Origin of the sequence: Vescimonas sanitatis (genome assembly GCF_049060325.1) — a bacterium.
Taxonomy (GTDB): Bacteria; Bacillota; Clostridia; order Oscillospirales; family Oscillospiraceae; genus Vescimonas; species Vescimonas sanitatis.
This window is the reverse complement of the sequence record NZ_JBMGPW010000006.1, coordinates 113,083-164,944: the sequence shown is the minus strand read 5'-3', so window position 1 is coordinate 164,944 and position 51,862 is coordinate 113,083. Positions and strand designations below refer to the sequence as shown.

At 60.8% G+C, this 51,862-nt stretch carries 70 protein-coding genes (1 of these 70 cut by a window edge); 12 read left to right on the top strand and 58 right to left on the bottom strand.

All coding sequences use genetic code 11. The features are described 5' to 3' along the window. Positions 1 to 62: 62 nt before the first annotated feature. Together spoIVB and ACOMDU_RS08985 are read right to left on the bottom strand one after the other, a co-directional pair. A complete protein-coding gene (gene spoIVB, locus ACOMDU_RS08990) occupies positions 63 to 1,076 on the bottom strand; it encodes a SpoIVB peptidase (protein ID WP_421130002.1) in 1,014 nt (337 codons plus the stop codon). A 280-nt stretch (positions 1,077 to 1,356) separates the two neighbouring features. Next, positions 1,357 to 3,153, bottom strand: a complete 1,797-nt coding sequence (locus ACOMDU_RS08985; RefSeq protein WP_421130001.1) for a hypothetical protein — start codon at positions 3,151 to 3,153, stop codon at positions 1,357 to 1,359. Between the two features lie 180 nt (positions 3,154 to 3,333). Between ACOMDU_RS08985 and ACOMDU_RS08980 the strand changes: the two genes are divergently transcribed. Further along, positions 3,334 to 4,140, top strand: a complete 807-nt coding sequence (locus ACOMDU_RS08980) for a MerR family transcriptional regulator (protein ID WP_022136427.1) — start codon at positions 3,334 to 3,336, stop codon at positions 4,138 to 4,140. 73 nt (positions 4,141 to 4,213) lie between these two features. Here the strand turns inward: ACOMDU_RS08980 and ACOMDU_RS08975 are convergent, their stop codons facing one another. The 3 genes from ACOMDU_RS08975 to ACOMDU_RS08965 form a co-directional block, all read right to left on the bottom strand. After that, positions 4,214 to 5,398 (bottom strand): M20 metallopeptidase family protein, encoded by a 1,185-nt coding sequence (locus tag ACOMDU_RS08975; protein ID WP_421130000.1) that lies wholly within the window; start codon positions 5,396 to 5,398, stop codon positions 4,214 to 4,216. Between the two features lie 30 nt (positions 5,399 to 5,428). Then, positions 5,429 to 6,610 (bottom strand): hypothetical protein, encoded by a 1,182-nt coding sequence (locus tag ACOMDU_RS08970; protein ID WP_421129999.1) that lies wholly within the window; start codon positions 6,608 to 6,610, stop codon positions 5,429 to 5,431. Positions 6,611 to 6,730: 120 nt separating this feature from the next. Further along, positions 6,731 to 6,886 carry a hypothetical protein gene (locus tag ACOMDU_RS08965; RefSeq protein WP_421129998.1) on the bottom strand — a complete coding sequence of 52 codons (156 nt, stop codon included), beginning with the start codon at positions 6,884 to 6,886 and terminating at the stop codon, positions 6,731 to 6,733. A 479-nt stretch (positions 6,887 to 7,365) separates the two neighbouring features. Here ACOMDU_RS08965 and ACOMDU_RS08960 point away from each other — a divergent pair, with 479 nt between their 5' ends. The 3 genes from ACOMDU_RS08960 (at position 7,366) to ACOMDU_RS08950 (ending at position 10,227) form a co-directional block, all read left to right on the top strand. Next, positions 7,366 to 8,223, top strand: a complete 858-nt coding sequence (locus tag ACOMDU_RS08960) for a serine O-acetyltransferase (protein ID WP_421129997.1) — start codon at positions 7,366 to 7,368, stop codon at positions 8,221 to 8,223. Between the two features lie 194 nt (positions 8,224 to 8,417). Further along, positions 8,418 to 8,897 carry a deoxycytidylate deaminase gene (locus tag ACOMDU_RS08955; protein WP_421129996.1) on the top strand — a complete coding sequence of 160 codons (480 nt, stop codon included), beginning with the start codon at positions 8,418 to 8,420 and terminating at the stop codon, positions 8,895 to 8,897. A 61-nt stretch (positions 8,898 to 8,958) separates the two neighbouring features. After that, entirely contained in the window at positions 8,959 to 10,227 is a 1,269-nt protein-coding gene (locus ACOMDU_RS08950; RefSeq protein WP_476718547.1) for an L-cysteine desulfidase family protein, read from the top strand. A 93-nt stretch (positions 10,228 to 10,320) separates the two neighbouring features. On the opposite strand, the gene ACOMDU_RS08945 is transcribed toward ACOMDU_RS08950, so the two are convergent. The 5 genes from ACOMDU_RS08945 to rpsF form a co-directional block, all read right to left on the bottom strand. Further along, on the bottom strand, positions 10,321 to 11,832 hold the full coding sequence (locus ACOMDU_RS08945) for a hypothetical protein (RefSeq protein WP_421129994.1): 1,512 nt from the start codon (positions 11,830 to 11,832) through the stop codon (positions 10,321 to 10,323). Continuing rightward, complete coding sequence (locus ACOMDU_RS08940) at positions 11,822 to 12,361, bottom strand: RNA polymerase sigma factor (protein ID WP_421129993.1); 540 nt, start codon at positions 12,359 to 12,361, stop codon at positions 11,822 to 11,824. Before ACOMDU_RS08940 ends, ACOMDU_RS08945 begins: the two co-directional genes overlap by 11 nt. 116 nt (positions 12,362 to 12,477) lie before the next feature. After that, a complete protein-coding gene (gene rpsR / locus ACOMDU_RS08935; RefSeq protein ID WP_022135006.1) occupies positions 12,478 to 12,729 on the bottom strand; it encodes a 30S ribosomal protein S18 in 252 nt (83 codons plus the stop codon). 40 nt (positions 12,730 to 12,769) lie between these two features. Continuing rightward, positions 12,770 to 13,243, bottom strand: a complete 474-nt coding sequence (locus ACOMDU_RS08930; RefSeq protein ID WP_022135007.1) for a single-stranded DNA-binding protein — start codon at positions 13,241 to 13,243, stop codon at positions 12,770 to 12,772. A gap of 12 nt (positions 13,244 to 13,255) precedes the next feature. Further along, entirely contained in the window at positions 13,256 to 13,552 is a 297-nt protein-coding gene (gene rpsF / locus ACOMDU_RS08925; protein ID WP_022135008.1) for a 30S ribosomal protein S6, read from the bottom strand. A 267-nt stretch (positions 13,553 to 13,819) separates the two neighbouring features. Here rpsF and ilvA point away from each other — a divergent pair, with 267 nt between their 5' ends. Then, positions 13,820 to 15,019 carry a threonine ammonia-lyase gene (ilvA, locus tag ACOMDU_RS08920; protein ID WP_421129992.1) on the top strand — a complete coding sequence of 400 codons (1,200 nt, stop codon included), beginning with the start codon at positions 13,820 to 13,822 and terminating at the stop codon, positions 15,017 to 15,019. Between the two features lie 41 nt (positions 15,020 to 15,060). Here the strand turns inward: ilvA and ACOMDU_RS08915 are convergent, their stop codons facing one another. Continuing rightward, on the bottom strand, positions 15,061 to 16,242 hold the full coding sequence (locus ACOMDU_RS08915; protein ID WP_421129991.1) for a tRNA(Met) cytidine acetate ligase: 1,182 nt from the start codon (positions 16,240 to 16,242) through the stop codon (positions 15,061 to 15,063). A gap of 115 nt (positions 16,243 to 16,357) precedes the next feature. Between ACOMDU_RS08915 and ACOMDU_RS08910 the strand changes: the two genes are divergently transcribed. The 6 genes from ACOMDU_RS08910 (at position 16,358) to obgE (ending at position 20,044) form a co-directional block, all read left to right on the top strand. After that, positions 16,358 to 17,026, top strand: a complete 669-nt coding sequence (locus tag ACOMDU_RS08910) for a 5'-methylthioadenosine/S-adenosylhomocysteine nucleosidase (protein WP_421129990.1) — start codon at positions 16,358 to 16,360, stop codon at positions 17,024 to 17,026. Positions 17,027 to 17,028: 2 nt separating this feature from the next. Then, a complete protein-coding gene (locus ACOMDU_RS08905) occupies positions 17,029 to 17,496 on the top strand; it encodes an S-ribosylhomocysteine lyase (RefSeq protein WP_421129989.1) in 468 nt (155 codons plus the stop codon). 170 nt (positions 17,497 to 17,666) lie between these two features. Beyond that, positions 17,667 to 17,978: a 50S ribosomal protein L21 gene (gene rplU / locus ACOMDU_RS08900; RefSeq protein ID WP_022135013.1), complete on the top strand. Its 312-nt coding sequence runs from the start codon at positions 17,667 to 17,669 to the stop codon at positions 17,976 to 17,978. A 7-nt stretch (positions 17,979 to 17,985) separates the two neighbouring features. Further along, the gene (locus tag ACOMDU_RS08895; protein ID WP_421129988.1) at positions 17,986 to 18,315 is read left to right on the top strand and encodes a ribosomal-processing cysteine protease Prp; all 330 of its coding nucleotides are present in this window, start codon (positions 17,986 to 17,988) and stop codon (positions 18,313 to 18,315) included. 43 nt (positions 18,316 to 18,358) lie between these two features. Further along, positions 18,359 to 18,640 carry a 50S ribosomal protein L27 gene (gene rpmA / locus ACOMDU_RS08890; protein WP_321044255.1) on the top strand — a complete coding sequence of 94 codons (282 nt, stop codon included), beginning with the start codon at positions 18,359 to 18,361 and terminating at the stop codon, positions 18,638 to 18,640. Positions 18,641 to 18,763: 123 nt separating this feature from the next. After that, positions 18,764 to 20,044, top strand: a complete 1,281-nt coding sequence (gene obgE, locus ACOMDU_RS08885; RefSeq protein ID WP_421129987.1) for a GTPase ObgE — start codon at positions 18,764 to 18,766, stop codon at positions 20,042 to 20,044. A gap of 53 nt (positions 20,045 to 20,097) precedes the next feature. Here obgE and ACOMDU_RS08880 read toward each other — a convergent pair whose 3' ends face one another. Genes ACOMDU_RS08880 through ACOMDU_RS08870 form a run of 3 tightly spaced genes read right to left on the bottom strand, consistent with a single transcriptional unit; the run spans position 20,098 to position 22,638 of the window. Next, positions 20,098 to 20,277, bottom strand: a complete 180-nt coding sequence (locus ACOMDU_RS08880) for a hypothetical protein (RefSeq protein WP_421129986.1) — start codon at positions 20,275 to 20,277, stop codon at positions 20,098 to 20,100. Between the two features lie 49 nt (positions 20,278 to 20,326). Then, on the bottom strand, positions 20,327 to 21,727 hold the full coding sequence (locus ACOMDU_RS08875) for a GNAT family N-acetyltransferase (protein WP_421129985.1): 1,401 nt from the start codon (positions 21,725 to 21,727) through the stop codon (positions 20,327 to 20,329). 44 nt (positions 21,728 to 21,771) lie between these two features. Beyond that, positions 21,772 to 22,638 carry a LysR family transcriptional regulator gene (locus ACOMDU_RS08870; protein ID WP_022136303.1) on the bottom strand — a complete coding sequence of 289 codons (867 nt, stop codon included), beginning with the start codon at positions 22,636 to 22,638 and terminating at the stop codon, positions 21,772 to 21,774. Positions 22,639 to 23,133: 495 nt separating this feature from the next. Here ACOMDU_RS08870 and secG point away from each other — a divergent pair, with 495 nt between their 5' ends. After that, positions 23,134 to 23,376 carry a preprotein translocase subunit SecG gene (gene secG, locus ACOMDU_RS08865; RefSeq protein WP_022136302.1) on the top strand — a complete coding sequence of 81 codons (243 nt, stop codon included), beginning with the start codon at positions 23,134 to 23,136 and terminating at the stop codon, positions 23,374 to 23,376. A gap of 44 nt (positions 23,377 to 23,420) precedes the next feature. Here secG and ACOMDU_RS08860 read toward each other — a convergent pair whose 3' ends face one another. The 44 genes from ACOMDU_RS08860 to ACOMDU_RS08645 all read right to left on the bottom strand — a co-directional run. Then, positions 23,421 to 24,122: a polysaccharide deacetylase family protein gene (locus tag ACOMDU_RS08860; RefSeq protein ID WP_421129984.1), complete on the bottom strand. Its 702-nt coding sequence runs from the start codon at positions 24,120 to 24,122 to the stop codon at positions 23,421 to 23,423. 174 nt (positions 24,123 to 24,296) lie between these two features. Then, positions 24,297 to 24,641 carry a 50S ribosomal protein L17 gene (gene rplQ, locus ACOMDU_RS08855; protein WP_022136300.1) on the bottom strand — a complete coding sequence of 115 codons (345 nt, stop codon included), beginning with the start codon at positions 24,639 to 24,641 and terminating at the stop codon, positions 24,297 to 24,299. A 46-nt stretch (positions 24,642 to 24,687) separates the two neighbouring features. Continuing rightward, positions 24,688 to 25,641, bottom strand: a complete 954-nt coding sequence (locus ACOMDU_RS08850; protein ID WP_022136299.1) for a DNA-directed RNA polymerase subunit alpha — start codon at positions 25,639 to 25,641, stop codon at positions 24,688 to 24,690. A gap of 83 nt (positions 25,642 to 25,724) precedes the next feature. Then, positions 25,725 to 26,327 (bottom strand): 30S ribosomal protein S4, encoded by a 603-nt coding sequence (gene rpsD / locus ACOMDU_RS08845; protein WP_022136298.1) that lies wholly within the window; start codon positions 26,325 to 26,327, stop codon positions 25,725 to 25,727. A 24-nt stretch (positions 26,328 to 26,351) separates the two neighbouring features. Next, the gene (gene rpsK, locus ACOMDU_RS08840) at positions 26,352 to 26,750 is read right to left on the bottom strand and encodes a 30S ribosomal protein S11 (protein WP_022136297.1); all 399 of its coding nucleotides are present in this window, start codon (positions 26,748 to 26,750) and stop codon (positions 26,352 to 26,354) included. 18 nt (positions 26,751 to 26,768) lie between these two features. Next, positions 26,769 to 27,137 carry a 30S ribosomal protein S13 gene (gene rpsM / locus ACOMDU_RS08835; RefSeq protein ID WP_022136296.1) on the bottom strand — a complete coding sequence of 123 codons (369 nt, stop codon included), beginning with the start codon at positions 27,135 to 27,137 and terminating at the stop codon, positions 26,769 to 26,771. Between the two features lie 25 nt (positions 27,138 to 27,162). Further along, the gene (gene rpmJ / locus ACOMDU_RS08830) at positions 27,163 to 27,276 is read right to left on the bottom strand and encodes a 50S ribosomal protein L36 (protein WP_014116882.1); all 114 of its coding nucleotides are present in this window, start codon (positions 27,274 to 27,276) and stop codon (positions 27,163 to 27,165) included. A 13-nt stretch (positions 27,277 to 27,289) separates the two neighbouring features. Further along, positions 27,290 to 27,508, bottom strand: a complete 219-nt coding sequence (gene infA / locus ACOMDU_RS08825) for a translation initiation factor IF-1 (protein WP_021858709.1) — start codon at positions 27,506 to 27,508, stop codon at positions 27,290 to 27,292. A 3-nt stretch (positions 27,509 to 27,511) separates the two neighbouring features. After that, positions 27,512 to 27,793, bottom strand: a complete 282-nt coding sequence (locus tag ACOMDU_RS08820) for a KOW domain-containing RNA-binding protein (protein ID WP_022136295.1) — start codon at positions 27,791 to 27,793, stop codon at positions 27,512 to 27,514. A 1-nt stretch (position 27,794) separates the two neighbouring features. Further along, positions 27,795 to 28,556 carry a type I methionyl aminopeptidase gene (gene map, locus ACOMDU_RS08815; RefSeq protein ID WP_022136294.1) on the bottom strand — a complete coding sequence of 254 codons (762 nt, stop codon included), beginning with the start codon at positions 28,554 to 28,556 and terminating at the stop codon, positions 27,795 to 27,797. Beyond that, complete coding sequence (locus tag ACOMDU_RS08810) at positions 28,553 to 29,191, bottom strand: adenylate kinase (RefSeq protein WP_421129983.1); 639 nt, start codon at positions 29,189 to 29,191, stop codon at positions 28,553 to 28,555. Before ACOMDU_RS08810 ends, map begins: the two co-directional genes overlap by 4 nt. Positions 29,192 to 29,206: 15 nt before the next feature. Further along, positions 29,207 to 30,490, bottom strand: coding sequence for a preprotein translocase subunit SecY (secY, locus tag ACOMDU_RS08805; RefSeq protein WP_022136292.1), 1,284 nt, complete (start codon positions 30,488 to 30,490; stop codon positions 29,207 to 29,209). After that, a complete protein-coding gene (gene rplO / locus ACOMDU_RS08800; protein ID WP_022136291.1) occupies positions 30,491 to 30,931 on the bottom strand; it encodes a 50S ribosomal protein L15 in 441 nt (146 codons plus the stop codon). Positions 30,932 to 30,945: 14 nt separating this feature from the next. Further along, positions 30,946 to 31,125, bottom strand: a complete 180-nt coding sequence (gene rpmD, locus ACOMDU_RS08795) for a 50S ribosomal protein L30 (RefSeq protein WP_022136290.1) — start codon at positions 31,123 to 31,125, stop codon at positions 30,946 to 30,948. 14 nt (positions 31,126 to 31,139) lie between these two features. Next, positions 31,140 to 31,640, bottom strand: coding sequence for a 30S ribosomal protein S5 (gene rpsE, locus ACOMDU_RS08790; RefSeq protein WP_022136289.1), 501 nt, complete (start codon positions 31,638 to 31,640; stop codon positions 31,140 to 31,142). Positions 31,641 to 31,657: 17 nt separating this feature from the next. Beyond that, entirely contained in the window at positions 31,658 to 32,017 is a 360-nt protein-coding gene (gene rplR / locus ACOMDU_RS08785; RefSeq protein ID WP_022136288.1) for a 50S ribosomal protein L18, read from the bottom strand. A 14-nt stretch (positions 32,018 to 32,031) separates the two neighbouring features. Further along, positions 32,032 to 32,577 carry a 50S ribosomal protein L6 gene (gene rplF / locus ACOMDU_RS08780; RefSeq protein ID WP_321044704.1) on the bottom strand — a complete coding sequence of 182 codons (546 nt, stop codon included), beginning with the start codon at positions 32,575 to 32,577 and terminating at the stop codon, positions 32,032 to 32,034. A 15-nt stretch (positions 32,578 to 32,592) separates the two neighbouring features. Continuing rightward, the gene (gene rpsH / locus ACOMDU_RS08775) at positions 32,593 to 32,991 is read right to left on the bottom strand and encodes a 30S ribosomal protein S8 (RefSeq protein WP_022136286.1); all 399 of its coding nucleotides are present in this window, start codon (positions 32,989 to 32,991) and stop codon (positions 32,593 to 32,595) included. Between the two features lie 288 nt (positions 32,992 to 33,279). Continuing rightward, complete coding sequence (locus tag ACOMDU_RS08770) at positions 33,280 to 33,465, bottom strand: type Z 30S ribosomal protein S14 (RefSeq protein ID WP_021858720.1); 186 nt, start codon at positions 33,463 to 33,465, stop codon at positions 33,280 to 33,282. Between the two features lie 16 nt (positions 33,466 to 33,481). Next, complete coding sequence (gene rplE / locus ACOMDU_RS08765) at positions 33,482 to 34,021, bottom strand: 50S ribosomal protein L5 (protein WP_321044706.1); 540 nt, start codon at positions 34,019 to 34,021, stop codon at positions 33,482 to 33,484. Positions 34,022 to 34,040: 19 nt separating this feature from the next. Further along, positions 34,041 to 34,355 carry a 50S ribosomal protein L24 gene (rplX, locus tag ACOMDU_RS08760; protein ID WP_337591779.1) on the bottom strand — a complete coding sequence of 105 codons (315 nt, stop codon included), beginning with the start codon at positions 34,353 to 34,355 and terminating at the stop codon, positions 34,041 to 34,043. Positions 34,356 to 34,370: 15 nt separating this feature from the next. Beyond that, the gene (gene rplN / locus ACOMDU_RS08755; RefSeq protein ID WP_321044708.1) at positions 34,371 to 34,739 is read right to left on the bottom strand and encodes a 50S ribosomal protein L14; all 369 of its coding nucleotides are present in this window, start codon (positions 34,737 to 34,739) and stop codon (positions 34,371 to 34,373) included. 15 nt (positions 34,740 to 34,754) lie between these two features. After that, on the bottom strand, positions 34,755 to 35,018 hold the full coding sequence (gene rpsQ, locus ACOMDU_RS08750; protein ID WP_421129982.1) for a 30S ribosomal protein S17: 264 nt from the start codon (positions 35,016 to 35,018) through the stop codon (positions 34,755 to 34,757). A 1-nt stretch (position 35,019) separates the two neighbouring features. Then, a complete protein-coding gene (rpmC, locus tag ACOMDU_RS08745) occupies positions 35,020 to 35,211 on the bottom strand; it encodes a 50S ribosomal protein L29 (RefSeq protein ID WP_337591776.1) in 192 nt (63 codons plus the stop codon). Position 35,212: 1 nt separating this feature from the next. After that, positions 35,213 to 35,647 (bottom strand): 50S ribosomal protein L16, encoded by a 435-nt coding sequence (gene rplP / locus ACOMDU_RS08740; protein WP_337591775.1) that lies wholly within the window; start codon positions 35,645 to 35,647, stop codon positions 35,213 to 35,215. Continuing rightward, positions 35,647 to 36,501, bottom strand: a complete 855-nt coding sequence (gene rpsC / locus ACOMDU_RS08735) for a 30S ribosomal protein S3 (protein WP_337591774.1) — start codon at positions 36,499 to 36,501, stop codon at positions 35,647 to 35,649. The genes rplP and rpsC overlap by 1 nt, the downstream gene beginning before the upstream one ends. Before the next feature lie 19 nt (positions 36,502 to 36,520). Beyond that, positions 36,521 to 36,856 carry a 50S ribosomal protein L22 gene (gene rplV / locus ACOMDU_RS08730; protein ID WP_321044713.1) on the bottom strand — a complete coding sequence of 112 codons (336 nt, stop codon included), beginning with the start codon at positions 36,854 to 36,856 and terminating at the stop codon, positions 36,521 to 36,523. 20 nt (positions 36,857 to 36,876) lie between these two features. After that, positions 36,877 to 37,140 carry a 30S ribosomal protein S19 gene (rpsS, locus tag ACOMDU_RS08725; protein WP_321044714.1) on the bottom strand — a complete coding sequence of 88 codons (264 nt, stop codon included), beginning with the start codon at positions 37,138 to 37,140 and terminating at the stop codon, positions 36,877 to 36,879. 15 nt (positions 37,141 to 37,155) lie between these two features. Next, on the bottom strand, positions 37,156 to 37,992 hold the full coding sequence (gene rplB, locus ACOMDU_RS08720) for a 50S ribosomal protein L2 (RefSeq protein WP_421129981.1): 837 nt from the start codon (positions 37,990 to 37,992) through the stop codon (positions 37,156 to 37,158). An 18-nt stretch (positions 37,993 to 38,010) separates the two neighbouring features. Then, positions 38,011 to 38,307 carry a 50S ribosomal protein L23 gene (gene rplW / locus ACOMDU_RS08715; protein ID WP_421129980.1) on the bottom strand — a complete coding sequence of 99 codons (297 nt, stop codon included), beginning with the start codon at positions 38,305 to 38,307 and terminating at the stop codon, positions 38,011 to 38,013. Then, on the bottom strand, positions 38,307 to 38,930 hold the full coding sequence (gene rplD / locus ACOMDU_RS08710) for a 50S ribosomal protein L4 (RefSeq protein ID WP_421129979.1): 624 nt from the start codon (positions 38,928 to 38,930) through the stop codon (positions 38,307 to 38,309). Before rplD ends, rplW begins: the two co-directional genes overlap by 1 nt. A gap of 20 nt (positions 38,931 to 38,950) precedes the next feature. Next, the gene (gene rplC / locus ACOMDU_RS08705) at positions 38,951 to 39,670 is read right to left on the bottom strand and encodes a 50S ribosomal protein L3 (protein WP_421129978.1); all 720 of its coding nucleotides are present in this window, start codon (positions 39,668 to 39,670) and stop codon (positions 38,951 to 38,953) included. A gap of 158 nt (positions 39,671 to 39,828) precedes the next feature. After that, positions 39,829 to 40,137, bottom strand: coding sequence for a 30S ribosomal protein S10 (rpsJ, locus tag ACOMDU_RS08700; RefSeq protein WP_022136174.1), 309 nt, complete (start codon positions 40,135 to 40,137; stop codon positions 39,829 to 39,831). Positions 40,138 to 40,530: 393 nt separating this feature from the next. Then, on the bottom strand, positions 40,531 to 41,901 hold the full coding sequence (locus ACOMDU_RS08695; RefSeq protein ID WP_421129977.1) for a serpin family protein: 1,371 nt from the start codon (positions 41,899 to 41,901) through the stop codon (positions 40,531 to 40,533). Positions 41,902 to 42,001: 100 nt separating this feature from the next. Further along, positions 42,002 to 43,447, bottom strand: coding sequence for a cysteine--tRNA ligase (gene cysS, locus ACOMDU_RS08690; protein WP_421129976.1), 1,446 nt, complete (start codon positions 43,445 to 43,447; stop codon positions 42,002 to 42,004). A 308-nt stretch (positions 43,448 to 43,755) separates the two neighbouring features. Beyond that, a complete protein-coding gene (gene pgsA / locus ACOMDU_RS08685; RefSeq protein ID WP_421129975.1) occupies positions 43,756 to 44,280 on the bottom strand; it encodes a CDP-diacylglycerol--glycerol-3-phosphate 3-phosphatidyltransferase in 525 nt (174 codons plus the stop codon). A 72-nt stretch (positions 44,281 to 44,352) separates the two neighbouring features. After that, a complete protein-coding gene (rimO, locus tag ACOMDU_RS08680) occupies positions 44,353 to 45,672 on the bottom strand; it encodes a 30S ribosomal protein S12 methylthiotransferase RimO (RefSeq protein ID WP_421129974.1) in 1,320 nt (439 codons plus the stop codon). A gap of 10 nt (positions 45,673 to 45,682) precedes the next feature. Next, a complete protein-coding gene (locus tag ACOMDU_RS08675) occupies positions 45,683 to 46,303 on the bottom strand; it encodes a regulatory protein RecX (protein ID WP_022135411.1) in 621 nt (206 codons plus the stop codon). Continuing rightward, the gene (gene recA / locus ACOMDU_RS08670; protein WP_022135410.1) at positions 46,303 to 47,409 is read right to left on the bottom strand and encodes a recombinase RecA; all 1,107 of its coding nucleotides are present in this window, start codon (positions 47,407 to 47,409) and stop codon (positions 46,303 to 46,305) included. The genes ACOMDU_RS08675 and recA overlap by 1 nt, the downstream gene beginning before the upstream one ends. 79 nt (positions 47,410 to 47,488) lie before the next feature. Next, positions 47,489 to 48,355 carry a peptide chain release factor N(5)-glutamine methyltransferase gene (gene prmC, locus ACOMDU_RS08665; RefSeq protein ID WP_421129973.1) on the bottom strand — a complete coding sequence of 289 codons (867 nt, stop codon included), beginning with the start codon at positions 48,353 to 48,355 and terminating at the stop codon, positions 47,489 to 47,491. A gap of 76 nt (positions 48,356 to 48,431) precedes the next feature. Beyond that, complete coding sequence (locus ACOMDU_RS08660) at positions 48,432 to 49,379, bottom strand: DUF1385 domain-containing protein (protein WP_421129972.1); 948 nt, start codon at positions 49,377 to 49,379, stop codon at positions 48,432 to 48,434. Between the two features lie 84 nt (positions 49,380 to 49,463). Beyond that, positions 49,464 to 50,906: a sensor histidine kinase gene (locus ACOMDU_RS08655; protein WP_421129971.1), complete on the bottom strand. Its 1,443-nt coding sequence runs from the start codon at positions 50,904 to 50,906 to the stop codon at positions 49,464 to 49,466. Between the two features lie 163 nt (positions 50,907 to 51,069). Continuing rightward, positions 51,070 to 51,753 (bottom strand): response regulator transcription factor, encoded by a 684-nt coding sequence (locus ACOMDU_RS08650; protein ID WP_421129970.1) that lies wholly within the window; start codon positions 51,751 to 51,753, stop codon positions 51,070 to 51,072. A 15-nt stretch (positions 51,754 to 51,768) separates the two neighbouring features. Next, a protein-coding gene (locus ACOMDU_RS08645; RefSeq protein WP_421129969.1) for a VCBS repeat-containing protein crosses the window boundary here: on the bottom strand, positions 51,769 to 51,862 show its end. 1,223 nt of this gene lie beyond the right edge of the window; only the last 94 of its 1,317 coding nucleotides appear in the window; the start codon falls outside the window, past its right edge; its stop codon occupies positions 51,769 to 51,771.

Here is a 51,862-nt window from a genome sequence, read left to right as displayed (position 1 = left end):
CCTCTCGTTTTTATAGGAAAGGCCGGACGGGGAGGGCTTCCCGGCCCTCCCCACCGGGTCTGTCAGCCGGCCATGTCGAGCATATTCTCAATGAATATGCCGTAGCCGCGGGTGGGGTCGTTGAGCAGGACGTGGGTGACCGCGCCGACGATGCGGCCGTTCTGGAGGATGGGGCTGCCGCTCATGCCCTGGACGATGCCGCCGGTGGCGGAGAGCAGGGCGGGGTCGGTGATGCGGAGGAGCAGGTTGCGGGTGGGCTCGTCCGCGCCGTAGAGGCGGACGAGCTCCACACGGTACTCCCGCACATCGCTGCCGGAGACGGTGGCGAGGATGGTGGCGGGGCCGGTGGTGATCTGGCCGGCAGCGGCCACGGGGACAGGCGTGCCGCCGGAGAGGAAGTCCGGGTCGGCCACGGTGCCGAAAATGCCGCCGCTGCTGTTGACGGTGACGGTGCCCACATCGCGCTGGACGGAGAAGTCGCCCTTGAGCTCGCCGGGATCGCCCTTGGCACCCTTTTTCACCGCTTTGACGGTGGTCTCCATGATGGCGCCGGAGGCCAGAGGCATGAGCTGTGCGGTATCCACATCGGTGATGCCGTGGCCGAGGGCACCGTACTGACCGGTGGCGGGGTCGTAGTAGGTCAGGGTGCCGATGCCGGCCATGCTGTCGCGTATCCAGGCACCCAGCTGCCAGACACCGTTATTTTCGCGGGCACAGGCGGTGAGGGCCAGAGCGTCTGCGCCGCGGCGGACGGAGAGGACAATGGGCGCGCCGGCCGTATCGGCCAGAAGGTCCTGGACCTGCTCGGTGGAGCCGACAGCGGCGCCGTCCATGGCGGTGATGATATCGCCCTGACGAAGGCCGCAGGTGCGGGCGGGCGTGGGGCCATCGGCCAGAGCCACCACCAGGACGCCGTCCGCAAAGAGTTTGATGCCCACCGCCTGACCCAGGGGGATCACGGTGCGCTCCGCCGGGGCGGCCCAAGCCTGCTGCACGCAGAGGGAGAGGGCAAACAGCGCCGAGAGCAGCCAGGCGGAGAGACGATGGGAGGCGGGGATATGCCGTGGTTCATACAAGCGTCTCACCCCTTATTTTATTGTGATGTTTCCCGTTTTTGCCGTTGAACGGGTGAAAACGGGGTTTGTTTTGTCGCCGGCGACAGGGTTACTTTGTGTCAAAAGGGCGCAGAACATGAGGTGCAAATTCAGGGGGAACTGTGTAATTTTTTCTTTTGTTTTTTTGCGGGGGCTTTTTATGCGCCTGCGGGCGCGGAGAAATGGCAAAGGCACCCACGAGGGGTGCCTTTGCTGTATATTCGCCCGGCGCCGGGGTCAGAAACACCGGGGGAATACCTTTTTAATGCCGCTTTTTGGCGGTGCAGGCCAGACCGGTGAGGGACGCGAGGGCCAGACCGGCGTAGAGGAGGACACCGGGGTCGGCGGTCTTGGGAGAGTCCTTCTTATCCTTGGCTGTGGAGGGGGCGTAGTAGTAGGAACCGCTGCCCGTGGACTGCTGCGAGCTGCCGCTGAACTGGACAACACCGCTGTTCACCGTACTCTTGCCCTCCCATGTGACCTGGCAAATATATTTGCCAGCGGACAAACCGGCGGTGGCAAGCGCCGCCGTTGTTCCACCCATGGGCTTGGTCGTATCCGGGACAAGCGTTCGCAAGGCCGCCTCGAAACTCAAGTCAGAACGATCAGGCACATTGCTATCGCCGTCCATATTAAACTCCATGGCGCTGATTTTCAGCGTATACTCGCCGGCCGCGGGTGCAGTGAATATATAGGTCCAAGAGTCTTGCTTTTCAGCCTTGCTGCCGGAAATTAAAACTTCCGTAACCCTTCCACCCTTAATACCGCTCAGCGTCAGCACGTCTCCCTTGTTCATGTAGAGTGTGAAGCAGTCGACTCCGTTTGAATCACATGGTACTTCCCAACCCCAACTATTATAATAATCAGCATTCTCGCCTTTTCGGGCAACCGCGTCTGTTACGGTGATCTCGCCCTCTTTGGCCGCATACCACCGGTAGCTCAGCTTGCTATCGGGCGCGTTGCCCTTGACCGTGTAGCTGTTGTCTTTTGTGGGCTGCTGGGTGATGGCGCAGGCGGTAAATTTCAGGGTACCATTGTCGTACGCCACAAACTTTCCGCTTTCAAAGGATGTGAAGTACTGCGCCTTGTCTGCTGAGGAAGCTGTTCCGAACATCTCACTTGTGTTCTCTACAGATACAGGGGACGTGGGGGCGAAACTATCTTCTACTTTGATATTATTCGAACCCACTTTGATCGCCGCAGAATCATCCTCCGTTGTTTTGATTATTGGCTTTCCTTGTAGTGTCAGAGATGCATCTCCCACCGCTATCGCCGTATTATCGCTTTCAATTTTCCCGCCCGCAACAAGAATACTGGGACTCGCAATAAAAACTCTAATACCATAGCCCCTACTACCGACCTCTCCTTCGTACAGCTTCACATCAGAGCGTTTGACTTGGTCACCTGGTTTTCCGCCCACATACACCGCATAGGTATTATAGGAATTCCGGGTGCTCCTGTTTTCAACCTTACCGCCATACATATGAAAATTCGCACCAGCGTAATAGTTTAGGTCAACAGCCGTAGTCTCTGTACCGTTTTCTTTTATCACACTGCCGCCGTACAAATTCAGTGTGCTCTCTCCCTTAACGAGAATAGTAGATTTTCGCCAAGTACTGCTATCATAATTGTACACGATACTGCCACCGCCTTTACAATCGCAGATGTTCAGCACAGCTCCGTCATCCAACAATATCATGCCACCAATACTGTCACTATCACTGGACACAATCCCCGAATAGCTTAGGGTACAACCGTTTAGGCAGAGACATACCTGCCCAACAATGTGTATTGTTGATGTGGGAGTTACATTATCGGAGAGGTAATAGTGACCAGTGGTAAGCTGTATATCTCTAGTTCCGGCATCCATATCATTGCCGGTCCAAGCTGTCCAGGTAACATCCCCACAGGTGCCGGTATGGTCGCCGATGTCGGTATGTGTCTTGCCGCAGACGGGGTGGCTGTGCACCGACACTTCCGACGCGGAGGCGGTGACCACCGTGCAGAGCAGGGCACACAGGCACAGGGTCAGGGTCAAAAGTAATTTTTTGTGGTTCATGATGTACGCTCCTCTCAAATATCGGGGTCTTTCCAGTGGGGCACGGGTATCTGTCTTCGCCCGGGCGAAGACAGAGGCGCACATGTGCGCCTCCGGTGTTGACTTTAGTGGGTTTTTCCCTATAATGGAAGTATAACCCGTTCACCTGTGAACGAAGCAAGGGGTCAGGAGGGATTTTTTATGGCGGAGAACACAAAACAGTTTTTTCAGATCACGGAGGCGGCACGGGCCTGCGGGCTGTCGCGGAGCACGCTGATGCGGATGGAGGAGCGCGGGCTGCTGACGCCGGTGTTCACCGCGCCGGACAGCGGGCGGCGGTACTACGACAACCACAACGTGGCGCGGATCATGCAGATCGAGAAATTCAAGGCCATGGGGCTGGGGTCGAAGGAGATCGCGGACTATTTCGCGCAGGGCGGCGAGGCCGAGGTGCTGCTGGAGGCGCTGGAAACGCGGCTGCGGGACCTGCAGCGGAGCGTGGAGGAGATGCGGCTGCGGGCGGCGGAGGGCGAGAGCCTGTCGGTGCAGATGATGGAGCTGCCGGCGGTTACGTGCCGGATACGGTGGTGCGAGGGGCTGACCACGGCGGAGCGATACCGGGATATGTACGACTTCTATGGGGCGTGCGTGCGGAAGGGGTGCGTGCTGTCGGACGAGCCGCTGTTCACCATATCGGAGCGCACGGACTATCTGGAGGGATACATCGGGCAGGAGCCGTGCCGCTACGGGGTGTGCGTGCCGGTGCGGAAGAACCGGGCGGCGGCGGACGCGGTGACGCTGGAGGCGTGCCGGGTGCTGTCGGTGCTGTACTACGGCGATTACAGCGGCGTGGGCGAGGCGTGGCTGACGCTGGGGCGGGAGGTAAAGGCGCGGGGGCTGAAGCCCGCCGGCGCGCCGCGGGTGCTGGGCATCGTGGCGCCGTACACGGGGCGGGAGATCGAGACGCGGCGGTACTGCTCGCGGCTGGCGCTGCCGGTGGAGGAATAATGGGAAGCGGGAGGCCTGCTGTGCAGGTCTCCCGCTTCTGTTATACCAATTTGTGAGGAAACAAATAGGAGAATTACCGGTTCAGGTACTCCATGGCGATGGCGGCCAGGCCGGTAACGCCGTGCTTCATGACCTCCTCGTTGAACACGATCTTGCCGTTGTGGAGCGAGACAGCGTTCTCGCCGCGGCCGGCGTCGACCATCATAAAGGCGGAGGGGGTGCCGGTGAGCTTGCCGAAGAAGCTGAAGTCCTCGCTGCCGGAGAAGGGCTTGTCGATGAACTCCGCCTTGCCGCCGGCAGCGGTGACGGCCTTGTTGACCAGGTCGATCATGGCGGGGTCGTTGTACTGGAGCGCGTAGCCCTCCTCCAAATTGACCTCGATGTCGCAGTCGAAAGCGATGCCGATGCCCTTGCAGATGCGCCGGATCTCCTGAATGGCGGTGTCGCGGCCGGCGTCGCTGAAGCTGCGGAGGACGGCCACCATCCGCGCTTCGCCGGCGGTGATGTTGACGGCGTCGCCGCCGGACATGGTGCCCACGGTGAGGACCGCGGTGTCCATGGGGTCGATGCGGCGGGAGACCACGGTCTGGAGGACGGTGATCAGGTAGCCGGCGCAGGCGATGGCGTCACGGGCGGTGTGGGGCGCAGAGCCGTGGCCGCTTTTGCCGTGGACGGTGATATGGAACAGGTCCACCGCGCTGGTGAAGTAGCCCTTATAGAGCTGCATACGGCCCACGGAGTCATTCTCAGAGGGGCAGACGTGCTGACCGAAGATGGCGTCAACATGGGGGTTCTCCATGACCCCGGCTGCCACCAGTGCCCGTGCGCCGCCGGGCATCAGATCCTCGCTAGGCTCGAAGATCAGCTTGACGGTGCCGGCGAACTGGTCGCGCATATGGCACAGCGCCTTTGCGGCGCCCAGAAGCATGGTGGTGTGCAGGTCGTGGCCGCAGGCGTGCATAATGCCCTCGGTCTCGCTGGCAAAGGGCAGACCGGTTTCCTCGTGAACGGGCAGGGCGTCGATATCGGCGCGGAGCGCCACGCACTTGCCGGGACCCTTCTTGCCGTGGATCAGGGCCACCACGGCGGTGGGCAGGGGCTGCCGGATCTCGTCCACGCCCATTTTCTCCAGCTCACTGCGGATGAGGGCGGAGGTGCGGACCTCGTGCATACCCAGCTCCGGATGGGCATGGATATCACGGCGGATAGAGACCAACTCGTCGAAGATGGTATCGACGAAGGAACGAATATCAGACATGGAAAAGCACTCCTTTCAAATGAGCCGGGCTCACAGCCAGCTGCTCATAACGCCGGCCACCAGTACGGAGGTGATGGACACGGTGACCATGCCGGCCACCAGCATCTTGGGCATGATCTGGGCGTTGATGGCGGCTTTTTCCTCGGCGGTGGTGCCGGTGGACTCAGAGACCTCGTTGGAGATGATGACCGTTCCGGGGAAGCCGAACAGGCAGGAGCTGCCGATGGCCATGGACATCTGCCAGCTGTAACCGAAGATCTTGCCCACGAGGATGGAGACGACGGAGAAGGCCGCCGTGCCGATGACCACGCAGACCAGCAGGGGCACCACCATGCCGCCCACCATCTCCGGGGTAGCAGCGGCCAGATTGGTGAAGATGGACAGGGTAATGATGGGCATCACGATGCCGGTGGCGTGGGCCTTGCCCAGGGCGTCCTCATCCAGGAAGCCCAGCTCCTTGCAGAGCACACCGAAGATCAGGCACCAGACCAGCTTGTTGACGGCATCGTGGAACAGGCTGGACACCCACACGGACAGCAGCGCCACCAGAATGACCTTGGCGATAATGGCGTTGGGGGTGTTGTACTTATCGGGCAGGGCGGGGATCAGCTTCTTGCGGGCAGCGGCGGCGTTCTGGGCCGCGGCGGCACCGGCGTCCACCTGGAGCGTGCCGGCGTCGATCTGGGCCTTGATGCGCTTGGCCTCGCTCTTGAGGCACAGGGAGGCCACGGGGTAGCCCACGAAGCCCTGGGCGCACATGACCAGGGTGGCGAACACCGCCAGGTCAGGCAGGTTGGCTTTGTTGGCCATATCCTGCATGGTCAGGGTGGCGACAACGCCGCCGGAGAGAATGGGCGCGCCCACCAGAGCGAAGCCGCGGTCGATGATCAGCTGGCCGATGAAGAACACGGCAGCAGAGATGGCGATGCAGGCCACGGCGGAGATGATGACGGTGCGCCACTGGGCGCCGAAGTCGCGGAGCCGGATGGTGGTGCCCAGGTGCACCAGCAGCATGGTGACCAGCAGGCCGGCCATGCTCAGGAGGGTGGAGTCAGCAAACAGGGTGGTGGGGAAAACGCCGGTCCAAAAGCCTGCCAGGAATACGACGGAGGCCACCAGCAGCATGGATACGATAGCCTTTGTTTTCGCGGAGATCATGTCTCCTACGGCGAACACCACGAAGATGACAGCCGCTGAAATGATTGCAGTCATGATTTTCTTCTCCTTTTGTTTTGAAATAGGGGCAACAGGGATGATGGGGTAAATTGAAAAGCGGCTCCGTCTGAAAGACGAAGCCGCTTCACACACACATGGAAAATGGGAAAGACGGGTTCAATTCTTTACAGCCGGCATTTGGTATCGGGAGGTAAAATAGGCGTACCAATAAAAGCCCCAGACGGAGCTGGTGCCGGCATAATAGGAGACAGCGGCATGGTTCGCGGCCATGTCGTTATGAAGCATATCGCGCTGCATCATGTGACGTACCATGTGGGGTCTCCTTTCCGCCGGTGGTCGGCTGTTTTTTATGTTGGCGTTATCTTAACGCCGCGGGGTACAGAAGTCAACCGTTAGATAGACCATACTTTCGCAATTAAAAGCGCTAAATTTTTGTGAAAACTGACAGCCGCCGACATGGCGGAACCGGATGGCGGCGGGAATATGCAAAATTCCCACCGGTATGGTATGGTTTTTGTGAAAGGTGACAATGGACTTTGCGCGGGACGGGACAGTATAATGTTATGTAAGATTTCCGGAGAAGGAGAAAACGCATGAACAGCACGCTGCACACCATAAACTGCGCCTGTTGTACGTCCGCCTGCTGCGCGGGCGTGTGTTGTCGTGCCCATGGGCGCTGTGCGTTTTCTGCTGAAAAGGCCCTGTAAAGGGGTTCGTGATACCTGTACACACAGGCGGCGGAGGATGCGGGCGCATCCTTCGCCGTTTTATTTTGAGAGGAGACAAGGACTATGACTTCCAACGCGGAGATCGCCAAGGCGATGGCGGAAAATATGACACACGCGGCGGTGCCGTTGTACGGCAAAAAGCTGCGGCTGCCGGACAGGGGTGCCATCATCGGCATCATCAAGGAGTTTCGGCGGCTGCTGTTCCCGGCATATTTCGGTGACGCGCAGCTGATGGCGCTGCCGCCGGAGAACTACGCCGCGCTGCTGCTGGAGCGTATCGAGACGGCGCTGACGGCACAGGTGGCGCTGGCGCTGCCGGAGGGCCAGGCCTTTGCCGCGGCGGCGCTGACCCATGAGATACTGGAGCAGCTGCCCCGCATACAGCAGACACTGATGACGGACATTGAGGCCACGTTTGACGGCGATCCGGCAGCGGCGGACAAGGAGGAGATCATTTTCGCCTATCCGGGGCTGTTCGCCATCTTCGTATACCGCATTGCCCACGAGCTGTACCTGCGGCAGGTTCCCATGATCCCCCGGATGATGACGGAGTACGCCCACAGCCGGACGGGTATCGACATCCACCCCGGCGCGCAGATCGGGCCGTGGTTCTTCATCGACCACGGCACAGGCATCGTTATCGGCGAGACGACGGTGATCGGCAGCCATGTGAAGCTGTATCAGGGTGTGACGCTGGGCGCACTGTCCCCCCGGGCAGGCCATGCCAGCCTGCCGGGAAAGCGGCACCCCACAGTGTGCGACTATGTGACTATCTACTCCGGCGCCTCCATTCTGGGCGGCGAGACGGTGATCGGCGAGCACTCGGTGGTGGGCGGCAACGCATTCCTCACCGGGTCGGTGGCGGACAACACGCGGGTGGTCATCACGGCGCCGGAGACGGTATTCAAAAACGCGGAGTGACCGCGCAGGAGGGAAAAGGACGGCTGCAAGGCCGTCCTTTTATGCTGCCGCAGCGCAGGCACCCGGCTATTTGCATAGTTTTTGGCGCGGAATTTCAGCGTATCGACGAGTATCGCGGGGAAAAACGCCGCTTGTCAGGGATGGGTGCCATGTATTATAATATTTGATAGAATACAGTGCAAGGAGACACAGCTATGGGGCGCATCAGCAAGGAAAACTACTATCTGGATATTGCGGAGACGGTGCTGGAACGGGCGACCTGTCTGCGCCGGGTATACGGGGCCATCATCGTGAAGAACGACGAGATCATCTCCACGGGCTACAACGGCGCGCCGCGGGGACGGAAGAACTGCGTGGACATGGGGTTCTGCACCAGGGAGGCCATGCAGGTGCCCCGGGGAGAGCGATACGAGCTGTGCCGCAGCGTTCACGCCGAGGCCAACGCCATTATCTCCGCCAGCCGCCGGGATATGGTGGGCAGCACGCTGTATCTGGTGGGCAGGGACGGCCGGACCGGGGCGCTGCTGGGCGACGCCACCAGCTGCGCCATGTGCCGCAGGCAGGTGATCAACGCGGGTATCAGCAAGGTGGTCATACGGAAGACGGAGACGGAATTTGAGGTCGTGGACGTGCAGGACTGGGTGCAGCAGGAGGATGACGTGCCCGCACTGTAAAGAAGGGCTATCCGGCCGAAGGGCCGACAGAATACAACAACTGAACAAAGGAGAATGTGTGATGCTGAACGACTCTAAGATCGCCGCCTACACGGCGATACTGCAGGAGGAGCTCCTGCTGGCCACAGGGTGTACAGAGCCCATCGCCGTCGCGTACTGTGCCGCAAAACTGCGCGAGGTGTTGGGCGGAAAACCGGAAAAGATCCTGGCTGAGATCAGCGGGAACATCCTGAAGAATGTGAAGTCCGTGGTCGTCCCCAACACAGGAGGACGCCGGGGCATCGACGCCGCCATCGCCGTGGGCATAGTGGCCGGCGACGCCGACGCAGAGCTTCAGGTCATCGCCAACGTGACGGAGGCGGATGTGGCTGCCATCCAGACGTATCTGGACAGCACCGACATCCGCGTGACCTGTCCCGAAACGCCGTGTCTGCTGGATATCAAGCTCACCGGCTGGCGGGAGGGGCATCGCGCCTGTGTGCGGGTGGCCAACAATCATACGAACATCATCTACATGGAGCGGGACGGAGATATCCTGCGGGAGCTGCCGGTCACGGGCAACGCCGAGGACCATTTGCAGGACAAGTCCGTGCTGAACGTCAGAGACATCATCACATTCGCCGAAACTGTACCTATAGACGCCATCCTGCCCACGGTGGGACGGCAGATCGAGAAAAACACCGCCATCGCCGCCGAGGGGCTGCGAAACAGCTGGGGCGCCAACATCGGCTCCACTCTGCTGGAGAGCAGTCAGGACTGGGCGACACAGGCGCGGGCATGGGCGGCCGCCGGCTCGGACGCACGGATGAACGGCTGTGAAATGCCGGTGGTCATCGTATCCGGCTCCGGCAATCAGGGCATCACCGCCTCGGTGCCCGTATGGAAATACGGCAAGCTCATGGGCGCGGATGACGACACCATCCTGCGGGCGGTGTGTCTCAGCGACCTGATCACCATACACCAGAAGACCGGCATCGGGCGGCTGAGCGCCTACTGCGGCGCGGTCAGCGCCGGTGTGGGCGCGGGCTGCGGCATCGCGTGGTTGCGGGGCGCGGACTGCGAGGGCATCAGCCACACGCTGGAAAACGCCGTGGCCATGATCTCCGGCTGCATTTGCGACGGTGCCAAGGCCAGCTGCGCCAGCAAGATCGCCATGGGCGTGGACTGCGGCATCTTGGGCTACGACATGTACGCCGGCGGCAACAACTTCCGCCCCGGCGACGGTATTCTGGGCGCTGATGTGGAGGACACCGTCCGGAACGTAGGCGTGCTGGCCGCGCAGGGCATGCGGGAGACCGACCGGGTGATCCTGAAAATCATGACGGAGTAAAGTCACAGGCACTCCCCCCGGCTTCCGCCAGGGGGAGTGCCTGAAAATACGAACAGCCCCTCCGGCCAAGGCCGGAGGGGCTGCTTTTTGTGCTTATCCGTCGAATACCTGAAGGGCGGTCTGGCGGAGGGAGTAGGCGTCGCTGCCGTAGCTGTGCCAGAGGGCGGCGGCGTCACGGAAGGGGTAGACCGGGGCGGTCTGGCAGACGTAGTTGGCCCAGCTCTCGATGACCCAGCCGTCCTGGCCGCGGAGGGCGTCGTAGAAAACGTAGGCGCGGGGGCTTTCGACGCCGCGGGGGAAGGACCAGCCGGCGGTGATCCGCTGGGTCTGGCGGGTGCCGAAGAGGTCGCTGACCTGTTGGCTGCCGCTCTTCAGCGTGTGGAAGGCGGCGGCCTGCACCGTGCCGTTTCTCTCGCAGAGGACGCGGCCGCTGACATGGCCGCCGGGGAACCAGTCGCCCTGCGTCTGCCACGCCGGCCACAGTTCCAGCATCTCGGTGTAGGGGCTGGGCGGGGCGGCGTAGGTCAGGTGGTGGATATAGATATAGCGGCGGACACCGTCCTCCTCCGGCAATTCCACGGCCACATGGGTCATGGTCTGCTCCAGCGTATCATAGACACGGTAGACGTAGGTATAGTGGCGCTCCCCCTCTCCATCCACGTCGGTGATGGTGTGGTCGTAGACCAGCGGACGGTCCGGGTCACTCATATAGTGGGTGGTGGTGATGGTGCGGTGGTCCGTATCGCTGTACAGGCGTTCCACCTGACGGTACACCCTTACGGCACCGGCCATACGGGAGACCTCTTCGGCGGTCAGGTCATCGAGGACGTAGGACGGGAAGCCCTTTTCCAGCAGCTCCTGCCGGATGGGCACGCTTTGGGGTGCGTCGCTGCGGGTATGCCAGTCCATGGGATACCGCTGCCCCAGGAATGCCGTCAGCAGCACCGCCGCCAGCAGCGCGCCCAGCGCGCTCCACAGCACCGCGCTGTCCGACAGGCGCACCGGCGCGGCGGTGATGGCGTAGCCGGTGTCCGTCAGGGAGCGGGACAGCCTGACCATGCTGCGCAGCAGGAAGAGATAGAGCGCCAGCAGCGGCAGCACCAGCAGCCAGCCCTCCAGCCCGATCAGCGCCAGCGCCGTCAGCGCCGCGTAGAACACGGCCATAGCACCGGCGGCGGGGGCGGCGGGCTTTTCGGCTCCGGCGGCGCGGGACACGCCCACCATGCCCCGCCAGAGACAGACGTACAGCGCCAGCGTCACCGGGATGTGGACGTAGGCGGGGGCGTTCCCCACATCCACCGGCAGGGCGGCAAGCACGTCCCCGGCGAAGCGGATGGCCAGCGCCAGCAGCGCCAGCCGATAGCCCCAGCGGAGAGGGGCGTTCTCCCGCCGCAGGGTACGGAAGCCCAGCACCAGCAGCACCGCGCCGATGGCGGGCAGAAGCACGTCCAGCCAGAGGAAATTCAGTGTGATGGTGGTCAGCCCCATGCCCCAGAGGATGCGGTCCATGGCCGTGCGCCACGGGGTGATCTCTCCGTCGGCGGGCGGCGGCAGGGCGGCGGCGTCCTCGCGGAGCAGCTCGTCAAAACGCAGGTCATCCGTCACAGAAATCACCTCCCAACTGTTGGCGCAGGCTCTGCCGCAGGCGATACAGCCGCCCCTCCACGGCCCGCTCCGTCAGGCTCAGCTCGGCGGCCATCTGGGCGGTGGACTGGCAGTAGTAGTATTTCCGGTAGAACAGGTCGCGCTCCTGCACCGGCAGGGCGGCGATAACGGCGCGGAGTCTGGCGCGCTGCTCCCGGCGGAGCAGGGCGTCCTCGGCGCTGCCGCCGCTGTGGGGAACGGTGTCCTCCAGCGGCACGTCGTCTCCGCGGCGGGCGCGGGCGCGGTTCAGTGCCGTGTTGCGGGCCAGCGCCGTCAGCCAGCCGTTGAGGCTGCCTTTGTCACCGTCAAAGCCGGCAGCGCCGCGCCAGATCCGCAGGGAGATGTCCGCCAGGCACTCCTCCCTGTCCCGCTCGTCCGGCAGGAGGGGGCGCAGGATATAGCGCAGCATCGGCGTGAACCGGCGCAGCAGCGATTGAAGCGCGGCCTCATCACCGCCGGCGATGCTCGCCATCAGTTGTCTGTCGTCCACGCGCTCCCTCCTCCCTGTGGTTTCTTCTGTATGATACACTATTTTACCAGAAATCCCACGGAGGGAACAGCAAAAAAACAAGACCGGCTCCGCCGGTCTTGTTTTTTTCGGTTCAATTACTCGGTCACGAAGGGCAGCAGGGCGATCTGACGAGCGCGCTTGATGGCCTCGGTGAGCTGGCGCTGATGCATAGCGCAGGTGCCGGTGGTACGGCGGGGCAGGATCTTGGAGCGCTCGGAGATGAAGCGGCGCAGCTTAGCGGCGTCCTTGTAATCGATGCACTCGCACTTGTCCACGCAGAACTGGCAAACCTTCTTGCGGCGCTTGCCGGCACCGCGAACGGGTCTATTTTCGCGTTCCATAGCCATGGAAGTTTCCTCCTTTATAAAATGTCATGTGCCTTGCACATCAGAACGGCAGGTCGCCGTCCTCTTCATCGATCTCGGAAAATCCGGAGCCGCCTACGGGCGCAGCGTAGCCGCCGGCAGGGGCGGAGTAGCCGCCGTTATTGCCGCCGTAGCTGTTGTTGGCGTAATTGCCGCCGCTGCTGCCGTCGCTGTCGCGGCGGGAGTCGCCGAAGTAGACATTGTCGGCCACGACCTCGGCGCTGCGGCGGTTGTTGCCCTCCTTGTCCTGCCAGGCGCGGATCTGGAGCCGGCCCTCTACCACGGCCATACGGCCCTTGGTAAAGTACTTGGCCACGAACTCCGCGGTGGCGCGCCAGGCGACCACATCGATGAAGTCCGTCTCCTTCTCGCCGGACTGTGTCTTGTAATCACGATCCACAGCCAGAGAGAAGCTGGTGACGGGGGTACCGGACTGCGTACGGCGCAGCTCCGGGTCACGGGTCAAGCGACCCATGATAAAGATCTTGTTCAGCATTGCTGTACTCCCTTACTCGCCCTTGCAGACGATCATGGAACGCATGATACCCTCGGTAATGCCCAGGATACGATCCAGCTCCTTGGGGAATTCCGGGCCGCTGGTGAAGCTCATCAGCACATAATAGCCCTCGGTCTTGTAGTCGATCGCGTAAGCCAGGCGACGCTTGCCCCACTCATCGACTACCACGTCGGTCGCGTTCTGCTCTGCCAGGGACTGGAACTTTGCCACGGTGGCGGCAACAGCCTCCTCACCCTGTGCAGGGTCGATGATGTAAACGACCTCGTAGTTGGCGGAAATCTTAGCCATACTTTTGCACCTCCTTTTGGACAAATGGCCCTCATTCTCGGATGAGAGCAAGGATATGCTTGCAGACGCAAGCCATATTATTATACCGGAAGCACGGCAAAAGTCAAGATATTTTTGCGATTTTGGTACTTTTGGGGCGGTGTGCGCCGGAAACGCCTGTGTGTCCGCCTGCGGCGCACAAATTTGAAAATTTTGTTTGCCATACGCCTTGCACGGAGCAAAACGGTGTGATAAAATTTACCTATATTGAATGAGGAGGCGCATTTTATGATCTCCATGGCCATGCTGCACGACGCACAGCGGGTGCTGAAGCCCGTCATCAACCGGACACCGGTGATCCCCACCAAGGGGCTGGTGCCGGGGTGCGAGTTCTATTTGAAAGCGGACTGCCTGCAAAAAACCGGCGCGTTCAAGCTGCGGGGCGCGTACTACAAGATCGCCACCCTCTCCGACGAGGAGAAGGAACGGGGCGTCATCGCCTGCTCCGCCGGCAATCACGCCCAGGGCGTGGCCTTTGCCGCCCGGGATATGGGCATCAAGGCCACCATCTGCATCCCGGAGGGCGCGCCCATCTCCAAGATCGAGGCCACCCGCAGCTACGGCGCCAACGTGGTACTGGTACCCGGCGTGTACGACGACGCCTATGCCGAGGCGGTGCGCCTGCGGGACGAGCAGGGGCTGACGTTTATACACCCCTTCAACGATTACAGCATTATGGCCGGACAGGGCACCATCGGCCTGGAGATCCTGGAGCAGCTGCCGGACGTGGATATGATCTTCGTGCCCATCGGCGGCGGCGGACTGATCGCGGGGCTGGCCTACGCGGTGAAGAACCTGAGGCCCCAGTGCCGCATTATCGGCGTACAGGCCGCCGGCGCACCCAGCATGGCTGAGTCCCTGAAGGAGGGAAAGATCATCACCCTCAGCAGCGTGGATACGGTGGCCGACGGTATCAAGGTCAAGACTCCCGGTGATCTGACGTTCGATATGTGCCGGGAGTACGTGGACGAGGTGGTGACGGTCAGCGAGGGTGAGATCGCCAGCGCCATCCTGACGGTGCTGGAAAAGCAGAAGCTGGTGGCCGAGGGCGCAGGCGCCGTGGGTATCGCCGCCGCCATGTACCACAAGGTGAACACCGAGGGCAAAACGGTGTGCGCTCTGCTGTCCGGCGGCAATGTGGACGTGACCATGCTGGAGCGCATCCTGACCCGGGGCCTCGCCAAGGAGGGGCGGACAGTGAGCTTCTCCACGGTGCTGCCGGACCAGCCCCACGCGCTGGCGTCGTTCCTGGAGGTGGTGTCGTCCCTGGGCGCAAACGTGCTGGACGTGAACCACGAGCGCCGCAACACCAAGGCCGCCATCGGCTCCTGCGTGGTAAATCTGTCGCTGGAGACCCGAGACAAGGCCCATATTCAGGAGATCTTCGGCTCTCTGCGGCGAAAGGGCTATGTGGTAGAGGAGCAGTGAATACAGACGCAGCCCCCGCCTTTGGCGGGGGCTGCGTCTGTTTACACTATGACCGGTGTGGTACGGTAGTCCTGGCCGGGGGCGGCCTGGGACAGGTCCGGGCGGGCCAGCACATACAGGTCGGTACAGCGGGACTCCAGAGTGAACAGCTCCTCCGCCGCCGGCCCCAGCGCCGGAACGTCGGCAGGCTTCGTCAGCACCGGGGCACCGGCATCCCGCAAACAGCGCAAATGTGCGCGGCCCGCGGCATTGGCAGCCAACACGCGGAGGTAGGGCACACGCTCCGGCGCAGGCGGTAATTGCAGGTAGGCGCTGAGGACCATACGGCGCAGGCGGGCAAGGGGATAGCGCTTGGTTTTTGCAGCGGAGAGCATCTCTGCCACGGTGCAGGCGTCGCGGGATGCCTGATACAGCCTGTGGTACAGGCCCTCGTTTCCTGGGTCGTAGGGACGCCAATCCGCCTCGGTCATGGCACGGAAGCGGACCAGTATCGCGCGCTCACAGAGGGTGCCGTCGGCAATGCGGCCTGCGGCCAGCTCACGGCGGAGGACGTCCGCCGCCGGGGTGGGCATATAGGCACAGGCGGTCTCCCCCCTGCCCTGCCGCAGCAATTCACGCAGAAAGGAGGCCGAGGCGGTATCCCCCTCCGGAGCGCCGTCATGGCCGGCACCCTCACGGCGGAGTGTGCATGGCGTCATGGCGCTGCGGGTATGGCGCAGGGCGCGGAGATACTCCACGGCCAGGGTGTTGTTGGGACTTTGCAGAAGGGCGGCGGTAGCATTGTCCAGCAGGGATGCGGCGGCAGCCTGACGACGGGCGGCGAAGGTCAGGCCCGACTCCGGCACGGCGGTAAGGTGATCGGCAAAGGTGGGGCTGTCCAGGCAGTCGGCCAGACACCGCAGGGCGGGCAGATCCCCACACTCGCTGCCAAACAGGAGGGTATCGGCCCCGGCAAGGGCCAGCAGCCGCACGCCGCCGCGGGCGAAGGTCTCCGCCGGGGACATGGCCCAGGGCGTGGGGAGCTCCAGCACCAGGTCAGCGCCGCAGCGGACCGCCATCTCGGCGCGCGCCGTTTTGGACAGGGCGGCGAAGCTGCCCCGCTGGGTGAAGGAGCCGCTCATGGCGCAGACCACCGTGTCCGCGCCCAAGGCGCGGGCGTGGGAGAGAAGGCGGGCGTGTCCCCTGTGGAGGGGGTCAAATTCGCAGACGATACCGATGACCATGATGTGCTCCTTTCGTTTTTTATTATTTTACAGGGAAAGTGGGGAAAATGCAACTTGACATTCTGCCGCCGGGGTATTTACAATGGAGAAAACGGGAAAAGTGAGGGTTTGCTGTATGCTGACTGGATTGCTGTACGCCATGAAGGGCGAGATCGAGAGCCTGCTGCCGGAGGGCGCGGAGCCGGAAAAAACGGTGGCGGGCGTGCCCTTCTACCGGATACGGGAGAACGTGGTCGCCTGCTGCGGCGGCGTGGGGAAGGTGAACGCTGCCATGGCCACCCAGCTGTTTATCGACCTGTACGCGCCGGGACGGATCGTCAACGTGGGCGTTGCCGGGTGCTTTGAGAACGTGCCGATCGGGACGCTGGTGCTGGCGGATCGGTTCATGCAGCACGACGTGGATACGTCGGGCATCGGCGACCCGGTGGGGCTGGTGTCCACGGTGAACCGGATAGACTTCCCCACCGCCGAGCTGGAGAAGGCAAAGGACGCCATGGACAAAGCCGGGTACGCCTACCGTGTGGGCAGCGTCGCCACCGGCGAGTGGTTCGCCACGGAGTGTGACCGGGCGCGGTGGATCGCGGAGACCTTCCACCCCCTGCTCATTGAAATGGAGGGCGGCGCGGCGGCACAGGTGTGTTACCGCAACGAGGTGCCGTTCATGGCGCTGAAGTCCGTGTCCGACTGCGTGCTGGAGCACCATGATTTCTATTTTAACTTCCCGGAGGCCATGAAGGACCTGAACAGGGTCGCTATGGCGTTCCTGGACGGACTGGAGGGCTGAACATGGAACGTATCGCCAGCTTTACGGTGGATCACGACGTGCTGGTGCCGGGGCTGTATCTCAGCCGGCAGGACGGAGACGTGGTGACGCTGGACCTGCGGTTCAAAAAGCCCAACACCGGCGACCTGCTGACCAACGCGGAGATGCACTCGGTGGAGCACGTGATCGCCACACTGCTGCGGAACAGCCCGGAAAAGGACGCGGTGGTGTACTTCGGCCCGATGGGGTGCCAGACGGGATTCTATTTCCTGTTTGACGGGAAGCAGTTGACACTGGCCCAGGCCGTGGCACTTGTGCAGCGGGTGTTCGCCCAGGGGGCGGTATTTGAGGGCGAAATGCCAGGAAAAAGCGCAAAGGAGTGCGGCAACTACCGCAATCTGGACGTGGAGCTGGCGAAGACGTGCTGCGCGTTCTATACGGAGATCATTTCCGGGTGGAACCAGGAGAAACTGGCCTATCCCACGGCGTAAAGCGGGAAATTTTTGCGAAAACAGGCAAAAACAGCGTCTTTCCCTGTTGACAAGGGGGAAAGACGCTGTTATACTTGATAAGCCGCTTTGAATGGGTAAGCAAGCGCCGGCTTGTCCGGCCGCCCCCGACAGCGAGTCCGTAATTAAGGAAAGGCAGGTGCAACAAGGTTATGCAGGCTATTATCGTTACCGGCGGTAAGCAGTACAACGTCAGCGAGGGTGACACTCTGTTCATCGAGAAGCTGGACGTGAATGCTGGCGACGCCGTGGTGTTCGATCAGGTTCTGGCCATCGTCGATGGTGAGAACACGAAGTTCGGCACTCCCGTGGTGGAGGGCGCGAAGGTGGACGCCACTGTGGTCAAGAACGGCAAGGGCAAGAAGATCCGTATCTTCAAGTATACCCCCAAGAAGGGTTACCGCAAACGGCAGGGTCATCGTCAGCCGTACACCAAGGTCGAGATCGGCAAGATCACGTTCTGAGACGGCAATGACCACTGTGACATTCCTCACGGAGGAATCGCGTATCGTCGGGTTTGAGGTCAGCGGACACAGCGGCTATGCCGACGCGGGCGAGGACATCGTCTGTGCCGCCATCACCAGCGCTGTACGACTGGTGGAGGCCACCGTGAACGACGTGATGGGGCTGTGCGCCGCCGTCAAGGTCAATGAACGGGAGACCAGCATCACGCTGCGGCTGCCCGGCGGGCTGGCGTCCGACGCCGAGAGCACCTGTCAGAATTTGCTGACGGGGCTGATGGTGTATCTGGCACAGCTCCACGACGAGTATCCCGACAACATCGAAGTTATGGAGGCGTGAGCCTTCTTCCTCGATCATCTTACAGAAAGGATGGTACTTGAAAATGCTGAACATTTCTCTGCAGTTCTTTGCCCATAAAAAAGGTATGGGCTCCACCAAGAACGGCCGTGATTCCGAGTCCAAGCGCCTTGGCCCCAAGCGCGCTGACGGGCAGTTCGTGCTGGCTGGCAACATTCTGGTGCGTCAGCGCGGCACCCACATCCACCCCGGCACCAACGTGGGCAAGGGTACCGACGACACCCTGTTCGCCAAGGCGGACGGCGTTGTCCGCTTCGAGCGTCTGGGCAAGGACCGCAAGCAGGTCTCTGTTTACCCCGCGGAGTAATTGGTATTTGAAAAGCCTCCCGCCGATGGCGGGAGGTTTTTTGTTGACCTTTTTACTCCTTTCGGGTAAAATAGAAGCAAAATGGAGAGATAGGCAAGTTTTCAGATAAAGCGAGGTAGCACCATGGCAAATGGATTTATCGATAAGGCGCGGATCACCGTGCGGGCCGGCAACGGCGGCAACGGCGCGGTGGCCTTCCACCGGGAAAAATATATTGCGGCGGGCGGTCCGGACGGCGGCGACGGCGGCAGCGGCGGCTCCATCATCCTGAAGGTGGACGACAATATGTCCACACTGATGGACTTCCGCTACAAGCGCAAGTATGTGGCCGGCAACGGCGTGGACGGCCAGGGCGGCCGCAAGACCGGCAAGGACGGCGAAAGCCTGACCATCAAGGTCCCCCGGGGCACGCTGGTGCGCGATGCCGAGAGTGGCGAGATCATCAAGGATATGTCCGACGACAAGCCCTATGTGCTGTGCAGGGGCGGCCGGGGCGGCTGGGGCAACCAGCATTTCGCCACCCCCACCCGGCAGGTGCCGCGGTTTGCCAAGGCGGGTCTGCCCGGCGAGAGCCACGACGTGGTGCTGGAGCTGAAGCTGCTGGCGGACGTGGGGCTGGTGGGCTTCCCCAATGTGGGCAAAAGCACGCTCTTGAGTGTGGTCAGCAAGGCCCACCCGAAAATCGCCAACTACCACTTCACCACCCTGTACCCCAATCTGGGTGTGGTGTACGTGGACGAGGGCGTCAGCTTCGTCATGGCGGACATCCCCGGCATCATCGAGGGCGCCAGCGAGGGCGCGGGTCTGGGCCACGATTTTCTGCGGCACATCGACCGGTGCCGCCTGCTGGTGCATCTGGTGGACGTGTCCGGCAGCGAGGGGCGGGACCCCATCGCGGACTTTGACGCCATCAACGCGGAGCTGAAGGAGTACAGCCCGGAGCTGGCTACACGGCCGCAGATCGCCGTGGCCAACAAGACGGATCTTCTGATGGACACGGCGCAGCTGGATGCCTTCCGCGCCCATGTGGAGGCGCTGGGCTATGAGTTCTTCGCCATGTCCGCCGCCACCCATCAGGGGACCCGGGAGTTGGTGCAGCACATCGCCCGGCGGCTCAGTGAGCTGCCGCCAGTGACGGTGTACGAGCCGGAGTACGTGCCCAAGCCGCCGGTGATCGACACCACCGAGCCGCTGCACATCGAGCGGGAGGACAACACCTGGCTGGTGGAGGGGCCGTGGCTCCAGCGGCTCATGGGCAACATCAACTTCTCCGACTACGAGAGCCGCATGTACTTCGACAAGATGCTGCGGCAGAGCGGCCTGTTCGACACGCTGGAGCAGATGGGCATTCAGGACGGCGACATCGTCAGCATGTACGATCTGGAATTCGAGTATCAGAGATGAACATACAGCGCCCCCGGCTGATGCCGAGGGCGCTGTTTTTCTGAGCTGTTCATTCAGAAAGCGGCGGGACGGGAGTTTGTCTGGATGTCCGCGGCGGCCTGCTTCAGCTGGCGCAGATCGCGGATATCGCGGCGCTGCTGGAGCCGGGTCTGCATCTCCGGGGACAGGGCGTAGAAGTAGTCGTAGGCCGCGGCCTCGTTGTTCAACAGGTCGGTCAGCGTCTCATACTGCATGAAAAAGCACCTCCGTGCCTAGTGTGCGCGGAGGTGCTTGTCTTATGCGTCAGACGGTCTTTTCAAAGTAGAAATACGTATCGTCCTCGCCGCTGGGACGCATACAAGCGGATAACATTTTACGGGACGGCTCATTTTCCTTGAAGCATTTGGCCACCACCCGGGCAAGCCCCAGGTGGTACAGCGCCCAGTCGGCGGCAGCGGCGAAGGCTTCAGCGCCATAGCCGTGGCCGGCGTATTCCGGGGCGATGCGGCAGCCCTGCTCGAACCCGCCCCGGAAGTCGGGGTTATAGAGCACCACCTCGCCGATGAGCCTGCCCTTCAGGCGGACGGCAAAGTTGACGGTGCGGCGGGCGGCGAAATCGGCCCGGGCCACATCGTAGAAATAGGTGTCGGTCAGGGGCTGATCGCCCAGGTCGGTGCGGTAGTCGTAGCCCCACCAGCGGTTGCGCTCGTCGTCCAGACACAGGGCACTGTACGCAGGGATATCGCCTTTGCGGAGAGGCGTCAGGGACAGGCGATCGGTTTTGATGGCAGGGACGGCCTTGAGGGCGTCCAGCTCGGTGCCCGCCTCGATACGGACCTTGCCGCCCAAGTGATCCGGCAGGTATTGCAGCTTGGAGGTGCGGAGGCCCTTGTCCCGGGCGTCATCCTCCCGGTTGCACCATGTGCAGTCCCCACCGTAGTAGGCGGCGAAAGCCTGGACCAGGGCGGGATAGGCCCCGGCATGGGAGTACAGGGCCTTTTCGATGTGGTCGATAAGGGTGCCGCCGCATTTCTCCGCCAGGCAGACAGCCACCAGACGCCCCTCTGCCAGCATACCGCCGGCACAGAACCAGTCGGTGCCGATGCGGGAGAACATCTCCTGTGCCAGAGACAGCTCCTGCACAGCCAGGGGGCCGGACTTGTGAAACTCGGCCTCATAGTCCTGCCAAAAGGCGGCCAGGCGGGGATCGCCGGGGTCGGTCAGCGGGGTAAATTCCGCGTCGGGATAATCCCGGCGGAACTTGTTGATGTGGTTGCGCTGGCCGCTGTACCGACGGCCGGCGAAGGCGGCCAGCTCCTCTGTTCGGTAAAGATAGTCCTTCCAGGGACGCTCGCTGATAACGCGGCAGCGGGGATAGCGCAGGCAGAGGGTCTGGGCCTTGTCCTCCGGCACCACAGAGAGCACCAGAGGCGTGCCGGTGGCGGCGCACCAGGACTCGATGGCCCGCAGGGCGCCTTCAACATCTGCCTCGGGGCCGGCAATGGGGTAGTCATAGACGTACTCGCCCTCGATACAGTTGCGGATCACAAGGCAGCCGGCGACCTCGGCAAAGGACGGATTCAGGTGGTCCCGCCACATGAGCTTGACGCCCAGGGAATATTCACACAGGCGGTAGTCGCAGTTCCGGTAATAGCCGCGCAGGCGGTCGCCGTGGGCGGCGGTGAGTTCTTGAAATTGCAGCATAATCATTTCCTTTGTGTTGTGGTAATTTCGCGCGCAGCGCTGTGTCACATCTTCTCGATCATCTCGCAGGCTTGGCGGATGAACTGGCGGGCGATGGGGCGCAGCTCCTTCTGCGGACGGGCGGCGATACCCAGCTCACGGACAGCCCGAGGCTCCAGCGGCAGGGCGCGGACGCTGTTCTGCCGGCCGCGGAGGACCAGGCGGGACAGGACGCTGACACCCAGGCCGTGCTCCACCATAGAGATAACGGCGCTGTCGGACACCTGAGTGGTACGGATCAGGGGCGTGACGCCGTGCTCATTCAGCACGCGGAGGATATCTTTGTCAAAGCCCATGGAGGGCATGAGGAACTCCTGACCGTTAAAGGCCTCCACAGGAAAGGCCGTTTCCCCGCTGTCGTACTCCGGCGGCAGGATGGCCAGCAGCTCGTCATCCCGCAGAAATGTCCACTCCAGCGGGGCGTCCTGGCGGCTGGCAAAGCACATATCCACCCGATCCTCCAGCACCCAGCGATAGACCTCGTCTACGCTGCCCATCTGGATGTCCACAGTGACATCCGGGTGCTCTCGGCGAAACTGCTGGATGATCTCCGGCAACCAATGACGGGCGATGGACTCATAGGCCGCCACGCGGACGGAGTCCTCCTTATGGGTGTTGATAAGGGATATCTCGCGCTCCAGGGCGGCGGTGGAGGTCAGGCAGTCCCGCACCAGGGGCAGTATCCGCTGGCCTGCCGGGGTCAGCCGGACGCCGCTGCGGCCCCGCAGCAGAACGGTGAAGCCAATATCCTTTTCCAGGCTGTTCATCATGTGGGTCAGGCCGGACTGCGTATAGCCCAGCACCTCGGCGGCGCGTGTGAAGCTGCCCAACTCCACCGCCGTCAGCAGGGCTTCCAGTTTTTTGGTATCCATGACGCCTCCTGTTTATATGACACTATTTCATAGCAAGATTATACTCCCTTCGCACCGCTGGTGGCAAGGACGGGTTTTCGGCACTTTTTACGATTTTTTGTGGTGTTCCAGTGGAATATATATGTATGACATTTTCTCATATTTGCATGAAACATTGTCGCTTTACAAACCACGGTCTTCTGTTGTATTGTACCCATAGTAATTCTTTTACATGAATTGCTTTTCCTTTCTATCCTCAAATCGTCGGGCAGCCGCACAGCCGTGCGGCTGTCGGCACCTCTGGCGGGAGGTTTTGAGGGTGCTGTGTGAAACTTCACCTCTGAAGCGGGCGCCGTAAGCCGAACGGCGCCCGTTTACTTTTCACCCGGCGAAGGAAGCATAAAAAACAACCATAAAACAGCACATTCCCTCTTGCAAAGTCCGTTGTATTATGGTAAAATGCAATGTACTGTGATACAAATGCCGTATGGCATGGAATAGGTGGAGGAGTCCGAAATGTTGACTGTTATCATTATTTTGCAGCTGATCGCCGCCCTGTTTTTGATTTTGGTGGTGTTGTTCCAGTCCGGCAAGAGCCAGGGTCTGTCCGGCACCATCGGCGGTATTGCCGACAGCTATATGGCCAAGTCCAAGGCCAAGAGCCTGGATGCCAAGCTGGCCAAGGGTACCAAGTGGGTGGGCGCCGTGTTCATCGTGCTGACCCTGGTCATCAACTGTATGCTGGCCGCCGCTGCGTAACGCAACTGCACAGAGCGCCCCGGAGCATCGCTCCGGGGCGCTTTCTATTCTGCCCGGCGGTACGTCTCCCCCGCCTGCGGCGCTATGCCCTTGATCTCCAGCAGCTCCGCCACCGTTACGAATACGTAGCCCTGCTGCTGTAAATGCTCGATCGCCATCAGCACCGCATCCACTGTGTTCTGGTAGCGGTCGTGCAGCAGCACGATGTCCCCGTCCCCGGTGCAGCGGTAGATCACGTCCAGTATTTTTCCGCTGTCCTTCGTCCGCCAGTCCTCCGTGTCCACCGACCAGTTCACCAGCGGCACGGACAGTGCCGCGGCCTCTGCCTCCGTCATCAGCCCGTAGGGCGGCCGTACCCAGTACTCCCCCTCCCCCAGCAGCTCCCGCAGCAGCGCGTCATTTTTCTCCAGATCCGCCATCGCCTGCGCCGACGTCAGGCTGTGCAGATCTGCGTGGTCGTAGGAGTGGTTCCCCACCTGATGGCCCTCCGTTGCGATGCGCTGCACGATGTCCGGGTCCTTCACCGCCTGACAGCCCACCACAAAGAATGTAGCTTTCGCTCCCAGCTCCCGCAGACCATCCAGCAGCCGCGGCGTACACCGGGGCGATGGCCCGTCGTCAAAGGTCAGTGCCACGTATTTTGGATCGCCGGTATCCCTCGTCTCCCCCACCGTCGAGATCACCCCTGCCCCGCAGCCGGACAGCAGCACCACCCCCGCCAGCAAAGCGCAAACCCATCTTCTCATCACATCACCGGAAGCAGTATATGCACTCCGCCGCCGCTTCTTTCCCCTCTCCGCAGACTTGCCGCATTGGGCATTCTCCGCCGCCCTCCCGTCGACGCCCTCCGCCGCCCGTCCTCCCCGACGGCGCAAAAAAAGAACACGCCTGTCGGCGTGTTCTTTTTTATGAAAGTAAAATTACTTCACCAGCTCGATGATGGCGGTCTCGGCAGCATCGCCGCGGCGGACGCCGGTGCGGATGATGCGGGTATAGCCACCGTTGCGCTCGGCGTAGCTGGGAGCCAGTTCCTTGAACAGCTTGTTGGCCACATCCTCGCGGGTGATGAAGCTCAGCGCCTGACGGTAAGCGGCCAGGTCACCCTTCTTGCCGAGAGTGATCATCTTCTCGGTGAGGGGCTTGATCTCCTTGGCGCGGGTGATGGTGGTCTCCATCCGGCCGTTGTCCAGAAGATCGGTGACCTGCTGACGGAGCATCGCCATACGCTGATCGGTAGTCTTACCGAGCTTACGAGTTCCGGGCATTTCAGTTTCCTCCTTGTTATGATCGGGCGCGGTATGCGCTGGATCGTTAGTTGTTGTCTTCGCTGGCCAGGGACAGGCCCATCATCGCCAGCTTGTTGATGACTTCCTCCAGGGACTTGCGTCCCAGATTGCGTACCTTCATCATCTCGTCCTCGGTCTTGGAAATCAAGTCCTCGACGGTGTTGATGTTGGCGCGCTTGAGGCAGTTGAAGCTGCGTACAGACAGATCCAGTTCCTCGATGGTCAGCTCCAGCATCTTGTCCTTGGAGTCCTGCGCCTTCTCCACCACGGTGGACTTATCGCCCAGCGTGTCGGACAGGTCGGTGAACAGGGCAAAATGGTCGCAGAGAATCTTGGCGCCCAGGGACACCGCATCGCGGGCAGCGATGGTGGTGTCGGTCCAGACCTCCAGCGTCAGCTTATCGTAGTCGCTGGAAGCGCCCACACGGGTGCTCTCCACAGTGTAGTTGACCTTGTACACGGGGGTATAGATACTGTCGATGGGGATCACGCCGATGACGCCGGGTCGCGCCGCCTTGTTCTTGTCGGCGGAGACATAGCCGCGGCCGTGGCTCAAGGTGATCTCCATGCTCAGAGTGGCGCCCACATCCAGCGTTGCAATGTGCAGCTCGGGATTCAGGACCTCCACCTCGCCGTCAGTCTTGATATCACCAGCCGTGACCTCGCAGGGTCCGGCCGCCTCGATAAACACGGTCTTGACGGCGTCGCTGTGCAGCTTCGTCAGCAGATTTTTCACGTTCAGAACGATCTCCGTCACGTCCTCCTTCACACCGGGGATGGTGGAGAACTCATGCTGCACACCGGCAATTTTGATGCTGGTGGCTGCGGTTCCGGGGAGGCTGGAGAGCAGGATGCGCCGCAGCGCATTGCCCAGGGTCGTTCCGTATCCGCGCTCCAGGGGTTCGATCACATATTTTCCATAGGAAGCGTCGCCGGGTGTTTCGATACACTCGATCTGGGGCTTCTCAATTTCGATCATGCAGTACCCTCCTTCATTCTATTGGCGGCGCGGTGCCTTCCGCGCCAATTTCATTCCAGTGCTTCGTGAGGGTCAGAACCCTATTACTTGGAGTACAACTCGACGATCAGATGCTCCTCGATGGGCATATCGATGTCCTCGCGGGCGGGCAGGGTGACGACGGTACCCTTCAGGGCGGTCTTGTCACGCTCCAGCCACTTGGGGACGGTGACCATGGGTGCATCCTCGGCGGTCAGGCGCTTAAACGCCACGGAGGAGCGGCTGCCCTCCTTGACCTCGATCACATCGCCCACGCGCACCAGATAGGAGGGGATGTTGACCTTGTGCCCATTCACGGTGAAATGGGCGTGGTTCACCAGCTGACGCGCCTCGCGGCGGGTCATGGCGAAGCCCAGGCGGTACACCACGTTGTCCAGACGGCGCTCCACCAGGCTCAGCAGGTTCTCGCCGGTCTTGCCGGGCATCGCGGAGGCCTTCTCATAGTAAGCGCGAAACTGCTTCTCGAGGATGCCGTACACGAACTTGACCTTCTGCTTCTCGTTGAGCTGGATGGCGTACTCGCTCTTCTTCTTTCTCATCTGGCCGCCGGGGTTGCGCTTGGTCTCCTTCTTGGAGTAACCCATGACGGTAGGAGAAATACCCAGCGCCTTGCAACGCTTGGCGACAGGCTGCATATTCTTAGCCATGATTTAATATCCTCCTTCTTCCGATTACACGCGACGACGCTTGGGGGGGCGGCAGCCGTTGTGGGGGATGGGGGTGACGTCCTTGATCATCGTCACTTCCAGGCCCACGGCCTGCAGCGCGCGGATAGCCGCCTCACGTCCCTGACCGGGACCCTTCACGAAGACCTCAACGGTCTTCAGGCCATGCTCCATAGCAGCCTTGGCAGCCGTCTCAGCGGCGCTCTGGGCGGCAAAGGGCGTGGACTTCTTGCTGCCGCGGAAACCGAGACCACCGGAGGAGGCCCAGGACAGAGCATTGCCCTGAGAGTCGGTGACGGTCACCATGGTGTTGTTGAAGGAAGAACGGATATGGACCTGGCCCTTCTCGATGTTCTTCTTTTCGCGACGACGGCGAATGACCTTCTTGCCTTTTACGTTAGCCATGATCTATTCTTCCCTCCTTTACTTCTTCTTGTTAGCGATAGTCTTCTTGGGGCCTTTGCGGGTGCGTGCGTTGGTCTTGCTGCGCTGGCCGCGAACGGGAAGGCCACGACGGTGGCGCATGCCGCGATAGCAGCCGATTTCAGTCAGGCGCTTGATATCCAGCGCGGTCTGACGACGCAGATCACCCTCGACGATGTAGCCGTGGTCAATGGCCTCACGGAGCTTGGCCTCATCGGCCTCCGTCAGATCCTTGACGCGGGTGTCGGGGTTGATGCCTGTCTGTGCCAGGATGTCCTGAGCACTCTTTCTTCCAATACCATAGATATAAGTCAAACCGATTTCGATTCGCTTATCCTTGGGCAGGTCAATACCGGCAATACGTGCCATAATTTAGAGCACCTCCACTTTCTACTTAGCCCTGTCTCTGCTTATGCTTGGGATTCTCGCAAATGACCATGACACGGCCTTTACGACGGATCACTTTGCACTTCTCGCACATGGGCTTCACGGACGGTCTTACTTTCATTTTGATAAACCTCCTACTTACTGCGCCAGGTGATCCGACCGCGGGTCAGATCGTAAGGCGACATTTCCACTGTCACCTTATCGCCGGGCAGAATCCTGATGAAATTCATTCTGAGCTTTCCGGAAATATGCGCTAAGATCGTGTGTCCATTTCCAATGTCGACTTGGAATGTGGTGTTGGGCAGCGATTCAACGACGACGCCCTCTACTTCGATCATGTCGGATTTTGCCAAGTGTTATCCCTCCTGGTCTTGATCACTGCCGCGTATCGCGGCGATGGCTTTACGAAGCTCACTATTTGTGATGGTTTCGTTGCTTCTGATCCTCTGGGAAACCGCGCCCCCATCGCGCCGGAGCAGCGCCGCGTGTTTGCGCCGCTTGCGCTTCGGCCGTTCCACGGGCCGCGTCTTTCCGTCCGCCAGCAGGAGGAAGTCCCCCTCCGTCGCAAGGACGAAGAAGACCTCTCCCTTATCCCTGCCGGCGGTAGATGTTACGATATTCGCTTTCACAATGTCCATATCACACCAATGACTTCTCCGGGTCCGTCAGAAGCTCCGGCTCCCCGTCGGTGATCAGTACGGTGTTTTCGTAGTGTGCGGCGTTTTTCCCGTCGGCTGTCCTCACCGTCCAGCCATCCGGCATCTGCCTGATAGCGGCCGTCCCCGCGTTGACCATAGGCTCCACGGCGATGGTCATACCCCGCAGAAGACGGGGTCCATGGCCGGGCTTGCCGTAATTGGGGACTTCGGGTGCCTCATGCATCTGGTGTCCGATGCCGTGGCCGACATATTCCCGGACGACGCTGAAGCCGTTTGCCTCCACATACGCCTGCACAGCGGCGGAGATATCCGACAGGCGATAGCCCTCGCGGGCATACTTTATGCCCTCAAAGAAGCTCTGCTGCGTCACCCGGATCAGCCGCAGCGCCTCGTCGGACACCTGACCACAGGGATAGGTGCCGGCGCAGTCGCCGTGGAAACCGCCGATGAACGCCCCCACGTCTACGCTGACGATGTCGCCCTCCTGCAGCACCCGTTTGCCGGGGATGCCGTGGATGATCTCGTCGTTGACGCTGACGCACACGCTGGCCGGATAGCCGTTGTAGTGCAGGAAGGAGGGCGTTGCGCCCTGCTCCTTGATAAACTGGAACACTGCTTTGTCGATCTGAGCTGTGGTGACACCGGGTTTTACCATATCCCGTGCCAGGGCACGGGCTGCCGCGGTAATTTTGCCCGCCCGGCGCATCAGCTCGATCTCATGGGGTGACTTGAGCGTGATCATTCGGCCACTCCCAGCACCCGCAGGATCTCCCGTGTCGTACCCTCCACAGTGGGCTGGTCCTCCACGGTCTTCAGAACGCCTCTGGCCTCATAGAAGCCCTTGAGGGGTTCCGTCTCCTTATGATAGACCGCCAGACGGTCTTTCACCGTCTCCGGGTCATCATCCTTACGCTGCTTCAGCGCACCGCCGCACACATCACAAATTCCCTCTTTTTTCGGGGGGATGTTTATGATGTGATAGCTGGCGCCGCAGCTCTCGCAGACACGCCGGCCGCCCATGCGGGCGATGATCTTCTCATCGGGGATCTCGATGGCGACCACAGCGTCGAATCTGATACCCGCCTGCTCCAGCGCCTCAGCCTGGGCGATGGTGCGGGGCACCCCGTCCAGAATGTAGCCGTTGGCGCAGTCGGCCTCCTGCAAACGCTCGTTGATGATGCCGATGATGACCTCATCGGGCACCAGCTTGCCAGCATCCATATACTCCTTGGCCTTCAGCCCGGTGGGCGTGCCGTTCTTCACAGCCGCCCGCAGGATGTTGCCCGTAGAGATGGTGGGGATATCCAGCTTTTTCTTGATGATGTCTGCCTGGGTGCCCTTGCCGGCACCGGGAGCGCCTAAAAGGATCAGTTTCATGGTAATTACCTCAAATTATTCCAGGAAGCCCTTGTACTGACGCATCAGCATCTGGGACTCCAGAGCCTGGACGGTCTCCAGCGCAACACCGACCACGATGATGACGGAGGTACCGCCGATGGACAGAGAGGGCACATTCACGATCTTGCCGATCAGCAGGGGCAGGATCGCCACGACGCCCAGGTAGATAGCGCCGAACAGCGTGACCTTATTGAGCACCTTCTTGATGAAGTCCGCGGTGGGCTTGCCCGGGCGGAAGCCGGGGATAAAGCCGCCGTTCTTCTTCAGGTTGTTGGATATCTCAACGGGGTTGAACTGGATGGTAGCATAAAAGTAACTGAAAGCGATGATCATCAGGAAGTAGACGATCATATACAGTACACTCTTGCTGTCCACAGCGTTCACCAAAGTATACGCAAAAGTACCCTTCTCCGGTGCGGGCAGGAACGCCGCCACCGTGGGGATGATCATGGCGATGGACTGGGCAAAGATGATAGGCAGCACGCCGGACATATTTACCTTCATGGGAAGGGTAGATGCCTGACCGCCGTACATCTTACGGCCCACCTGGCGCTTGGCGTACTGCACGGGGATGCGGCGCTCGGCGCCGTTGACCCAGGTGATCAGTACGATCAGAGCCAGAATGCCGATGACCACCAACAGTGCGTGCCACCACTGCATAGCCCCGGACTTCAGGGAAATGCTCATGCCGGACACCATGCTGGGCACGCGGGACAGGATACCCGCGAACAGGATGATGGAGATACCGTTGCCGATACCGAATTCCGTGACCTGCTCGCCCATCCACATCACGAAGGAGGAGCCGGCAATGAAGGAGATAATGATGACCAGCGCCGCCCACACACCGGTATTGGTGAGGATGCTGGCGTTCTTCATCAGGGCGTAGTAGCCCCAGCCCTGCAGGATGGCGATGGCCACCGTGGCGTAACGGGTGATGGACTGGATCTTCTTCTTGCCCTCCTCGCCGCCCTCACGGGCCAGACGCTCCAGGGGAGGAATGGCGATGGTGAGGAGCTGAATGATGATGGAGCTGTTGATATAGGGCTGTACGCCCAGTGCAAACACTGTAGCGCTGGCGAAAGCACCGCCGGACATCACGTCGTACAGGCCCAGCACCGTGGTGCTCATCTGAGACAGGTAATCGCCCAGCAGCTTTGTGTCTACATAGGGCACGGGGATCGCGTTGCCGATACGGAAAATCAGCAGGATCAGGGCGGTGAAGACGATCTTCTTACGAAGCTCGGGGATCGCCCACGCTTTTTTGATCGTCTGGATCACTTAGATCACCTCTGCCTTTCCGCCGGCTGCCTCGATCGCTTCCTTGGCAGCCTGGGAAAAAGCAGCGGCCTGCACGGTCACCTTCTTGGTAACCTTGCCGTTACCCAGGACCTTGACGCCGTACTCGCACTTGCTCAGGATACCCTTAGCAAGCAGGGCTTCCGCGGTGACGATCTCGCCGTCCTCAAACTTGTTGAGGGCGCTCAGGTTGATGATCTCCAGGGGCTTGGCAAAAATGTTGTTGAAACCGCGCTTGGGGATGCGGCGTGCCAGAGGCATCTGACCGCCTTCGAATCCGATGCGGGTGCCGCCGCCGGAGCGGGCCTTCTGACCCTTGTGACCACGGCCTGCGGTCTTGCCGTTGCCGGAGCCGTGACCACGGCCCTTGCGGTAGGCTTCCTTAACGGAGCCGGCTGCGGGAGACAGTTCGTTCAGTTTCATTCTCTCGCACCTCCTTATTCTTCAGTGACCTTCAGCAGGTAGCCGATCTTGGCGACCTTGCCGCGGGTCTGGGCATTGTCGGGCTGGACGGTGGTATCACCGATCTTACGCAGGCCCAGGGAGTTGGCGGTAGCGATGTGCTTCTCCAGTCTCCCGTTGAGGCTCTTTACGAGCTGGATCTTCAGATTAGCCATTGTTCAGTCCCTCCTTAACCCACGATCTCGTCCACGCTCTTGCCGCGGGTGCGGGCGACTTCTTCGGGGGTACGCAGGGACTTCAGGCCCTCGAAGGTAGCGGCCACCACGTTCACAGCGGTGTTGGAGCGCAGGCACTTGGTACGGATATCCTTGATACCCGCGGCCTCCATGATGATACGCACGGGGCCGCCGGCGATCACGCCGGTACCGGGGGCGGCGGGCTTCATCAGCACGCGGCCTGCACCGGCCTCGCCGATGATCTCGTGGGGGATGGTGCTGCCGGACAGGGACACGTTGATCATGTTCTTCTTGGCGTCCTCGATGCCCTTGCGGATCGCCTCGGGCACCTCGGCGGCCTTGCCCAGGCCGTAGCCGACCTTGCCCTTGCCGTCGCCGACCACCATCAGGGCGGAGAACTTCATGACACGACCACCCTTAACGGTCTTGGAAACGCGGTTGGTAGCGACTACTTTTTCAATGTACTCGCTCTGCTCTCTTTCAAATCTGGCCATTGATAAGTCCTCCTTCCTTAGAATTCCAGGCCGCCCTCGCGGGCGCCTTCAGCCAGCTCGGCCACACGGCCGTGGTACAGGTAGCCGCCGCGATCGAACACGACGGTATCGATGCCCTTAGCCTTGCAGCGCTCGGCAACCAGCTTGCCCACAGCGCGGGCCGCGGTCTTGTTGCCGCCGTTGCCCTCGATCTCTTTGTCCAGAGAGGAAGCAGAGACCAGGGTATTGCCGGCCACATCGTCGATGACCTGGGCGTAGATGTTCTTCTCGCTGCGAAATACGTTCAGACGGGGACGCTCGGGAGTGCCGGACAGCTTGGCGCGGACTCTCTTATGGCGCTTCAGACGCTGCGCGTTGGTATCGGGTCTTTTAATCATATCGGCACACCTCCTTACTTCTTAGCGCCGGTCTTACCGACCTTGCGGCGGATGACTTCGTCAACATACTTGATGCCCTTGCCCTTATACGGCTCGGGAGGACGCTTCTCGCGGACTTCCGCCGCGAACTGGCCCACCTTCTGCTTGTCGGGACCGGAGATCACGACCTTGTTGGGGCCGGGCACGTCGATAGTAATACCGTCGATCTCCGCCATCTTCACGGGATGGGAGTAACCGAGGTTCATGACCAGCTCGTTGCCCTCCTTGGCGGCACGATAGCCGACACCGTTGATCTCCAGCTCCTTCTTGAAGCCTTCGCTGACGCCGACGACCATGTTGTGCAGCAGCGCACGGGTCATGCCGTGCAGCGCGCAGTGCAGCTTGTCGTCGGAGGGGCGCTTGACATGGATGGTGTTGCCGTCCTGCTCCAGGATCATCTCCGGACGCAGGGCCTGGGTCAGGGTGCCCTTAGGGCCCTTGACGGTGACAACGTTGTTCTCCGCGATGGTGACTTCCACACCGGCGGGGACGGTAATGGGCATTCTACCAATTCTCGACATTGTTCAAATACCTCCTTACCATACGAACGCAAGGACTTCGCCGCCGACGTGCGCTGCGCGAGCAGCCTTGTCGGTCATGACGCCCTTGGAAGTGGATACGATCGCGATGCCGAGACCACGCAGCACGCGGGGCAGCTCGTCGGCGCCCACATAGACGCGCAGGCCGGGCTTGGACACGCGGCGCAGGCCGGAGATGACCTTCTCCTTGCCGGCATTGTACTTCAGGGTGATGCGGATAACGCCCTGGGTACCGTCGTCGATGACCTGGAAGGACTTGATGTAGCCCTCATCCAGCAGGATCTGAGCGATGCTCTTCTTCATGTTGGAAGCAGGAACGTCGACGGTCTCGTGCTTGGCGTTGTTGGCGTTGCGGATACGGGTCAGCATATCGGCAACAGGATCAGTGATGTGCATACGAATGTTTCCTCCTATTTTAGAGTTACAGGCTCACGCCTGTTAAGGCAGCGAGGTATCACTGATAATTTAGTCCGTCGGCAGCGCACTGCCGGTGTTTAATTACCAGTGACCTTTCGCCATCCTGTATTACCGGAGCCTTGCGGCTCTTAGGTACATGGGTTCGGCGGAGAGCGACGCTCTCTGCCGGAGTTCTCCTGGTAGAGATTTTGTTCTCAGACGAGGCGGCGAGGCGATGGCGTACTTTGCGTACGCCGAGCCGCGCCAACGAAGTATGAGGACAAAAGATCACCAGGAAGCCTTGCGGACGCCGGGGATCTCGCCCTTGTACGCCAGCGTACGGAAGCAGATACGGCACACACCGTAGTCACGCAGGTAGGCGTGGGGACGGCCGCACAGCTTGCACCGGTTGTACTTGCGGGTGGAGAATTTCGCAGGCGCCTGCTGCTTCAGGATCATAGACTTCTTAGCCATTTCGTTCTCCTCCTAATCAGCGTTCAAAGGGAGCGCCGACCAGAGTCAGCAGCTCGCGAGCTTCTTCATCGGTCTGGGCGGTCGTGCAGATGACGATGTCCATGCCGCGGATCTTGTCGATCTTATCGTACTCGATCTCGGGGAAGATCAGCTGCTCCTTGATGCCCAGGGCATAGTTGCCGCGGCCGTCAAAGGCGTTGGCGCTGATGCCGCGGAAGTCACGCACACGGGGCAGAGCCACGTTGAACAGACGATCCAGGAACTCCCACATCTTGTCACCGCGCAGCGTGACCTTGGCGCCCACGGGCATACCCTCACGCAGCTTGAAGTTCGCGACGGACTTCTTGGCGATGGTGACAATGGCCTTCTGGCCGGTAATGGTGGCCAGGTCGCCGCACACGGCGTCCAGGACCTTAGCGTTCTCACGCGCCTCACCGCAGCCCACGTTCACGACGACCTTGTCGATCTTGGGGATCTGCATGGTGGACTTGTAGCCGAACTTCTTGAAGAGAGCAGGAGCTACTTCTTCGGTATACTTGACTTTCAGACGTGCCATTACTTACTCTCTCCTTTCTTTACAGGGCAGCGCCGCAGTGCTTGCACACGCGGACTTTCTTGCCGTCCTTGATCTCATAGGCCACGCGGGTGCCCTTGTCGCACTTGGGGCAGACCACCTGGACCTTGCTGGCGTAGATAGCCGCCTCGCGCTTGACGATGCCGCCCTCTTCGCCCTGCTTGCGGGGCTTGATGTGGCAGGTCACCATATTGATGCCCTCGACCACGACCTTGCGCTCACTGGGAACGGTGCCCAGCACCTTGCCGGTCTTGCCCTTGTCCTTGCCAGACAGAACGACCACCTTGTCGTTCTTCTTGATCTTCAGATTGTTCATGTGTCCGTCCCCTCCTTAAATAACTTCGGGAGCGAGGGACAGGATCTTCATGTAATCCTTGTCGCGCAGCTCACGAGCCACCGGCCCAAAGATACGGGTGCCTCTGGGGTTCTTGTCGTCCTTGATGAGGACGGCGGCGTTGTCGTCGAAACGGACATAGGTGCCGTCGGCACGACGCACGCCCTTGGCGCTGCGGACGATAACGGCCTTGACGACCTCGCCCTTCTTCACCTGACCGCCGGGAGTGCTCTTACGCACGGAGGCAACGATGACGTCGCCGATGTTGCCGTACTTGACCTTGGAGCCGCCCAGAACGCGGATGCACTTGATCTCTTTGGCGCCGGTATTGTCAGCGACCTTCAGATAAGATTCTTGCTGGATCATACTTACGGCACCTCCTTACTTAGCCTTCTCGACGATCTCGACCACGCGCCAGCGCTTGTCCTTGGACAGGGGGCGGGTCTCCATCACCTTCACGACGTCGCCAACACCGCAAGCGTTCTGCTCGTCGTGAGCCTTCAGCTTATAGGTACGGCCGACGATCTTCTTATACAGAGGATGGGCGACGCGGTCCTCGATGGCGACGACCACGGTCTTGTCCATCTTATCGGAAACGACCTTGCCGACTCTGGTCTTGCGGGAGGAAATTCTCTTCTCTTCCATGTTACTTCTCCTCCTTTTCACGGATAACGGTCTTCACACGAGCGATGTCGCGCTTGGTCTCGGCGATCTTGAGAGGATTGTCCAGCTGATTGGTTGCGTGCTGCATACGCAGGAAGAACAGATCCTTCTTCAGGGAGTCCAGCTTCTCGTTCAGCTGCTCCACGGTCATTGCACGTACTTCAGTTGCCTTCATCTCATTCACCTACTTCCTGGGCTTCGAGATCCTCGCGCTTGACGATCTTCGTCTTGATGGGCAGCTTGTGGCTGGCCAGACGCAGGGCCTCGCGGGCGACCTCTTCAGAAACACCGGCGATCTCGAACATGACACGGCCGGGCTTGACTACTGCGACCCAATACTCGGGGGAACCCTTACCGGAACCCATACGGGTCTCGGCCGGCTTCTCGGTGATGGGCTTGTCGGGGAAGATCTTGATCCAGACCTGACCGCCACGCTTGGTGTAGCGGGTCATGGCGATACGAGCCGCCTCGATCTGGTTGCTGGTGATCCAGCTGGGCTCCAGAGCCACCAGGCCGTATTCGCCGTAGGTGACCTTGTTGCCGCGCATGGCCTTACCGGTGAGGCGGCCACGGTGTACTCTGCGGTACTTAACTCTCTTGGGCAGAAGCATTACTGAGCGCCTCCTTCTTTCTTTTCTGCAGGCTTGCGGAAGCCGCCCTCGGGACGGGGACCGCGGTTGAAGCCGCCGTTCTGACGGTCACGGTTGAAGCCGCCGTTCTGGCCATCGCGGCGGAAGCCACCGCGGCGGTCACCGTCACGACGGTTGCCGCGACGCTCACGACGCTCCTGATAGGGCTTGCTGGTGTCCAGCGTGCGCGGGGTGGTGCGCAGGGCCTGGGACAGGATCTCGCCCTTGTAGATCCAAACCTTCACGCCGATGCGGCCGAAGGTGGTAGCAGCCTCAGCAAAGCCGTAGTCGATGTCGGCACGCAGCGTCTGCAGGGGGATGGTACCCTCGTGATAGTGCTCGCTGCCGGCGATCTCGCGGCCGCCCAGACGGCCGCCGCAGTTGCACTTGATGCCCTTGGCGCCGGCGCGCATAGCGCGGCCCATGGCGTTCTTCATAGCGCGGCGGTGAGAGATACGCTTCTCCAGCTGTGCGGCGATGTTCTCGGCCACCAGCTGCGCGTCCATATCGGGGTTGCGGACCTCGACGATGTTCAGCTTCACGGTCTTGCCGATCAGCTTCTCCACGTCCTTGCGGTACTGCTCGATCTGCTCGCCGCCCTTGCCGATGACCACGCCGGGGCGTGCCACGTGCAGATAGATGGTGACGACCTCGTTGCTGCGCTCGATCTCGATCTTGGAGACACCGGCGGCAAACAGCAGCTTCTTCAGGTACACACGGATCTTGTGATCCTCGACCAGCAGATCGCCGACCTTCTCATTGCTGGCATACCAGCGGGAATCCCAGTCCTTGATGACGCCCACGCGCATACCATGGGGATTAACTTTCTGACCCATTTAACTGTTCCTCCCTTTCTTAGTCTCTCTCCGCGACGGCCAGCGTCACATGAGAGGTTCTCTTGTTGATGCGATAGGCACGGCCCTGTGCACGGGGCATCATCCGCTTCAGGATGGGGCCGGGGGTGGCGAACACCTGGGTCACGACCAGCTTGTCGGGATCCATGCTGAAGTTGTTCTCCGCGTTGGCGCAGGCGCTCTTGAGCAGCTTGACCAGAGGCTCGGAGGCGGACTTCGGGGTGTTCATCAGGATCGCCATAGCAGTCTTGGCATCCTTGCCGCGGATCAGATCGCAGACGATCTGGACCTTGCGGGGAGAGATGCGGACGTATCTCAGATATGCTTTCGCTTCCATATTACTCTGCATCCTCCTTTTTAAGCTTTCTTGGTATGGCCGCGGAAGGTACGAGTGGGCGCGAACTCGCCCAGCTTGTGACCCACCATGTCCTCCTGCACATAGACAGGCACATGACGGCGGCCGTCGTGGACAGCGATGGTGTGACCGACGAAGGCGGGGAAGATGGTGGAGCTGCGGCTCCAGGTCTTCAGCACGTTCTTCTCGCCCTTGGCGTTCATCTCTTCGACCCGCTTCAGCAGCTCAGGGGCAACATACGGGCCTTTTTTGATAGATCTGCTCATATTCTCTTGCCTCCTTTACTTCACGTTGCGACGCTTGACAATGAACTTGTCGGTGGGGTTCTTCTTCTTGCGGGTCTTGTAACCCAGAGCCGGCTTGCCCCAAGGAGTGACAGGACCGGGACGGCCCACGGGGGACTTGCCTTCACCGCCGCCGTGGGGGTGATCGCAGGGGTTCATGACGGAGCCGCGCACGGTGGGACGCCAACCCATGTGACGCTTACGACCGGCCTTACCGATCTGGATGTTCTCGTGCTCCAGATTGCCGACCTGACCGATGCAGGCCTTGCAGTTGGTACGGATGATGCGGACCTCGCCGGAGGGCATACGGATCTGGGCGTTGTCGCCTTCCTTAGCCATCAGCTGGGCATAGGCGCCGGCGGAGCGAACCAGCTGGGCGCCCTTGCCGGGGTGCATCTCGATGTTGTGGATCACGGTACCCACGGGGATGTTGGCGATGGGCAGGCAGTTGCCGGGCTTGATATCGGCAGCGGCGCTGGAGATCACCTTGTCGCCAGTGGCCAGACCAACGGGAGCGACGATGTAGCGCTTCTCGCCATCCTCGTACTGGACCAGGGCGATGTTGGCGCTGCGGTTGGGATCGTACTCCAGGCGCAGAACGGTGGCTTCCATGTCCATCTTGTCGCGCTTGAAGTCGATGATGCGATACTTGCGCTTCTCGCCGCCGCCGCGATGACGGACGGTGATGCGGCCGTAGCTGTTGCGACCAGCGTTCTTCTTCAGCACCTCAACGAGGCTGGCTTCAGGCTTCGCGTGCTTGTCGATACCGTCGAAGCCGGAAACAGTCATGTGGCGGCGGGAAGGGGTGGTCGGCTTAAAAGTTTTAATAGACATTCTCTACACTCCCTTCTCTTACACCATACCCTCGAAGAACTCGATGGTCTTGGAATCCTTAGCCAGCTGGACATACGCTTTCTTCCAGCTCTTACGGGTACCGGGACGGCCGGCGCCCATGCGCTTGGTCTTGCCATCGTAGTTGATGGTATTGACCTTGGCGACCTTCACGCCGAAGATCTTCTCCACGGCGTTCTTGATCTCGATCTTACCGGCGGAGGGCGCCACCTCGAACACGTACTTCTTGTCGGAAGTAGCGGCCATGGAACGCTCGGTAATGATGGGACGGATGATGATGTCGTATACGTTAGCCATTACGCGAACACCTCCTCGATCACGGTGAGGGCTTCCTTATCCAGCACCAGATACTTGGCCTTGAGAATGTCATAGACATTGATCAGGTTGGCCATAGAGGTCTCGACGCCGGGGATGTTGCGGGCGCTCTTGACGACGATCTCGTCCTTGGCGGGGGTGACCACCAGAGACTTACCGTCGGCCTTGACGGCGTTCAGGAACGCGCGGAAGTCCTTGGTCTTGATGCTGTCCATCTTGATGCTGTCGATGACGATGATCTCGCCGGCAGCAGCCTTGGCAGACAGAGCAGATTTCATAGCCAGTCTCTTGACCTTCTTGTTCAGAACGTAAGAGTAGCTGCGGGGCTTGGGGGCGAACACGATGCCGCCGTGGGTCCACTGGGGCGCGCGGGTGCTGCCCTGACGGGCGTGACCGGTACCCTTCTGACGCCAGGGCTTCTTGCCGCCGCCGGAGACCTCGGCGCGGGTCAGAGCGCTCTGGGTGCCCTGCCGGCAATTTGCCAGGTGGTTCTTGACCACTTCGTGCACGACGGCGGTGTTCGGCTCCACGCCGAAGATGCTGTCGTTCAGCTCAACAGTACCGACCTCAGCGCCGGCCATGTTCAAAACTTTGATAGCAGACATTTCCTTAAGCACTCCTTTCCTTACTTAGTGCGGGCGGAAGCCTTCTGCGGGTTACGACCGGAAGCCTTCTGCGGGTTGTTGCTGATACCAGCGTCAGCGTGCTTGATGCGGTGGGTCTTAACGGTGGACTTGATGAGCACCAGACCGCCCTTGGGGCCGGGGATGGCGCCGCGGACCGCGATCATGTTCAGCTCAGGATCGACCTTCACGATGTCCAGGTTCTGGATGGTCACCTGGTCGCAGCCCATCTGGCCGGCGCCGATCTTGCCCTTGAAGATACGGCTGGGATCGGTGGTAGAGCCCATGGAACCGGCATGACGATGGACGGGGCCGCCGCCGTGGCTCATGGGGGTACGGCCGGCGTTCCAGCGCTTCACAACGCCCTGGTAGCCGTGACCCTTGGTGGTGCCGGTCACGTCAACGAAGTCACCCTCGTGGAACGTGTCGGCCTTGATGATGTCGCCGATGTTCAGCTCGGCGGCGTTCTCCAGGTCGAACTCGCGCAGGTACTTTTTGGGAGCCACGCCCGCCTTGTTCAGGTGGCCCATCTCGGGCTTGGTCAGCTTGCGCTCGGGGACATCCTCGAAGCCCAGCTGCACAGCGGCGTAGCCTTCCTTCTCGGCAGTCTTCTTCTGGACGACGGTGCAGGGACCCGCCTCGATAACGGTGACGGGGATGACCTTGCCGTTTTCGTCGAAGATCTGAGACATACCGACTTTCTTGCCAATGATTGCCTTCATGTATGATCCTCCTTAAAGGTTATTGGTCGACATAGATTCAACTTCCATTGGGTAGAAGCCGCTTGCTCTGCCGACGTAACCCCCGGAACGCCTCACGCAAGTTAGCGCCCCGGCTGGGTAGCAAGCAAATTCGTTTGCAGGGATATTATATAAGGTGTTTACAGCTTGATCTCGATCTCCACACCGGCGGGCAGATCCAGAGCCATCAGCGCCTCCACGGTCTTGGGGGTGGAGTTGGTGATGTCGATCAGTCTCTTGTGGGTGCGGCGCTCGAACTGCTCACGGCTGTCCTTATACTTGTGGGTAGCGCGCAGGATGGTGACGATCTCTTTCTTGGTGGGCAGGGGGATCGGGCCGGAGACGGTAGCGCCGGTGCGCTTGGCGGTCTCGACGATCTTCTCTGCGGACTGGTCGATGACCTGGTGGTCATAGGCCTTCAGACGAATGCGGATCATTTCTTTTGCCATTTGGTTTGTTCCTCCATAAAATTCGTACGGTTTTTGTTGCTTTGACCAATGCCGTACGGCGGGAAATTTCTTATACGCCGTTCCGTGCGTATCATTCCGACTCATAAGAAACACCGGCGATCAGGCCGGTGCCCTTCTGGCGCGGCGATCTACGCCGACGAACAGAAATCTCTCAGCCGCCCGATTATCGGACATACTCCCCGGAAGTTACCTCCTTGCGGAGCAATCTCCCGGTTCATCGCAGTTGCAAACGCCTCCGGGTGTGCAGCACCCTTCGCGCGCGTACCCATATATAATAAAGGAAAAATCCCCTTATGTCAAGGGGATTTTTCTATTTCCTATACAAATTTTTTCAGGTATTTTTGTAGCTTTTGCCGGTCGCTTTTTAAAGTTTCACGCCACCGTATTCACCGTGCCCACAAACAGCGGCACATTGTTGTAGTCGAAAATCACGAACAGGAACGGCCGATCCAACTCCATCTCCACGGTGGGCGGCACTTCCATCATGGCCGAGTCCGCGCAGACCAGCTCCGTGTAGGCCGCGGCCTCCACGCCGTCCTCGTCGATCTTCACCCGCGCCGCCTGCATGACGCTGTCCACCACCGCGCCGTTGTCGGTCAGCGGCGTAAAGTCCGCCTTTGTCCCGTCAAAAGCGCCAGTCACGCCCAGCGAGCGCAGCGCCTCATTCAGCCCCGTGGAGGACTTCACATCGAACTTGGGCACCGACCACACCAGCTCTGCGGCGTTGTAGTCCCCGGCCAGCTCCGTCAGGAAGCCCTGCCGCTGCAGCAGGCTCTCCGGCGTCACGCCCTCGTCCGGCAGCACGAACACCATGCGGCCATAGTTCAGCGACCGGGGCGCGGCGGTGTAGCCGTCACCCTTCCGATAGCTGCCGCTCTCCGTGCGGTGCATGAAGTCCACCTTCTGCGCCGACCCGTCGGCAGCGGTGAATGTGTCCTGCTTCGTCCGGCTGCTCTCGAAGGCGTCACGCCAGCTGGATTTATAATATATGGTGTTGTACAGCCGCAGCAGATTGTCCACTTCGGTCTGAATGTCCCGCGTCTCCTGGGACAGCAGCCCTCCGGTGTTCTGGTTCAGCCAACTGGCGATGGCCTCGTCCGCCTCCGCCGTGCCCATGGGCACCCGGTAGGTGGACGCATAGTACCAGTCCGCCAGCGCGTCCACGGCCTCCTGCTTCACGTCGGCGTTCTCCCGCAGGAACGCGCCGTTGGCCAGACGGCACACCGACCGCCCGTCGTCCAGATACACGCTCATCCACAGGTCGCGCACCGTCTGCCGCAGCGTTTCGCTGTCAGCCGCGCTCAGCAGCTCCATCACCTGCTGCTTCGTCTCCCCTGCCGTCATCTCCGTCAGCATACTGAGCGCCACATACAGGCTGATGGGCGAGTACACCCGGTTCTCGCTGTCGGCGAAGATCTTGCCCAGCGTCCTGTCCGCAAAGGCCAACACCGCGCCGCCGTCCGGCTCCGCATCCAGCTTGCCCAGCTTTTGCAGCGCCTCCCGGTACTCGGTGTACGCCGCGTCGTAGGCGTCCCAGTCGCCCTCACCGTTTTCATCGAAGTAGTCCTCAAACCGCGGTTCCGCCGGGTACGCAGGGTACGCCGCCTCTTTGACCACATACTTCGTCAGATCCACCGCCGCTGCCGGTCCCTCTGCCCTGCAGGTTATCACCTCTTTCGAACCGCAGCCCGCCAGCATCAGCCCCGCCAGCACCGCGCACATGGCCGCTTTCAGTCGTTTCATGGGAAATACCTCCTTTTCTTCCTTCTGCCCCTTTGACGGATATGCGCCGCGATTTGTTCCCAGCCGAAAAAAGACCGCCCACAGGCGGTCTTTTTTATATTCAGACACGTTTCCACTTTGCGCCGCCGGGCACGTCGGTGATCTCGATTCCCTGGGCCTTCAGCTCGTCGCGGATGCGGTCGGCCTCGGCAAAGTTCTTGGCCTTCTTGGCATCGGCGCGGGCGTGGATCAGCGCCTCCACTTCTGCGTTGGTCTCGCCGTCCTCGCTGATGACGGTGAACTCGCCGGCAGTGGGGGCGGCGGCCTGCTTGGCGCGGAGGGTAGCGGCCTTCTCCAGCAGCTTCAGGCCCAGCACGGTGTCGAAGCTGTCCAGCAGGGCCAGCTTGGTCTTGTCATTGGTCTTGGCCTTCAGCACGTCATACAGCACCGTCACAGCCATGGAGGTGTTCAGGTCGTTGTCCATGGCAGCCATGAACTTGGCCTTGTACTCGTCAAAGGCAGCCCGGTCCACCTCGCCCTCATCCTTCAGCGCCGCGATCTTGCTCAGCAGCTTGTTGTAGGCCACGGTGGCGTTGTCCAGGTTCTCCCAGGTGAACACCAGACTCTTGCGGTAGTGGCTCTGCAGGCAGAAGAACCGGTAGGCCAGCGGGTCATAGCCCTTCTCCTCCAGCAGCGATACCGTCAGGAACTCACCCTTGGATTTGGACATCTTGCCATGGTCGGTGTTCAGGTGTGCCACATGGCACCAGTGGGGGCACCAGGGATGGCCCAGATAGCTCTCGCTCTGGGCGATCTCATTGGTGTGGTGGGGGAAGGCGTTGTCCACGCCGCCGCAGTGCAGGTCCAGATACTCGCCGTTGTACTTCATGGAAATACCGGAGCACTCAATGTGCCAGCCGGGATAGCCCACGCCCCAGGGAGAGTCCCATTTCAGCGCCTGGTCCTCGAACTTGGACTTGGTGAACCACAGCACAAAGTCGTTCTTGTTGCGCTTGTTGGTGTCCTCCTCCACGCCCTCGCGGACGCCCACAGCCAGATCCTCCTCGTTGTGATCGTTGAAGATGTAGTACCGCTTCAGCTTACTGGTGTCGAAATACACGTTGCCGCCGGCCAGATATGCATACCCGGTGTCGATGAGCTTGGTGATGATCTTGATATAGTCGTCAATGAGGCCGGTAGCGGGCTGCACCACGTCCGGGCGCTTGATGTTCAGCTTCCGGCAGTCCTCGAAAAACGCGTCGGTGTAATACTTGGCGATCTCCATGACGGTCTTGTGCTCACGCTTGGCGCCCTTGAGCATCTTGTCCTCGCCCTCATCGGCATCAGAGGTCAGGTGTCCCACGTCGGTAATATTCATGACGCGGTTCACGTCGTAGCCCGCGTAGCGCAGGTATTTCTCCAGCACGTCCTCCATGATATAGGAGCGCAGGTTACCGATGTGGGCGAAGTGGTACACGGTGGGGCCGCAGGTGTACATCTCCACATGGCCCGGCGTATGGGTCTTGAACTCCTCTTTCTTGTGGGTGGCGGAATTATACAAATACATAACGGTTCTCCTTCTATCTACATTATATTATTATGCCGAACAAAAACGCCTCCCATGCCGTAGGGCATGAGAGGCGAAAAAGACTTCGCGGTTCCACTCTCGTTTATCACTCAAGTCCGGCCATAACGCAGGCCATGCGGAGGGCATCCACATCCCTCGCGCTCCCGGACGCACTTTCTGCACCGCTGTGCGGGACGGCTTTCAGCCGGTGACCGTCCCTCTCTTGGCAAAGCTGTGGCGCGTACTCTTTCCGTTCATCGCGCTATTCGGTTCAGTTAATAGTAACAGGAATTTCCCGCCGTGTCAAGTCATTTGACCTCTTTGAACACATCAGCGTTTTTGGCGAAGTACTCGATGCCGGAGTACACGGTTGTCACGAGGATGACGCCCTGACACACATAGTTCAGCCACTGAGGAATACCCAGCAGGATCAGGCAGATACACACCATGGTGCTGGCGGTCTTGACCTTACCGGACCAGCCAGCGGCGATGACCCGGCCCTTCTCCACAGCCACCAAACGCATGCCGGACACGGCAAACTCCCGCAGCAGCACGATGGCCAACACCCACGCGGCGAAGGTGCCCTCCTCCACGAACCAGCACAGCGCCGCCATCACCAGGCACTTGTCCGCCAGCGGATCCATGAATTTCCCGAAATCGGAGACCTGATTATAGTGCCGGGCAATGTAGCCGTCCAGCAGGTCGGTCAAACAGGCCACGATGTAGATGCCCAGCGCCACATAGCGGCTGCCGGGAAAACCCCAGTACAACACCACCAAGAACGCGGGAATCATCAGCACCCGCAGGATCGTCAATTTGTTCGCCGTAGTCATATATGTATCCACCTTTCGCTTTTATCTCTCGCAGCATTATAGCACGGTGCCGGGCAAAGGGAAAGCCCCCTTTTACTCCGCCAACTCGCCGGTCAACTCGCCGTCCATGGTGCCGGTGATACGCACCGGCACGAACTCACCCGCCTCCACCTCATGGTCGGCGGTGAAATAGATGCGCCCGTCAATATCGGGGCTCTCGGCGTAGCTACGCCCCACGAACTGCATGGCCTCCTGGTCGAACCCGTCGCACAGCACCTCTGCCACAGTGCCCATACGGCTGTCGTTGAAGTCGTCCATGATTCGGGACTGTACGTCCACCACCAGCTCCGCCCGGCGCTCGGCCTCGGCGGTGTCCACACGGTTCAGCATGCGCGCCGCCGGTGTCCCCTCCTCCGGGGAGTAGGGGAACACGCCCACCCGTTCGATGCGGACCTCCTGTAAAAATTCGCACAGCTCCTCAAACGCCGCCTCATCCTCGAAGGGCAGACCGGTGATAAGGCTGGTCCGCAGCACCAGGTCGGGGATACGCGCCCGCAGCTCACGGAACAGTGCCAGCAGCTCCGCCTTGTCGCCACGGCGGTTCATGGCGCGCAGCACCTTGTCGTTGCAGTGCTGGATGGGGATATCCAGATAGGGCAGCACCTTCTCCTCCGCGGCGATGGTGTCGATCAGCTCGTCGGTGAACTCGTCCGGATACAGATAGTGCAGCCGGATCCAGCGGAAGTCCAGCTTACACAGCTCCCGCAGCAGCGCCGCCAGCTTCTTTTCGCCGTACAGGTCGATGCCGTAGCGGGTGATATCCTGGGCGATGACGATGCACTCCTTCACCCCGGCGTCAGCCAGATGCTTCGCCTCGACCAGCACATCCTCCATGCGGCGGCTGCGGTATTTCCCGCGCAGAGAGGGTATCACACAGTATGCACAGCGGTTGTCGCAGCCCTCGGCAATACGCAGATAGGCATAGTGCCCCGGCGTCGTCAGCACCCGGTCGAATTCATCGATCATCCCGTGGATATCGGCAAAGCGCCGGGGCGTACCGCCGGCCATCATCTCGGAAAGCGCCGGCACGATCTCACCGTAGCTGCCGGTGCCCATGATACCGTCCACCTCGGGCAGCTCGTCCAGTATCTCCTGCTGGTAGCGCTGGGTCAGGCACCCCGTCACCAGTATCTTGCCCACCTGTCCCTCGGCCTTCAACGCCGCCACAGACAGTATGGTGTCGATCGCCTCCTCCTTGGCACTGTCGATAAACCCGCAGGTGTTGATGACCACCGCGTCCGCACCGGCGGGTGCCTCCAGCAGCGTATGCCCCGCATCGCGGCACAGAGCCATCATCTGCTCTGTATTCACCAAATTCTTGGCACAGCCAAGGGAAATAAATGCAACCTTCACGTCGTATACCTCACGTCTCGTCTATTTCCTGCCCCCACTCATTGAGCACGGGCCGTATGTCATTCCAGGAAAACCCACGCCGCTGCAATGCCGCGGCCAGCTTCCGGCTGTCCTCCTGTGTCATGGGCCGGCCCCGCAGTCTGGCAGCCACCACCTTCCGCACGGCGTCCGCTGCCGGGGGCAGCTGTGCCAGCGCCTCGTCCCACAGCTCCCGGGGCACGCCCCGGCGGTGCAGTTCCTGTTTCACCCGGCCTGGGCCATAACCCATGGCCCCGTAATGCCGCACGATAACGCCGGCATAGCCCTCGTCATCCACCGCGCCGAGCGTCTCCAGCCAGTCGGCGGTGTCCGCCGCCTGCTCCTCTGTGGCGCCCTTTTTTGTCAGACGGCGCTGCACCTCTTTTTTGGACAACATCCGTCCCGACGCCATCCGCGCCGCGGTCTGCTTCAGCTGAGACTGCTGTGCCGCCGCCTGTAATTCTACCACAAGCGCCGGCGACAAGTCCATACCTTTGTATAAACCAAAGCGCAGAAGCTCCGCGCCGGTGATTCGAAGGAGGTCGCCCCCCTCCAGAAACACCAGCACGCGCTCCTGCTTGTGCTTTGATTTTTCAATGCGCTCGATCCGCATCAGTCTTCGTCGTCAAAATCGTCGGCGGACACGTCCACCGCCCGTCCGGCGGCCTTGGCCGCTACCCGGGACTGGCTGCCCATCAGCTTGTGGAAGTTCTCACGCACCGCCGTCTCCAGCTTATCCGCTTCGTCCGGATGGTCACGGAAGTACTGCTTGGCCGCGTCACGACCCTGACCCAGGCGCAGCTCGCCCATATTGAACCAGGAGCCGCTTTTCTGCACCAGGTCCAGCTTCACCGCCAGATCCAGCAGATCGCCCAGCTTGCTGATGCCCTCGCCGTACATGATATCGAACTCCGCCTCGCGGAACGGAGGCGCCACCTTGTTCTTCACCACCTTGGCCCGGGTACGGTTGCCGATGACCTCGCCGCCGGACTTCAACGTCTCGATACGGCGCACGTCAATGCGGACGGAGGCATAAAACTTCAGCGCACGGCCGCCGGTGGTGACCTCCGGATTGCCATACATGACGCCCACCTTCTCGCGCAGCTGGTTGATGAAAATGACGATAGAATTGGTCTTGTTGATGATTCCTGTCAGCTTACGCAGGGCCTGGCTCATCAGTCGGGCATGCAGGCCCACAAAGCTGTCGCCCATCTCGCCCTCGATCTCCGCCCGGGGCACCAGCGCCGCCACGGAGTCCACCACCACTACGTCGATGGCGCCGCTGCGGACCAAGGCCTCGGTGATCTCCAGCGCCTGCTCGCCGGTGTCCGGCTGGGAGATCAGCATATCCTCCACATTAACGCCCAGTGCCTTGGCATAGGTGGGGTCCAGAGCGTGCTCCGCATCCACAAAGGCTACCTCGCCGCCCATTTTCTGCGCCTCGGCCAGCACGTGCAGTGCCAGCGTGGTCTTACCGGAGGACTCCGGTCCGTAGATCTCCACAATACGGCCCCGGGGCAGGCCGCCGATACCCAGCGCCAGATCCAGCGACAGTGAGCCGGTAGGAATGGACTCCACATTCAGCGTACTCTCCGCACCATAGCGCATGATCGACCCCTTGCCGTACATCTTCTCGATCTGCTGCATGGCCGTCTCCAGCGCCTTCTTTTTGTCGGATACCACCGGTGCCGGGGCGACAGGTTCCTTTTTGACTGCCATAGTTCCGTCCTCCTCAAGTTCTGATGTATCTAATATATCTCCCCAACTGTCCCAAAAAACGGACAGTCAACGTACGCTGTCAAAGCTCCGAGCACAGCACACCCTCTACCACCCGGGGAATACCGTTCAGATCCGGGGTGATCTCCAGATCGCCGAAACCCACACTCCGCATGATCCGCAGCACCTCGTCCGCCTGGCCGATACCCACCTCGAACAGCAGCCGTCCGCCCACGCGGAGCGCTGCCGTCCAGTGTCCGGCGATCGCTCGATAGAAGTCCAGCCCGTCCGCGCCGCCCCGCAGCGCCAGATGAGGCTCGTAGTCCCGCACAGACGCGTCCAACTCCGCGATGTCCCCATCGGGGATATAGGGCGGATTGGACACGATGCAGTCAAACTCCCCCAGATGGGCCGACGGCTTCTCCCGCGCGTCCAGCTGCAGGGACACCACCCGCCCGGTCAGGTCATTGCGGCGGATGTTCTGGCGGCAGATACGCAGTGCGCACTCGTCCAGCTCGCCCAACACCACATGGCTCTCCGGCGCGTTTTTGGCCAGGGCCAGGCCGATACAGCCCGAGCCTGCACACAGGTCCAGCACCCGGGGCTCGGCCACGGTCTTCAGGTACATCAGCGCCCGATCCACCAATACCTCGGTGTCCGGCCGGGGGATCAGCACACTCTCAGAGATATCCAGCGGCAGGCCGTAGAACTCCCACTCGCCGATCAGGTACGCCACCGGCTCGCCGGCCAGATGGCGCTCCGCCAGGCGGCGCACCTGCTGTTCCACCGACTCCGGCACGTACAGCCGGCCATCCCGGCTCAACGCCTCCCGGGTCTTCCCGGAGGCGCAGCACACCAACTCCCGGGACTCCAGCGTGGGGTCGGGCAATCCTGCCCGCAGGAATTGCTGCCGCACGTCCAAATACAAATTGTTATATGTGATCGCCATAATACGTACCGTTTTCACTTTCTTCGGTATTTTTCGGCGCTTTCCGCTGTTTTGCGCCCCGCTGCGCGACCCCGGTTCACCAGGTGTCGGTACCCTTCTCCTCCGGAATGACCAGCTTCATGGCCTCGATCGCCACCTCGATCATGCTGTCGTCCGGCTCGTGGGTCGTAAAGTTCTGCAGCCACATACCGGGGGCAGAGAGGACGCGCGTCAGCGCATTGTCGTGCGCCCCCACCAGGCGGTTGAACTCATAGGTGATGCCCACCACGGGCACCAGCAGCAGCAGCTTCACGCCCACACGGACCCACACGCTCTGCCAATTGATGTAGGGAAACACCAGGCTGGAGACAATGATGGACACGATGATGACCACAAACAGGAAGCTGGTGCCGCAGCGGGGGTGGTGCCGGGGCTGGATACGAACGTTCTCCACCGTCAGCGGCAGTCCCGCCTCATAGCAGAAAATGGTCTTGTGCTCCGCACCGTGGTAGCAGAACACCCGGTATACGTCCTTCTGTCTGGAGCAGAGGATCATGTACGCCAGCAGCACCAGGATCTTGACCACACCCTCGATCAAATTGTGGATCGCTGGGCTTGTGGCGTGGAACAGCCCCGCCAGAAACGTAGGCAGCAGCATGAACAGCACCAGCATGAGGCCGATGCTCAGCACCACTGAAAAGCCCACCAGCAGCGATTGCAGCTTCTCCGCCGGCACGTGCTTGTTGAGCCATTCCTCCAGCTTGTCCGGCTTGGCATTCTCGTCCTCCGGGAAGTAATCTGCCGAGAACATCAGCGCCTTGACGCCGGTGATCATGGAGCCGATGAACGTCACCGCGCCCCGCAGAATGGGAACGCCCAGAATGGGGTAGTTGGCCTTGACGAATTTGCGCTGGGTCACCTTGGTGACCAGGCCCTCCGGTGAACGGACCACGATCGCATCCTTCTCCGGGCCGCGCATAAGTATTCCCTCGATCAGCGCCTGTCCGCCGATACTGGTACGGAAAGCGCCCTTTTTCTTTTCCATAGGTCTGCTGAATTCCTTTCTGACGCAAGCATAGCACAGCTTGCAGTAAAATGCAACACTTGTTCGAGTTTTTTCTGTTCTTTTTTACAATTCCTGTTCAGCCTGCTTTTTCAACGGCAAATACACCGTAACTACGGTGCCGCCGCCCTCGGCGTTGGCGATGTCCAGTCGTCCGCCGTGGCGCTGGACGATCTCGTCGCAGACCGCCAGACCGATTCCGCTGCCCCGAGCCTTGGATGAGCCCTTGTAGAACTTCTGCTTCACATAGGGCAGCTCCGCCTCCGGTATACCGGGGCCGAAGTCCCGGATGGTGATCACATACTCCCCTTCCTGCTGGCTCAGATGCACAGCGATGCGCTTGCCGCTGCCGCCGTGCTTGGCCGCATTGTCCAGCAGATTGCAGAATACCTGCTTCAGGCGTTCCGGGTCGCCGGAGATGACCTCGCTGTACTCCGCCCGATCACTGGAATACTCCAGGGCAATGCCGTCCTGACGAAACAGCTCCCGGTAGCTGTACACCGCGTCCTCCAACTCCGCCTGCAGATCGGTGTCCTCCACCTGCAGGGTGAAGCGCCCATCCTCCAGGCGGGAAAATTGCAGCAGTTCCTCCACCATATTGGTCAGACGGCGGGACTCCTTCACCATGATCTGCACGCCGCGCTTGATCTGCTGCACGTCGTTGGACTCATCGGCCAGCAGCGTTTCGCCCCAGCCGTTGATCGCCGTCAGTGGTGTCCGCAGCTCATGGGACACCGAGGAGATGAACTCGGACTTCATTCGTTCGCTCTCGCCGATCTTGCGGGACATATCGTTGATGTTGTCCACCAACTCGCCCATTTCGTCGGAGTACTTGTTGGGTATCTGCACGCCGTAGCTGCCGCCGGAGATACGCTTGGCCGCCTCTGACACGGCGGACACGGGGGCCACCACATTGTTGATGAAGATCATACTGGACATGACGATCAGCCCCACCACCGCCAGCATGACGCCGGCCACCAGCAGGACCGTCAGCAGCACCTGCCGGTCGATGTTCCCGATGGCGGTAACGTAGCGCATAACGCCCACCACCTGGCCGTTGAACTTCAGCAGGCCGGACACCGCCAGGATGCGCTCCCCGGTGACGCTGTCACGGCCGATGTAGTCCTGCACCGTGCCGCTTTCCAGCGCCCGCAGTATTTCCGGCGTGCTGGGGTAGGTGCCGGTGGTGACGCCCCGGGTCGTGACCTCCACGCGGCCGGATCTGTTGAGGAACTGCAGCTCGATCTTGTCGCTGTCGTCAAAGGCGGCGGCGTAGATCGTCGCGCTGCGGTAATACTCCCGATAGCTGGTCATCACATAGGTGTTGAAATAGTCCGCGCCCGCCGCGGCCTTTGCCCGCAGTGTAGAGCGCGCACTGTTGTAGTAGTTGCTGGCAAAACCCACGGAGATGAGCACGCCCACCAGCAGCAATATGACCAGCACCGGCCCCATGCTGCCGGTGAGCCACCGGCGGCGCAGGCCCTGCACTTTATGCTTCTTTCCTGCCAAGGCGTTCATCTCCTTTCATCGCAAAATAAGGTATAGCGCACCCACGGGCGCGGCGCAAAGCCTGACAGCGAGAGATTTTTTGCCAGGACGAGCCACAGCGGCGCAGGCGTACTGTGTGTACGTCAAGCCGCTGCAATGAAGTACTGGCGGAAAAGCTCTGCTGTCACAGCCCCCATTTGTAGCCGAAACCCCAGATCGTCGTAATATAGGTTGGGTTCGTGGCATTGTCCTCGATCTTCAGCCGCAGGCGCCGGATATTCACGTCCACGATCTTGAGCTCGCCGAAATAGTCGTGGCCCCAGACCAAGTCCAGGATCTCCTCGCGGGAGAGCGCCTTGCCGGGGTTCTCCATAAACATCTTCATGATGGCGTACTCCACCTGGGTGAGCTTGATCCGCTGACCGTTCTTCTCCAGAGTACGGTTGCGGGTGTTCAGCAGGAAGGGCGGCTGGTCGATCTCACCGGCGTCTACGACACCGCCGCCGGACCGGCGCATCAGCGCATCCACGCGGGCAGTCAGTTCCGCCGGGGAGAAGGGCTTTGTCACATAGTCGTCGGCACCGGTCATCAATCCCGTCACCTTATCCATTTCCTGGGACCGTGCGGTAAGCATAATGATGCCGATGGCAGCGTTGGTGGCGCGGATACGGCGGCAAACCTCAAACCCATCGATACCGGGCAGCATAATGTCCAGCAACGCCACTCGGACATCGCTGTGGATCTTCAGCTTTTCCAGTGCCTCCTCGCCTGTTTCCGCCTCCACCACCTCGTAGCCGGCGCGGCGGAGATTGATAACGATAAAGCTGCGGATGCTGGACTCGTCCTCCAGTACCAGTACCTTTTTCATGGCAGTCCCTCCTTGTCAGTTGCTCCAGCTGCCTACGATGAGGCTGAAGCTGCGGCGCAGCAGATCCTCATCCATGCCGTAATAGGCCGCCGCGTCATTCAGCTCGCCG

Excerpts from the sequence above, each read along its gene's own strand:
- ACOMDU_RS08985 (WP_421130001.1), bottom strand. The coding sequence starts at position 3,153 with ATGAACCACAAAAAATTACTTTTGACCCTGACCCTGTGCCTGTGTGCC.
- ACOMDU_RS08980 (WP_022136427.1), top strand. The coding sequence starts at position 3,334 with ATGGCGGAGAACACAAAACAGTTTTTTCAGATCACGGAGGCGGCACGG.
- ACOMDU_RS08975 (WP_421130000.1), bottom strand. The coding sequence starts at position 5,398 with ATGTCTGATATTCGTTCCTTCGTCGATACCATCTTCGACGAGTTGGTC.
- ACOMDU_RS08970 (WP_421129999.1), bottom strand. The coding sequence starts at position 6,610 with ATGACTGCAATCATTTCAGCGGCTGTCATCTTCGTGGTGTTCGCCGTA.
- ACOMDU_RS08965 (WP_421129998.1), bottom strand. The coding sequence starts at position 6,886 with ATGGTACGTCACATGATGCAGCGCGATATGCTTCATAACGACATGGCC.
- ACOMDU_RS08960 (WP_421129997.1), top strand. The coding sequence starts at position 7,366 with ATGACTTCCAACGCGGAGATCGCCAAGGCGATGGCGGAAAATATGACA.
- ACOMDU_RS08955 (WP_421129996.1), top strand. The coding sequence starts at position 8,418 with ATGGGGCGCATCAGCAAGGAAAACTACTATCTGGATATTGCGGAGACG.
- ACOMDU_RS08950 (WP_476718547.1), top strand. The coding sequence starts at position 8,959 with ATGCTGAACGACTCTAAGATCGCCGCCTACACGGCGATACTGCAGGAG.
- rpsR (WP_022135006.1), bottom strand. The coding sequence starts at position 12,729 with ATGGCTATGGAACGCGAAAATAGACCCGTTCGCGGTGCCGGCAAGCGC.
- ACOMDU_RS08930 (WP_022135007.1), bottom strand. The coding sequence starts at position 13,243 with ATGCTGAACAAGATCTTTATCATGGGTCGCTTGACCCGTGACCCGGAG.
- rpsF (WP_022135008.1), bottom strand. The coding sequence starts at position 13,552 with ATGGCTAAGATTTCCGCCAACTACGAGGTCGTTTACATCATCGACCCT.
- ilvA (WP_421129992.1), top strand. The coding sequence starts at position 13,820 with ATGATCTCCATGGCCATGCTGCACGACGCACAGCGGGTGCTGAAGCCC.
- ACOMDU_RS08915 (WP_421129991.1), bottom strand. The coding sequence starts at position 16,242 with ATGGTCATCGGTATCGTCTGCGAATTTGACCCCCTCCACAGGGGACAC.
- ACOMDU_RS08910 (WP_421129990.1), top strand. The coding sequence starts at position 16,358 with ATGCTGACTGGATTGCTGTACGCCATGAAGGGCGAGATCGAGAGCCTG.
- ACOMDU_RS08905 (WP_421129989.1), top strand. The coding sequence starts at position 17,029 with ATGGAACGTATCGCCAGCTTTACGGTGGATCACGACGTGCTGGTGCCG.
- rplU (WP_022135013.1), top strand. The coding sequence starts at position 17,667 with ATGCAGGCTATTATCGTTACCGGCGGTAAGCAGTACAACGTCAGCGAG.
- ACOMDU_RS08895 (WP_421129988.1), top strand. The coding sequence starts at position 17,986 with ATGACCACTGTGACATTCCTCACGGAGGAATCGCGTATCGTCGGGTTT.
- rpmA (WP_321044255.1), top strand. The coding sequence starts at position 18,359 with ATGCTGAACATTTCTCTGCAGTTCTTTGCCCATAAAAAAGGTATGGGC.
- obgE (WP_421129987.1), top strand. The coding sequence starts at position 18,764 with ATGGCAAATGGATTTATCGATAAGGCGCGGATCACCGTGCGGGCCGGC.
- ACOMDU_RS08880 (WP_421129986.1), bottom strand. The coding sequence starts at position 20,277 with ATGCAGTATGAGACGCTGACCGACCTGTTGAACAACGAGGCCGCGGCC.
- ACOMDU_RS08875 (WP_421129985.1), bottom strand. The coding sequence starts at position 21,727 with ATGCTGCAATTTCAAGAACTCACCGCCGCCCACGGCGACCGCCTGCGC.
- ACOMDU_RS08870 (WP_022136303.1), bottom strand. The coding sequence starts at position 22,638 with ATGGATACCAAAAAACTGGAAGCCCTGCTGACGGCGGTGGAGTTGGGC.
- secG (WP_022136302.1), top strand. The coding sequence starts at position 23,134 with ATGTTGACTGTTATCATTATTTTGCAGCTGATCGCCGCCCTGTTTTTG.
- ACOMDU_RS08860 (WP_421129984.1), bottom strand. The coding sequence starts at position 24,122 with ATGAGAAGATGGGTTTGCGCTTTGCTGGCGGGGGTGGTGCTGCTGTCC.
- rplQ (WP_022136300.1), bottom strand. The coding sequence starts at position 24,641 with ATGCCCGGAACTCGTAAGCTCGGTAAGACTACCGATCAGCGTATGGCG.
- ACOMDU_RS08850 (WP_022136299.1), bottom strand. The coding sequence starts at position 25,641 with ATGATCGAAATTGAGAAGCCCCAGATCGAGTGTATCGAAACACCCGGC.
- rpsD (WP_022136298.1), bottom strand. The coding sequence starts at position 26,327 with ATGGCTAAGAATATGCAGCCTGTCGCCAAGCGTTGCAAGGCGCTGGGT.
- rpsK (WP_022136297.1), bottom strand. The coding sequence starts at position 26,750 with ATGGCTAACGTAAAAGGCAAGAAGGTCATTCGCCGTCGTCGCGAAAAG.
- rpsM (WP_022136296.1), bottom strand. The coding sequence starts at position 27,137 with ATGGCACGTATTGCCGGTATTGACCTGCCCAAGGATAAGCGAATCGAA.
- rpmJ (WP_014116882.1), bottom strand. The coding sequence starts at position 27,276 with ATGAAAGTAAGACCGTCCGTGAAGCCCATGTGCGAGAAGTGCAAAGTG.
- ACOMDU_RS08820 (WP_022136295.1), bottom strand. The coding sequence starts at position 27,793 with ATGGACATTGTGAAAGCGAATATCGTAACATCTACCGCCGGCAGGGAT.
- map (WP_022136294.1), bottom strand. The coding sequence starts at position 28,556 with ATGATCACGCTCAAGTCACCCCATGAGATCGAGCTGATGCGCCGGGCG.
- ACOMDU_RS08810 (WP_421129983.1), bottom strand. The coding sequence starts at position 29,191 with ATGAAACTGATCCTTTTAGGCGCTCCCGGTGCCGGCAAGGGCACCCAG.
- rplO (WP_022136291.1), bottom strand. The coding sequence starts at position 30,931 with ATGAAACTGAACGAACTGTCTCCCGCAGCCGGCTCCGTTAAGGAAGCC.
- rpmD (WP_022136290.1), bottom strand. The coding sequence starts at position 31,125 with ATGGCTAATCTGAAGATCCAGCTCGTAAAGAGCCTCAACGGGAGACTG.
- rpsE (WP_022136289.1), bottom strand. The coding sequence starts at position 31,640 with ATGGCCAGATTTGAAAGAGAGCAGAGCGAGTACATTGAAAAAGTAGTC.
- rplR (WP_022136288.1), bottom strand. The coding sequence starts at position 32,017 with ATGATTAAAAGACCCGATACCAACGCGCAGCGTCTGAAGCGCCATAAG.
- rplF (WP_321044704.1), bottom strand. The coding sequence starts at position 32,577 with ATGTCGAGAATTGGTAGAATGCCCATTACCGTCCCCGCCGGTGTGGAA.
- rpsH (WP_022136286.1), bottom strand. The coding sequence starts at position 32,991 with ATGCACATCACTGATCCTGTTGCCGATATGCTGACCCGTATCCGCAAC.
- ACOMDU_RS08770 (WP_021858720.1), bottom strand. The coding sequence starts at position 33,465 with ATGGCTAAGAAGTCTATGATCCTGAAGCAGCAGGCGCCTGCGAAATTC.
- rplE (WP_321044706.1), bottom strand. The coding sequence starts at position 34,021 with ATGGCACGTCTGAAAGTCAAGTATACCGAAGAAGTAGCTCCTGCTCTC.
- rplX (WP_337591779.1), bottom strand. The coding sequence starts at position 34,355 with ATGAACAATCTGAAGATCAAGAAGAACGACAAGGTGGTCGTTCTGTCT.
- rplN (WP_321044708.1), bottom strand. The coding sequence starts at position 34,739 with ATGATCCAGCAAGAATCTTATCTGAAGGTCGCTGACAATACCGGCGCC.
- rpsQ (WP_421129982.1), bottom strand. The coding sequence starts at position 35,018 with ATGGAAGAGAAGAGAATTTCCTCCCGCAAGACCAGAGTCGGCAAGGTC.
- rpmC (WP_337591776.1), bottom strand. The coding sequence starts at position 35,211 with ATGAAGGCAACTGAAGTACGTGCAATGACCGTGGAGCAGCTGAACGAG.
- rplP (WP_337591775.1), bottom strand. The coding sequence starts at position 35,647 with ATGCTTCTGCCCAAGAGAGTTAAGTACCGCAGAGTACACCGTGGCCGC.
- rpsC (WP_337591774.1), bottom strand. The coding sequence starts at position 36,501 with ATGGGTCAGAAAGTTAATCCCCATGGTATGCGCGTGGGCGTCATCAAG.
- rplV (WP_321044713.1), bottom strand. The coding sequence starts at position 36,856 with ATGGAAGCGAAAGCATATCTGAGATACGTCCGCATCTCTCCCCGCAAG.
- rpsS (WP_321044714.1), bottom strand. The coding sequence starts at position 37,140 with ATGAGCAGATCTATCAAAAAAGGCCCGTATGTTGCCCCTGAGCTGCTG.
- rplB (WP_421129981.1), bottom strand. The coding sequence starts at position 37,992 with ATGTCTATTAAAACTTTTAAGCCGACCACCCCTTCCCGCCGCCACATG.
- rplW (WP_421129980.1), bottom strand. The coding sequence starts at position 38,307 with ATGGCTAACGTATACGACATCATCATCCGTCCCATCATTACCGAGCGT.
- rplD (WP_421129979.1), bottom strand. The coding sequence starts at position 38,930 with ATGTCTGCTATCAAAGTTTTGAACATGGCCGGCGCTGAGGTCGGTACT.
- rplC (WP_421129978.1), bottom strand. The coding sequence starts at position 39,670 with ATGAAGGCAATCATTGGCAAGAAAGTCGGTATGTCTCAGATCTTCGAC.
- rpsJ (WP_022136174.1), bottom strand. The coding sequence starts at position 40,137 with ATGGCAAAAGAAATGATCCGCATTCGTCTGAAGGCCTATGACCACCAG.
- ACOMDU_RS08695 (WP_421129977.1), bottom strand. The coding sequence starts at position 41,901 with ATGAAACGACTGAAAGCGGCCATGTGCGCGGTGCTGGCGGGGCTGATG.
- cysS (WP_421129976.1), bottom strand. The coding sequence starts at position 43,447 with ATGTATTTGTATAATTCCGCCACCCACAAGAAAGAGGAGTTCAAGACC.
- pgsA (WP_421129975.1), bottom strand. The coding sequence starts at position 44,280 with ATGACTACGGCGAACAAATTGACGATCCTGCGGGTGCTGATGATTCCC.
- ACOMDU_RS08675 (WP_022135411.1), bottom strand. The coding sequence starts at position 46,303 with ATGCGGATCGAGCGCATTGAAAAATCAAAGCACAAGCAGGAGCGCGTG.
- recA (WP_022135410.1), bottom strand. The coding sequence starts at position 47,409 with ATGGCAGTCAAAAAGGAACCTGTCGCCCCGGCACCGGTGGTATCCGAC.
- prmC (WP_421129973.1), bottom strand. The coding sequence starts at position 48,355 with ATGGCGATCACATATAACAATTTGTATTTGGACGTGCGGCAGCAATTC.
- ACOMDU_RS08660 (WP_421129972.1), bottom strand. The coding sequence starts at position 49,379 with ATGGAAAAGAAAAAGGGCGCTTTCCGTACCAGTATCGGCGGACAGGCG.
- ACOMDU_RS08650 (WP_421129970.1), bottom strand. The coding sequence starts at position 51,753 with ATGAAAAAGGTACTGGTACTGGAGGACGAGTCCAGCATCCGCAGCTTT.